Genomic DNA, 56635 nt, shown 5'->3' on the forward strand with positions numbered 1-56635 from the left:
CTTGGCGCTGCGGCGGACGCATAGGGGGAGAGAAGTGTCACCTATGTATCCGGTTCAAAGTGTTACCCATCTATCGGCTGGACACCGGCAGGGCCATGAGGGGACGGCGCTGACATCGATAATAGTTCAACACAAGTTGAACCTTTCTGAATTGCACCTATGTGTTCCAGTATCTACGTTCCGCCGACTTTTCCGCCATCAGTCTCGCGCCGTCGCGCAAGTCGTTTCGCCCGCCAAACCAAGGAATTTCCCGCATGACCGAATACACCCCGCCGAAAGTCTGGAGCTGGAAGAAAGCCAATGGCGGTACGTTCGCCAGCATCAACCGGCCTATTGCCGGTCCGACGCATGACAAGGTGCTGCCGGTCGGCAAGCATCCGCTGCAGCTCTATTCGTTGGCGACGCCGAATGGGGTCAAAGTGACTGTCATGCTGGAGGAGCTTCTGGCGCTCGGCCACAAGGGCGCCGAATACGACGCCTGGCTGATCCGCATCAACGATGGCGACCAGTTCGGCTCGGGCTTTGTCGAGGCCAACCCCAACTCTAAGATCCCGGCGCTGCTCGACCGCAGCGGCAAGACGCCTGTCCGCGTCTTCGAGTCCGGCTCGATCCTGCTTTATCTCGCGGAAAAGTTCGGCGAGTTCCTGCCGACCGAACAGCCGGCGCGCGCGGAAACCTTGTCGTGGCTGTTCTGGCAGATGGGTTCGGCGCCCTATCTCGGCGGCGGCTTCGGCCATTTCTACGCCTATGCGCCGGAAAAGTTCGAATACGCCATCGACCGCTTCGCCATGGAGACCAAGCGCCAGCTCGACGTGCTCGACCGGCGGCTGGCAGAGACCGAATATCTCGGCGGCGCCTTCTATTCGATCGCCGACATGGCGGTATGGCCCTGGTATGGCGGCCTGGCGCTCGGCCGCATGTACAATGATTCCGCCGAATTCCTGTCGGTGCAGGACTACGAGCACGTACAACGCTGGGCCAAGGCGATCGACGCCCGCCCGACCGTGCAACGCGGCCGCATGGTCAACCGCGCCTTCGGCGACCCGGCCATGCAACTGCACGAGCGCCACGACGCCAGCGATTTCGAGACGAAGACGCAGGATAAATTGGTGGTGGCGGAGTGAGCTAATCTCCCCCCTTGAGGGGGAGATGGCCGGCAGGCCAGAGGGGGTCGGCTCGACTGGGCGCGACCTCCTGCGACTGATGAAGGTTAGCGCTCCACGCGCGGCGACCCCCTCTGTCGCCTTCGGCGACATCTCCCCCTCGAGGGGGGAGATTAGCCCATCAATTTCGCCAGCCTCGGCACGCCCTCACCCACGGCGCGTTCATCAGCCAGCGTAAAGCTCATCCGCATCGTGTTGCGGCCCGAACCGTCGGCGTAGAATGCGTTGCCCGGCACGAACGCCACGCGGGCTTCCTTGACCGAGCGGGCGAGCAGTGCCGTGGCGTCCGCACCTTCGGGCAGCGTCAGCCAAACGAACATGCCGCCTTCCGGTCGGCTCCAGCTGACGCCATCCGGCATTTCCGCTTCGAGTGCTGCAAGCAAGCCGTCGCGGCGCTGGCGATAGGCGCCGATCAGCTTTTCCACCTGGCTGTCGTACACGGCCTCGGAGACGCGGTGCATGACCAGCTGGTTGATCGACGGGCTGTGCAGGTCCGACGCCTGCTTCATCAGCACCAGCCGCTCGACGACACGGCGCGGCGCGCAGACCCAGCCGACGCGCATGCCCGGCGACAGAATCTTTGAGAACGAGCCGCAATAGAGCGTGCGGGCGTTTTCGATGCCGCCGGAGCGTTCGCAGTCGAGCGCCAGGATCGGCGGCTGGCCCTCGCCGTCATAGCGCAGCGCGCGATAGGCGGCGTCCTCGATGACGGCAATGTCGAGCTCGCCGGCAAGGTCGAGCACCGCCTCGCGCTGCTGGCGGTTCAGCGTCTCGCCGGTCGGGTTGGCGAAATCGGGCACGAGATAGGCAAATTTCACCTTGCCGCCTGCAGCGGCAGCCGCCGCCTGGTAGGCGGCGGGCGTCATGTTGCCGCCATCCGGCGTCAGCCGGTGGTAGCGCGGCTCATAGGCGTTGAAGGCCTGCAACGCGCCGAGATAGGTCGGCCATGTCACGAGTGCTGTGTCGCCCGGCGACAGGAACAGCTTGCCGAGATAATCCAGCGCCTGCTGCGAGCCGGAGGTGATGAAGATGTTGTGCTCGTCGCAGGCGATGCCAAGCTTGCCCATCTGGCCCGCCAGCCATTTTCTGAGCGGCAGATAGCCTTCGGAGACCTGATACTGAAGTGCTGCGCTCGCCTCCGCGCCGCCCAGCACCGAGGCGTAAGCATCGGCGATGGCTTGCGCCGGAAACAAGGCCGGATCGGGGATGCCGCCGGCAAAGGAGATGATATCGGGCTGGTCGAGCAGTTTGAGCAGCTCGCGGATTTCCGACGCCTTCATGCGCGAGGCGCGCGACGCCAACAGGTCCATCAAACTCACGAGCCAACCTCCCGGGATACGGCATCTGGTCCAGCATGACCGTCCCGGCCATGCGAATTTAGGTCAATCTGGCTGACCTATTATCAGGCTCCCCCACCCGCGGGAATAGCCAGACCGTCATTCCGCGTGGCCCAGACGAAAAAGCAAACACATTTTGACCCCTGCACAGGGAAAATTGTTGCGCGCCGAGGGGCGCGGATGCAACCTCATTCCGAGCGGACCGGCATAAAAAGAAAAGCGGTCTCAACCAGGGGAGATAAAATGGCGCTTGAGCTCATCGGGGCCGGATTCGGCCGCACCGGCACATGGTCGACCTTTGCCGCGCTGAACAGGCTGGGCCTTCCCAGCTACCACATGCAGGAAGTCATCCTCAACAAGGCCAACAAGGGCCATCTCGACTTCTGGCGCAAGGTGGCCAACAGCCCGCCCGGCAGCCAGCACGACTGGACCAGAGTCTTTGCCAACTACAAGGCGACGGTCGACAATCCGGGATGCTGCGTGTGGCGCGAATTGATGGCCGCCTATCCCGACGCCAAGGTGCTGCTCACCCTGCATCCGCGCGGCGCCGAGGCCTGGTACGACAGCACCATCGACACCATCCACTTCACCGAGACATTGTGGCAGTTCAAGGTGCTGGAATGGCTGACGCCGTTCGGCCGCAAATTCGGCGACATGTCGCACAGGCTGATCTGGGGCCGCACGCTTGCCGGCGTGATGGACGACCGCGCCAAGGCGGTGGCGCGCTACAACGCCTATACCGAGGAGGTGATAGCGGCCGTGCCGCCGGAGAAGCTTCTGGTGTTCAAGGTCAGCGATGGCTGGGCGCCGCTCTGCGGCTTCCTCGGCGTGGCGCTGCCCAACGAGCCTTTCCCCAACCTCAACGACCGCGAAAGCGTGAAGAAGATCATCCTCGACATCATCAAGGGCAGCTACATCATGCTGGGGCTGTCGGTGGCGGCGGTGCTTGCGGCGGTCGCGGCGCTGTGGTGGTGGCTGGGGTAGCCGCCGGACCGTCAGAATATTGCTACTTGCGCGTGATCCAGCCGAGCAGATCCGGCTCGACGTCTACGGTCGGTCAGGTCGCGAACCAGGGAGGCGGCGAGCGCGCGCCACCGCTTTTCCGGGACATTGTCTTCCATCACCGATTTGATGAAGGCGGCGCGCAGGATGGCGCAATCGAAGGCGGATACATCGAAAAGCAGTTCTGCCATTTCGGTTTTCCCCGTTCACATCGGGCGCGCGAGCCTGTCGAAGTCTCAGGCGCCAGCGCCCCATACAATGGTCGACGACAGCGGATTCATACTCTTGCCGAACCAAGGTTCAACACAATTCGATTGTACGGTTTTTACCAAGCGATTGCGGTTCGTTGCCCGCTTTTGCGCCGATGCTAGATTTGCCGGGCGGCCTCTCCCCAGATGGCCGCAAATGGCCGGCGCGGCTCTGGCAACATGCTTTCACCGGCATTCGCGTCGGCCATTTCCAGCCCGTGCCAGGCTCAGCCCAGCAGCCGTTCGTATTCGGCCTCGGCCTGGCCGTAGAAACCATCGGCGACGGCGATCAGGCCATCCCGGTCGCGAATGACGATCTCGCCGCGCCGCGACCGGATCAGGCCGCGCCCTTCCAGGATCTGCAGGCCGATGGTGACGCCCGGACGCCTGACGCCGAGCATGACGGACAGGAACTCATGCGTGATCTGGATCTGATGGCCGACCACCCTGTCGTCACACATCAGGAGCCATCGGGCCAGCCGATCCTCGAGCTTGGCGCGGGCATTGCTCAGCGCCGTGGATTTGGTCTGGCCGTGCAGATAATGGGCATAGCGCAGCAGGAAGGCGCGAAGCGTCGGGCTTTTCTGCAACGCTGCCTTGAACGGCTCGGAATCGATGCACACCGCCTCGCCCGGCATCTGCATGTAGCAGTCATGGGGCGCCCAGTCGGCGCCCATCACCAAGGCGGAGCCCGACATGCCTTCGTGGCCGATGATGCCGACCTCGGTGTCCAGGCCCGGCCGGTTCCTCGCCACCACCGAGGCCAGGCCGCTTTCCAGGAAGCAGACCGAGGCGACCGGCTCGCCCGCCATTTCGAGCGGGGCTTTGAGATCGAGCACACGATGGTGCAAATGCGGCGCAAGCAGTGCGAAGTCGGCCAGGTTCATGCGGCGCAAAAGGCCGCTTTTCTCCTTGCTGACCGACTGGTCCATCGCTCTCTCCCGTCAAGGGCAAGAGCACATGTCATCTCCCAGCCGTCGGCGCCCTGCCCAAATGCAAACGGTCATTGGACGATAGCTGACTCGGATTCAGCCATTGTACTTCGTACAAAACCGACAAATCAGGGGCGACGCCCCATCAATCAATCCAGCAGCTTTTTCCTGGATCAGCGCTTCGGGCGGTCAGCCGCAACCATGCGCGCTTCGCGCACGATGGACGAGCGATCGTTGCCGATCAGCGATGCGATCTCTTGTATCTGCTGCTCGGAGGCCCCGGTTTCCCGCGCCAAGGCCGCGAGCGTCTCGGCGCTCAGACCGGACTGTCTCGGTTGCTCCGCCATGGCTCCAATGCCTCCTCTCGGGGCAGGAGTGCGATGGTCGCTCCCAAGCGTCAGCGCCCATTGATGTGGCTGACGATGCTATACTGTACGCTTCCGAACAATCGATGGCGAGCGATATATTAGCGACGCTGGATGCGGCCCTAGAACGGCAGCCTTATCTCATCGATCGACCTCGACTCCGTCCAGCCAATGTCCTTCTGGATCTCCGTCGGCAGCGCATTCAGTGCGCGCACGGTCTTCCTGTGCTTGCTGGCGCGCGCCAGGGCAGCGCGAATTCTGCTGAGACTTTCAAACATCGGTTACCTCCATGCAGCAGCAGAGCGCTGCCTCAGGCCCGCTCTTGCGCCACCTCTGTAACCGATCGATTGCGCGGCAACGGTGAAGCACTTCACAAACCGATGCCGCCCAGAAACATTTGTATACAAATTAGTTGCGCTCCCGCGGTGGCGTGATCCGACCTATGGCAGGACGACCGCATATGGCGCTCCCTCGGATTCGGCGACCCACCTTCCCTTCGTCGGCGCAAGGCGATCACATATGAGTTCTTACGAAGAGGACCCCCACCCTAACCCTCCCCACAAGGGGGAGGGAACGCTGCCGCAAGCCACCCTTTCTGGCGTGGAACCTAGGCGATTTGCGCCGATCAGCGCCTACCAAGTCTCCCTCCCCTTGTGGGGAGGGATTAAGGGTGGGGGTATTCGTAGAGCGCAAACCTGTCATATTCGATTGCCCCGCTCCGCGGAGGGAAGAGGAAATGCCAATCACCGAGGTCGCGGCCTTGATGGGCCTGGGTTTCCTCTCCCCATGGACATGGGGGGAGGTGGCCGCAGCGGACGGAGTGGGGCTGGCGCCGCCTTATGCGATTGCCCTGCCCTCCTCCGCGCCATCGCCGGCATCGGCGTCCGCCAGCCTCGCCTATGGACGAATCTTATCATGGGCAATAAGGATGGGGTCTGCCGTGGCGCTTTCGCGCCGAGGCAGGCGACGTTCGTTCAATGACGCTGCGCCGGGCGCCTTTGACGCCGCCCCGCAAACGTGTCGATACCGGGGGATCTGGTCATGACCGACAACAAGCCGACCGTAGACGTTACCAAGGACTGGCAGGCAACGCAGGGCCAGAAGTCCGGCGCCACGCGGCTGCGCCTGTTCGCCGTGCTTTCGTGGGTCATCGCCATTGGCGGCGAGATCGCCGGGATCGTACTGCTCTACAAGCACAAGTTCGACCAGGGCAACCTGCCGCTGCTGATCGGCATCCTGGTCGGCATCGCGATCTTCGCCATCGCCGGCAGCCTGCTCTGGAAGGCGGCCAACCGGAAGGACCCGGCCCGCGAATCCGACACGTTCCGGTTCTTCGTCCAGAACCAGCTCGGCGCGATCATCACCCTGATTGCCTTCCTGCCGCTGGTTATCTTGATCCTCAACGACAAGAACATGGACCCGAAGAGCAAGAAGGTGGCCGGCGGCATCGGCGCCGTGCTGGCCGTGCTGGCGACGCTGATCGGGGTCAGCTACCAGCCGCCATCGGTCGAGCAGTACACGCAGGACATGAACACCTGCGCGGAACAGATCAAGGCGGGGCAGCCGACCACGGCCTGTTCGCCCGAAGTCGCCGCCCAGGCGCAGGCGATCGCCACCGACTCCACCACGGTGGCCGCGGCGACGAAGGACGCGGCGCACCCCAATGGCCAGGATATCGTCTACTGGATCGCGCCGGAAAACGGCGCCGCCAAGTCCGACACCGAGCATGTCTTCCACCTCTGCGCAGCGGTCAGCCCGCTGAAGGACAAGACCGTCAACAGCGGCTCGGTAACGCAAGCCTACGCCCAGAACGCCATCCGCATCACGAAGCAGATCGAGATGGAACAGAAGCAGTGCGGGTTTACGGCTGCGCCGTGAATCGGCCAGGGTTTGGCGCGCGCAGTGGATCACTGCCAAACCGGTCCAGTTCGTGTTGTCCGCATTAGCATGCGCGCCCAGGACTTCGATCCTACATTTCGGAGCCAGCCGGCGGGCGGCTTGCCCAATTCTGACAGGACGAGACGAAAGTTGAATGTCGCATTTTGGCCGAGAGCGACCGGACCGCTTTCGGTGTGCGGGAGCGATAGCGGACATTCACCATGCGATCGCAATGTGTCCGGCCCTCGGTGATCTTTTCTCGTTTCTGATGGCAATACGGCACCCGTATCCACGCTGGATCAGTTGCCTGGGTGTCCCTCACATCGGAAGATCCGGGTTGTTCTCCGCAAAGTATTCATGACTATCGGCATTTTCTGTGGCTTGCGCGGGGTTTTCAACCGCGAGTAGCTTGGCGGTATTTTGACCACCAGAGGAATAGTCATCTGTGAAGACGACGACCTCAAAGTGACTAATTTCGTGTACAATCGTTCCAGATCTTGAATCCGTTCCTTTCAGAGCGGCTGACCAGAACTTTTGACAAACAAAGATATTATAAGGTTGACCACGGAACACATACGCATAAACTCCCGGTCCGCAGAGGCTGCCGTGACATCCAAACGATATTGCTTTGTTTGCAAGAGCATCCGCAATCTTCGAGAAATTTCCAGTGGCCTTCGCGTACAGTCCTACGGTATGCGCCCCAAACCATGTCAGATATCGTTGGGAATTCGGTTGCTGGGCAGAAGGCGTGCCCTGCAAAACCTGCAGCGCAGCCGAGGCTATGTTGTTTGCTTCCGCCAGCGCAGCGCCAATATCGTCCTGTTGAGAGCTGTCACACTGGTCGAATTTGGGTGCCGAGAGCGGTATCCGTTCCGGAGGAATTCGACCGGATAGAAGCCTGAACGTGACGGCGTTGCTCAGAACCTGGGCGCGTCTCAGGGCACCTTGAGGGCCAACCAGCAGACCCACTCTCTCTGTATCATAGGTAACCGCATAGATCCCTGCTTCATAGATGGCGTAGTACAATGACAGATCGACGGGCACCGAAATCGATTGTCCGGGTTCGATATTGATAAAGTCAGCCTCGGTCGGTTCTGCTCGCTTCACCAAAGGGCCAATATACTGAATTGGCTGCGACCCTCTCGCTACTGAAAAAATTTCGCCCGAGACGCCGTCGATCGGCGTGGTCCACCTGAGCAGTCTGATCGGGCTGCGCGACCGGTTCGTGAGAGTAAAGTCAATAATTAGTGGGGTATCGTTTCCAAAAGAAGTCAGGCGCGATTGCAGAACTATCTCAATTTCCTGATTCTGCTGCGCAAACGCCCAAGGGACTATATTAAAAAAGGCTGAAATTAGAAACACCATATTTCGAACAATGTTTGGCATCTTTTGCTCCTGTGTAACCACGATTAGAATCTATTGTTTCGCCTACGTGAGCTTTTATTTTGCTAACGCATACCAGGATCACCCACAGCTGATCTGGCAATCAGGAATAAAATTGCTGCAGACAGGGGAGTACAACTTACCACAAATTCACAAATTCAGGAATACGACATCCCCGGCCTCCAATGACATCGATTTTCACTGGCGCCTTTTTTGGCGTGGTATAAGATGAACCGCTACTTTCCCATCAAGCTCCATCCGAGGGGGCCATTATGAGCGAGCGTTGGAAAGGCTTAATAACAGCCTGCGCGATTTTGAGGTATTTTGCCCTGGCGTATGGGTTCTGTTTTGCTTTCAGCGGCACTGCTTTGGCTGATTCATGTGGAACAGAGGCTACTCATGGCTGGAACGTCAATAATAATCCTCCGGCCGAAGACCGTCAGGCAATCCAAGATCTTTTGTCCCGCTACGCCTGGACGATCGACGAAAAAAATGCAGCCGCGTTCGCCACCCTCTTTGCGGAACCTAAATCGTCTTACTATGAGATTTGCGATGCAGGCAGCAGTGTCCTCGAGCTGACACTCGACCTTGGCCCAGAGTCGGCACATGATCTTCTCGTGCAAATGAAAATAATAGTTAAGAAACTGGAAACCGATAAACTCCAGACCCGGCATCTCGTGACCAACACCTTGTTCGACGTGGTTGACGACAAGACGGTGAACACCAAATCGATAGTCCTTGTGACAATGCAGGACTCCCACTCTTCGGCACCGAGTCTTGACTATTCGGCGGATGCCCGCGCGTCTGTTGTAAAGGGCGATGACGGCATGTGGCGATTTCAATCGCTTACTGTCCACGCTGACTATGACGCTGGCTCTGTCGCAGCGAAGAAGCGATGACGCCCAGAGATCGGCCATGGGTTCACTGGCACGCTCCAGTGGGCTGAGATGCGTGCTGTTGCGCTGATCGCTGCTGTCCTCGGCGTTGCGTTTCTCCTGCTGTCCGGGACGATCGGACATGAAGCTTTTGTGTCGACGCCGCGAGCCGGCGAGAGGCAAGGCTCCAATCAGGCCGACATGATTTGCAGCAAGGCGGGCAACTGCGCGGCGTCACCATTGCCACGCAGTTCCGCTTTCGAGCCGCTGCGCCCTCGCAGCGTCGCTTTCGCTCCCGCTGAACTCGATGGGAAGGCGTTCGCCGAAGCCGTTACGCGATGGAACCCTGACATCTTTTGGGCGCCAGCCTCAAAGAGCACCGACGTCATAACGAGGTCTGGCGATGAAGCGCGGGCGGTGTTCGGTCCTATTCCAGAGGGCGATTGCGGCAGCCCACAGATGAAGGTCATCCCACTGGAAGTTGATGGCAATGTCGTCGACCTCAAGCCCAATCCGACAAAACCGGGCTCTCCGCTGGAGTTCGAGCACAGCAATGAGAACGGAGAGGTGGTGAAATGGACGGCGACATTGCCCAGATGCGACAAGCCTTCGCTAACTGGCAGCTCAACCTACTGTGGGCTGAACTCACGTGCAGTAAGGGTCGTGCGCGGCAACGTGGAATGGCTGTTCCTCTGCAGAAAGTCCAATATCAGCCACGAGGTCAGCACCGATCCCTACTGGACACGGTCGGATCCGAGATTTTCCGTCTTCGGCACCATCGGGTTCAATCGGAAATCCGGAGAAATCATCTTCTTCGACGGCCGCAAGGACCGGAGCGAGTTCGATTGGTCAAAGCCCTTCGTTCCGCCAGGCGGGCGCAACTATTCCGATGACATCGGAAGGGTTGCGGCGGAGAAAATCTATGACCCGACGTTCCAGATCTCGTGCCATGCATGCCATGACAACAAAAGCCCCTATGTGATAGATCCGCACATTGAACAGAGCAGGGTCGGTTTCCGTTCAGCCCGCGATTCCAAATCGACCGCCTTCAGCCTGGGAGATTTTCTACCGCGCCGACCGCGGTTGCCGGGCGCGCCGTTCCGCGTGGTCGGCTCCGGTTACACCGGCACCTATCCCAATGAACTTAGCCAAGCCAGGACGGTCGAAGATCCGACCGGAAACTGCACAAGCTGCCACACGCTTACCACACAAATCACCGGCCGCCGTTTTGCCGCGGACGCAGTCGGGTACGAACCGGCGGTCACATCGCCAACCTGGGTCCAATTGCTCGAGCTGCACGAGGAACAGACCGTCTACGCCGGCATAGAAGCACATCGCACGGACTGGGCGATCGGCAGCAGCGGCATCCATCCCTGGATGGTGCCGGGGTCCGGCAATGACCTGTCCTCAGGAACGCCTCGATTGAGCTTGGAAGACTGGCGCAAGCTGAGCGACTGTCTGTGGGGAGCCGGCGGTCCTGAGTGTGGCTACCGCCCACTCTACACGCGCTGCCCGGCGCCAGAAGCGCAGGATGAAGGCTCTTCGCTTGCCGATGCCGAGATTCGGGTTTTGCCTCCACCGCCCGGAGAGGACGTCAGGACGCGTGTCCTTCGCTTAAGCTGGACCTTTCGCAACAGCTACGGTGGTGTTCCCGAGCGCGACGATATCAGGATCAATGTGGCAGTCAGCGCGGGCACGATTCCGGCAAACGGGGATCCGCCGCAAAGTGGCGAATATCCAAGCATCGAGCAGGCAAAGGGCATCAGCGTCGAGGCTATCTCCGGTCCAGTCGGTTCAGCCGGCTCCAGCTTGTGGATCGAGAACGTTTCGTTTGCTGGTCACAAGAAATGGAGCGATCCAGCGCCGTCGATGTCGCCGCGCACCTTCCAGATCGATCTGCCCGGTGAATGCAACCGACGCACCTTAGTTCGTTTGGTGCCCAAACGGTTCTGCTTCGACCAGAGCCAAGCGGCATTTAGCGAGGCAGACCATTTGATCTACGCCGATGTTCAGTGTGGCGAGCCTCAATGAACCACCTGACGCGATCGAAAGCGACTGGTGAGCACCGGGATTTGCGATAACATGACTGGGTGCTACATGGTCGCCGCACTAAGGAGGGTCCCGGAGCGTGACCACGCCGGTTCCATTGGCTAGCCCCATTTTGCCCGGCAATCCGGCGAAACCTGTTGCGGAACGGCGTTATCTCACCATCCTGTTCTGCGACATGGTGGGGTCAACCGAATATGCCGACCGCCTGGATCCCGAGGATTTCCAACACCTGATTGAGAGCTTTCTACAGACCTGCAGCAGCGTCGTCCGGCGCCGCAAGGGCGTGACGGCTAGTTACATCGGCGATGCTATTCAGGCCTATTTCGGCTATCCAACAGCTGGTGAGGACGACAGCGAGTTCGCGGTGCTGGCCGCGCTCGAGATCGTTGATGCGGTGGCCACCATCTCCGCAAATCTGGGATATCCGTTGCAAGTGAGGATGGGTATCGCGAGCGGCCAAGTCGTGGTGGGTGAGTTCGTCGGCGCACCGAGCGGTGTATCCACCGTCGCCTTCGGTCACGTCGCCCATCTAGCGGCACGGCTGCAGGTACTGGCCAAGCCGAATACGATCCTTGTCGACGCGGCGACCTTCGAGGCCGCAAGCGGCGCGGTTGATTTCACCGGGTTCGGCAAACATGAGCTGAAGGGATTCGCCGCGCCAGTCCAGGTTTGGCAGGTGCAAAGGGCGCGCATGGTGCCGACCCGCTTTGCAAAGCGGGCGCGTATGACCAAGCTGTGCGGCCGCAACGCCGAATTGCGACTGCTGATGGAGCACTGGGAGACTGTCGTGCGCGACAGGCGTGGCAATGCCGTGTTGGTCTCGGGGGAGTCGGGAATCGGCAAGTCCCGGTTGCTCAACGAAATCCAGCAGCGTCTGCGCAGCTTTCCGCAACTGACCATGCAATGTTCTCCGACCTTTGAGAACAGCACCCTTTATCCATTCCTCGCAGAGTTGCAGAGGATTGCAACGATCGAGGACGGTGACTCAACGGAAGAAAAGCTTCGAAAGCTCCGCAACGGATTGTCGATAGGCTCGGTGTCCAGCGACATCGCGCTGGCGATCTTCTCAGGCCTGCTCGGGATGCCGACGACAATGCCGGACAGGCTTGAAGGGACAAGTGCCGAACGACAGCGCAACATTGCCGAGCAAGCATTCATCGATCTGGTCAGTTATTTGGCGCGAACTACCCCGATCCTGATCTTGTTCGAGGATGAGCAATGGGCCGATGCGACCTCGCGCGACCTTCTCGAAAAAATCGTCGCCAGCCTGGCTTCGACACCCGCCCTCTTGCTTGTGTCGAGCAGGAACAACGCAAGCGTTCCATGGGTCGACGGCCCTGACGGGCACCATATCAGGCTTGAAGCGCTCAGCCGAGCGGACGCTGAAGCGATTGTCCATGACATTAGTCCGAATGCGCTCGCTGCTGACGTAGCAGCGGTGCTCGATCGCGGTGAAGGCGTCCCGCTCTATATCGAAGAGCTTACTCGAAGCGTGGTCGAAACAGGGTTGCGCCTAGACGTATCGCAGCCCAAGCGTCTGTCACTCACGAACAACATTCCAAACTCTCTGCAGTTCTCGTTGCTTGCCCGTCTCGACAGGCTGGGGACCGCCAAGGAAGTCGCGCAGGTCGCGGCGGCGATCGGCCGCGAATTCGATTTCGACATGCTGCGCGAAATTTGTGATTGGCCTGAAGCGGAGTTGCGCGCTGCGGTTGGTGAGCTGATGCGCACAGGGCTGATCGTAGCCGAGCGAGGGACGGCCGGAGCAGGCTTTTCGTTCACCCACGTGCTGCTCCAGCAGGCCGCTAGAGGCACGATGCTGCACGAACGTGCGCAACAGATTCACAAATCGATTGCCGAATGCATCGAGCTGCGCGACCCCAACGCGGGCTTTGCCTATCCCGAAGTGCTCGCTGAGCATTTCGCCGACGCCGGTCTGTTCGATCGCGCCGCTGACTACTGGCTGCAGGCAGGGCTGAAGGCCGCCAAGACTTGGGCGAAAGTTGACGCAGTGCGTATCTTCAGGAAAGGGCTTGAAGCAGCGAAACTCTTGCCTGACTCCGACGATCGTAGCCGCAGGTTGCTTCGCTTCGAACTGGAACTGGGCGACGTTCTGTACGCTGCGCTCGGCTACGTGACGGGCGAAGGCAGTGCCGCGTATCAGCGGGCCATAGCGCTGAGCGGGAAGCTTGGCGAACTGGAGGCGACGATTAGGGCACTCGACGGGCTTTTCGGTACCCATTTCAACTCGGGCCAGTTTGGTAAGGCCCTCGCGGCCAGTGATGAATTAATTCGAGTCGGCGAGGAGGGCGGCTACCTAAACGCGCTCGTTATAGGTCTGCAGTTTAAGGGCATGAGTCTGTTCTGTCAGGGTGAGTTGGCGGAGGCTCGGCAATATCTTGAGCGCGCTCTCAGCCACAAGGGCAGTGCAGACGAGGTCGGCAGCGACTTTCCGAGTATGGCCATGATCTACCTTTCGTGGACCTTGCATATTCTGGGGTATCGCCGTCAAGCGCTGAAACTCTACCTCGAGGCGGAGGCGACCGTTCGGCAGCAATCCGCCTATCGCTTGGCCGCCTGCTTGGGAAACGGGTGTGTGTTGTTCGCCTTCCGCGAAGAGAGCAGGGATATCGCTCGGCTGGCGGATGAACTTCTGCCATTAGCGCAGGAAAACGGTTTCAACCTCTGGACACGGGTGGCGCGCTTTTTTGGTGGCTTGGCTGCATCAAGCCTCGATGACAGTCTGGTGGGAAGCCATATGATGGCATTGACCGAGAGTGACCTTGAAGATCAGGAAGTCGACAAATCGTGTTATTTAGGCTTACTGGCCAAAGCTTTCATTAACTCTGGACAATTCGATATAGCGGCAGAGACCGTCGAGAAAGGTCTGCGCGAGGCCGAAAAGATTGGCGAGCATTACTTTACAGCTGCCTTGCTTCGCATTCGCGGCGAGATCGAACTTGCAAATGGAGTCGGAGACAGAGCGGCAGAGGCTTCTTTCCGCGAGGCTATTGCCTTTGCGCGGCAGCAGCGCGCTAGGAGTTGGGAGTTGCAGGCGACCAATAGTCTGGCAAAGCTATTGCGGTCACAGGGTAGATTCGAAGAGGCGCGTGCGGAATTGCGGGAGATCAACGATTGGTTCATCGCAGCAGACATTGAGTGATTAACGACGCATCACGTTCTGCCGGCAATCTCGACGAGCGCGGATTCGGCAACATCACGATCCCCGGCGCAGCCGCAACTTACGGTTTAAAGCAGACCAACGTCCGCTTACGGGTAGCGATGGCATTGATCTGAAGGCCGGCAGCGGCCATTCACCCGTAGCTCGCCGCAACGCAACAAGGCCCCTCCTGGGGCCTTGCTTTCAACCTCAGTGCTGAGCGTAGCCCCCTCACTTCCCCATCAGCTGCTTGGCATTCTCGGCCGTGATCGCGGTGGTTTCCACCGTCACCGTCTTGTCCACCTCGGTGGCGCAATCGAGCAGGATCTTTTTCGACATTTCGATCGCTTCCTTGGCGCCCGTTGGGTAGGTGAAGGTTGCGACCCAGTCGCCCTTGGCGACGGCCTCAATGCCGCCGGCCGGGCCCGGCAGGCCATCGGTGCCGATGATCTTGACGTCCTTGCCCGCGCCCTTGGCGGCGAGCAGCGCGCCGGCGGCCATCATGTCGTTGGAGGCGTAGAGCACCTTGATGTCGGGGTGCGCCTGCAGCATGGCGGCGAAGGCGACCTGCGCTTTGTCCGGCACCCAGTCGGCGGCCTGCTCGGCGACGATCTGGACCTTCGGGTTGCCCTTCACGCCTTCCTTGAAGCCGTTGAGGCGCTCGACGGCCGGCGTCGAGCTCGGCAGGCCTTGCAGCACCGCCGCCTCGCCGCCATCGGGCAGCAGCGTCTTGGCGGTGTATTTGCCGGCTTCCTCGGCGATCTTGAAATTGTCGCCGCCGATGAAGGCGGTGTAGTCCTTGCCGGGGTCGCCGACCGTCTTGCGGTCAAGCTCGATGACCGGGATGCCGGCATCCATGGCGCGCTTCACCGCCGGCGTCAGCGGTGCGGCCTCGAAGGGCGAGATCAGGAGGATGTCGACCTTCTGGGTGATGAAATTGTCGACCTGCGAGGTCTGCGTGTTGACGTTGCCGGCGCCGTCGGCGATCTGCAGCGTGAAACCAGGCACTTCCTTGGCGGCCGCCTCCAGCTCGTCATTGACGTGCTGGCGGTAGGGCTCGGCATTGTTGGCCTGCGAAAAGCCGATGACGAACTGGCCGTCCTTGGCGCAGGCTTTCACCAGCGGCTCGGCGGCGTAAGCGGAGTCTGCAATGCACAGGCCGGCGCCGGCCAGCAGCACGGCCTTGAGGGTCGATCCTCTTAGTGTCGTTTTCATAACTCACTCTCCTCCTCGTCTGGCCGGGGGGCCAGACCTTGGTTTGACGTTCACGTGTTGCCGTCTCCTCCTTGTTTGTTTGTGCATGTCGTCATCGCAAAACCGATGTCACTTTTGCGCGACATGCACTAACGACCCAACCCCTCGCGGCGGCGAACGAGGGATTGAAGCACTGCCGCCAGGACGATGATCGCGGCGGTCGCGAGCAGCTGCATGGCGGGCGTGATGTTGTTGAGCTGCAGGATGTTGGCGAGCGCGCCCAGCATGATGGTGCCGGCGACGGTGCCGACCATCGAGCCGGCGCCGCCGAACAGGCTGGTGCCGCCGATGACCACGGCGGCGATGGCCGTCAGCTCATAGCCCATGCCGTCATTGGCGCTGCCGAAATTGAACTGGCCGGCATGGACGATGCCGGCAAGGGCAGCGGCAAAGCCGGTGATGGCGTAGACCGAGATTTTTACCATCGCCACCGGCACGCCGGATATGCGCGCGGCGCGCTCATTGCCGCCGACGGCAAAGACATAGCGGCCAAAGCGCGTGGTGTTGAGCACGATGGTGGCGATCGCGGCAAAGACGACGAACACAAGCGTCGCCACCGGCACGGTGTTGTTGAACAGCCGCTCGCCCAGCACGGCGAACACCGGCGGCGCCAGGCCCGGCCCTTCGCCGTAGGAAATGTTGATGTACTGGTTGCCGGAGACGACCAGCGCCAAGCCGCGCGCGGCCTGCAGGCCGGCCAGCGTGACGATGAACGGTTCCAGCCTGAAACGCGTCGAGATGGTGCCCTGTATGGCGCCGAAGACGATGCCCAAAGCGAGCACGGCGAGGATGGTGGGGATCAGGCCGAAGCCGCCGGAGATCATCATAGAGGCGGTGACGACGCTGGACAGGCCAAGCACCGCGCCGACCGACAGGTCGATGCCGGCGGTGATGATGACGAAGGTCATGCCGATGGCGATGATGCCCGTCTCCGACACGGCGCGTACGATGTTGGCGATGTTGTCGGGGTTGAGGAACAGGATCTCGCCATGGCGGCGCGGCGAGAAGATGATGCCGCCGATCGCCACCAGCACCAAGCCGATCAGGCTCTGGAAGCGCACGATGAGCGCCAGCGGGTCGCGATGCTTTTGAGGCGGCGCCATCACCGGGCTCGCTGCCACTGGATTGTTGTCCTGAGACATCAGGCCTCCCTGCCGTTAGCCGCGGCCAGCACCGTGTGCTCGTCGACGCCGCCCAAGAATTCCGCCACATTGCGCCCCTGGCGCAGCACCACGATGCGGTCACACAGACCGATCAGCTCCGGCATCTCGCTGGACGCCACCAGAATGCCCAGCCCCTGCGCGGCGAGTGCCCTGAGCCGCTGGTAGATCTCGCCCTTGGCGCCGACATCGACGCCGCGTGTCGGCTCGTCGAGAAGCAACAGGCGCGGATTGCCGAGGATCTCCTTGGCCAGCACCACCTTCTGCTGGTTGCCGCCAGACAGCGCGCCGACGGCGATATCGGGGTTCTTCGGCCGGATATCGAACTGGCCGAAGGATTCCTTCACCGCCTCGGCCTGGCGGCGCGGCGAGACCAGCCAGTTCGGCGAGATTCGGGATATGACCGACATCACCAGGTTGAGGCCGACCGCCATGCGCAGCATCAGGCCCGAGCCCCTGCGATCGTCGGTGACGAAGGCGATGCCGGCGTGGCGGGCAGCGCTGATCGAATCTAGTTTCACCGGCTTGCCCGATATGGCGACCTCGCCCTCCCAGCGGCCGGACAGGCCGGTGCCGTAGAGGGCGGACAGCAGCTCGGTGCGCCCTGCCCCCATGATGCCGGCAAGACCGACGATCTCGCCTTCATGGACATCGAGCGAAACGCCTTGCGGCGCCTGCCAGCCGGCGCTGTCGCGGGCGAGCTTGAAGCTGGCGTTCCTCAGGCTGAGCAGCGGCTTGCCCGCCGCTTTGGCGCGCTGAGGATAGATCTCGTCCAGGGGACGTCCGACCAGCAGCCTGACTAGCTCGGCCTGCGGCGCGTGCGGCTCGGTGATGCCGGCAACGCGGCCGTCGCGCATCACCGTCACCCGGTCGGCAATCCCTGGCACCTCCTCCAGCCGGTGCGAGATGTAGACGATGCCGACGCCGGTGGCGGCGAGCTTGCGCATGATGTCGAACAGCCGCTCGACTTCGCCGACGGTAAGTGCGGCCGTCGGCTCGTCCATGATCAGCACGCGCGAGGCGTAAGACAGCGCCTTGACGATCGCCACCACCTGGCGCTGGCCGATCGACAGATCGGCGACCATGGCAGCCGGATCGATGGCGATCTCGATCGCCTCCAGCCGCTTCTTGGCCTCGCGGCGCATTGCCGGCACTTCGAGGAAGCCGCCCGGACGCATCAGTTCGCGGCCGAGGAAAAGATTGGCCGCGACATCCAGCGACGGCACCAGGTCGAGCTCCTGGAAGATGGTGGCGATGCCTGCCGCTTGCGCCTCGCGCGGGTTGTTGAAGCGCACGGGTTTGCCGTCGATCTCGATCATGCCTTCGTCCGGCGTGTAGACGCCCGACAAAAGGTTCATCAGCGTCGACTTGCCGGCGCCGTTCTCGCCGAGCAGCGCATGGATTTCGCCGGCCTTGAGGTCGAAGTCGACGCCGCGCAGCGCCTGCACGCCGCCGAAGCGTTTGACGGCGCCGGTCATTACCAGCATCGGCGCGGTCATGTGAGCCTCGTGTGGGTCGGCCTTCCGCAGGAGGCTCGCGCCCGCAGAGTCGCCTGCAGCCGCACCGAACGTGGCTCTGAACCGGTCGCCGCGATGCGGGCGCTGAGTAGCGCCGCCGCCTGCCTGCCGATCTCGGTGCAGGGCTGCGCCACCAGCGTCAGCCGCGGCTCGAAACAATCGGCCCATTCGAAATCGTCGAAGCCGGCCAGCGACAGATCGCCCGGAATGCTGAGGCCTTTTTCGCGGATGGCGCGGACGGCTCCGATCGTCGTCATGTTGTTGCCGGTGACCAGTGCGGTTGGTGGCGACGGCAGCGACAGGATGGCGTGGGTGGATGCGGTCGCCGCCGCCGTGTCGACATTCTCGGCCGAGAGATAGTGCGGCACGCACTCAAGTCCATTGGCGGCGAGCGAAGCCTGGAACGCCTCGATGCGCTCGCGCGTCGTCGTCAGGCCCGGCTGTCCGGCGATATAGCCGATGCGCTTGTGGCCGAAAGAGGCGACATGGTCGATCAGCGCGCGCATCGACGTTTCGTTCTCGACGCCGATCTGGTCGAAGCGCTGGTCGGCGAAACGGTCGATCAGAACGCATGGCATCTTCTTGTCGGCGAGATAGTCGATGGCCCGCTGCGGCGAGCCCGACGGCGCCAGGATGACGCCGTCGACGCGGCGCTGATGAAAAGCGCGCACCACCTGCAGTTCGCGGTCGGGATCTTCCTGGGTGTCCGACAGGAAGACCATCAGCCCGAGCCGCGCGCATTCGGCCTCGACCGCGCAGATGATGTCGGTGAAATAAGGGTTGGAGATCGCCGAGATCGCCAAGCCGACGCTGTTGGTGGTCGAGGCCTTCAGCGAGCGCGCCAGCTCGTTGGGCTGGTAGCCCATGGCGGCAATGGCGTCGTTGATCAGCCTCGCCTTTTCCAGCGAAACGAAGCGCGTGTTGTTGACGACATGCGAGACGGTCGACACCGACACACCGGCGCGCCGCGCCACTTCAGCCATTGTCGGCAAGACATATCAGCGCCTGCAAGCGCTCCTCCCTAGTATGCGTTTCCCATCCGCTCTGATGGCGGATTTCAAGGGAGCTTAGGGCCATCGAAACGTTTGCGCAATCGATTCGATGCAAATTTTTAGCGGGGCTTATCTCCCCCCTCGAGGGGGAGATGTCGCCGAAGGCGACAGAGGGGGTCGGTTCGACTAGGCTCGGCCTCCTGCGGCAGATGGAGGTTGGCGCTTCACGCGATGCGACCCCCTCTGGCCTGCCGGCCATCTCCCCCTCAAGTGGGGAGACTCGCGGTTTCAGCAAACTCCGCCACCAGCCGCTCATATTCCTCAAAGGCCGGCAGCGCCTCGTAACTGTGCACCGCAGGCGTCGTCGCCCAGGGCAGCTTCTCGCTGGTCCATGTCTCGATGAACGGCGTGAACCAGCCGGGCTCGTCGAGCATGGTCGGACGCAGATTGACGAACCAGTCGAGCCCTTCGGGGCGCGTGAACATCCAGCTCATGCAATGTGGGCAGAAGAAATGTTTCGAGGCGCCGTGCAGCCCGCCGATCACCGGCTCGCCTAGCGTGATCTCGAAGCCGTCGGAGCGAATGGCGGCGCTTAGCGAATAGGCGCTGGCCGACATGGTCTGGCAGCCGGTGCAATGACAAGCCATGGTCAAAAGCGGCTTTGCGGAAATCTTGAGCCGCACGCGTCCGCAGCGGCATCCGCCTTCGGCCGGCAATTTCAGGGTTGGCACGGCAGTCTCCCACTCTTCGAAGCGCGGTGCTTCAGTCGCCGGTCAGCGCCTTCGTCGTCACCAGCGTGACGCCGGCATCGGTGAAATCAGCATTGTACCGGGCGATGATCTCGGTCGCGGTTTCGCCTTCAGTGTCCAGCGTCGAGTGCGCATCGGAAACGACAGTGACGCCGAGGCCCTCGGCCAGGGCGCCCTTGACGGTGCCGGCGATGCAGAAATCGGTTTGCGCTCCGGCGAGCACGACTTCGCCGGCCCACTGCCCGGCCACCCAGGCGCCAAGCTCGGCATTCGAGAATGCGTTGCGGACGGTCTTGGAGAATGTCGGCTCGTCCTTGGCCTGGCCGAGTTCCGGCCATACCGGCCAACCCGGCTCGCCCGGCGCCAGCGGATCGCCGGCCGGCCCGTCATGCCGCACGAACGCGATTTTTCGCCCGCTGCGCCGTGCCCAGTCGATCAATGAGCGGGTACGCTCGGCTATGCCCGGCGCATCATGGATCGGCGGCTCGACGCGCCCGTCGAACATGTTGGTCTGGAGATCGATGACGATGAGGGGAGCGAGGTTTGGCATGGCGAGAAGATAACGCGGGCGATGGGAGGGTCAAGACGGCGAAGCTGCTGATCTCCCCCTTGGGGAGATTACATGTACCTCACCCGATTCCACCCGCGACCACGTAAGCACCAGCCGTGCGTCCATCCTCCAGCCGGATGACGGCCGTAACGATCGAGCCGTAAGCGCCTCGCCACACACTGTGCATTCTTTCGTGCTCGCCGGCGGGCACCAGGATGCGACCGTGAAAGCTTGTGCCGCTGCGCCGCAGAGCGACCGGTTCGCCATTGACGTGAACCTTGACGCCAGCGGTCTCCGCATCGAGTTCAACCGTCACGGCGATCTCGGCCTGGTCTCCTCGCCGCGTCGTCTCGGCAACAAGCGTAAGCCTCGGCGCCGGCGCATCGCTGGCCCGCAATCCACCAGGCCGCCCGCAAACACATCGTCCGGCAATTCCGGCGTGCGCGGCGGGCTGGTGCGGCGTTGGGTGGCGCGCTCGTAATCGCCGGCGAGCCGCAGCAACTCCGCATCATCATAGGCCTTGCCCGCAAAGGTCAGCCCGACCGGCATGCCGATATCGGCCATCGTTCCCATCGGCACGGTGACGGTCGGAATGCCGAGATGACGCCACACCAGATTGCCGTTGGCAACCCAGGTGCCGTTGCGCCAGGCGATTGCTGCAGAGGTCTCGTTGACGTCGGCATCGGCCGGGCCGACATCGGCGACCGCCGGCAGCACGACGGCGTCGAGCCGGTTCGCGTCCAGCCAGTCCTCGAAGTCGATGCGCCGCGTCGCCTCCAATCCCTTCAGACCTTCCGCCAGCGTTGGAATATCCAGCAATGGCGTCACGCCCTGTTTGGCGCGTGTGACATAGTCCGCCAGATCGAAACCGTCATCGCCATAGCGGTCCGGCAGCGCGCCCGGCGGCTGCGGGAAAATCTTTGGGCCGTCGACCGCAGCCAGATCGGGGATCGCCGGATCGGCATTTGCGCGCAGGAAATCGTCCCAGCCCCAGATGCAGAGATCCCAGATTTCGCGCTCTGCAAAGGCTTCCGGCACCAGCCCGCGTTCGACCATGGTTTTTGTGCCCGGACGGTCGCGCTCATAGTTCGAGACGACGGGGAAATCGACCTCGACCACCTCCGCGCCGAGCATTTCCAGGTCACGCGCCGCCTGCCGCCAGAGGTCGAGCACCGAGGCGCGGGTCTCGATGGGTTTGGGCGCGCCGCCGTCGCGGCCAATATACATTTTCGGCACGCCGAGGCGTTTGCCTTGTAATGAGCCTTGCAGTTGGAGCGCAGTGTAGCTTGGCGGCCTGAGAGCAGCGCTTTTCGCGATCGACACCCAAGGCTGCACACGCCAGAAATCGCCGCGCGTCTCCGCATCGTCGGCGACGATCACATCCAGCAACTCCAGCATGTCGGCAATGCCGCGCGTGTGCGGCACCACCACATCCATGGTCGGCACCAGCGGCCAGTTGCCCCTGACCGAAATGACGCCGCGCGACGGCGTGTAGGCGACAAGTGCATTGTTGGACGCCGGCGCGCGGCCGGAAGACCATGTCTCCTCGCTCAGCCCGAAGGCGGCGAAGCTGGCGGCGGTGGCCGTGCCCGAGCCGTTGGACGAGCCGGAAGCGAAGGCGGCGGTCAAATAGTCGGCATTGTAGGGGCTCTCGGCGCGGCCATAGACACCACGCTGCATGCCGCCATTGGCCATAGGCGGCATGTTGGTCAGCCCGATCAGCACAGCACCACCGGCCCTCAGCCTGGCAATGGTGAAAGCGTCCTCGTTGGCGACGAGATGCTCGAAGGCGGGCGAGCCGGCGGCCACCGTCAGGCCCTTCACCTTATAGCTGTCCTTGGCGGTGTAGGGGATGCCGTCGAGCGGCCCGAGGGTGGCACCATTGCGCCGCCGCAGGTCGGACGCCGCCGCCTCCTCGAACATTGCCGGGTTAAGCACCGGCACGGCATTGAGCGCGATGCCATGGCGGTCGTAATGCGCGATGCGCCTGAGATAAGCGCCCACCAGCTCGACGCTGGTGACGGTGCCGGCCTCCAGCGCCCGGCGCAGGTCGGCGATCGTGGCTTCGACGAGCTGGAGGTTGGGCATGGGATTCTCGAGATGCAGCGGCAAATGAGTCTTCGCATCGTGCGATGCGAGTGTCACGCCGCAAACGAAAGGCGTGACGGCGACGCTTATGCACTCGGCTCACAGCATCTTGCTGTCGAGCTGGCCGTTTTCCTTCATCAGGTCGAGATAGGTCTTGGCTCCGGAACTGCCGTGGCCTGCCGCCTTGAAGAACCATTTGGCGGCTTCCTTGTAGTTTGGTTTCCCATCGACGCCGCGGTAGTAGAGCGAGCCCAGACTGAACTCGGCATCGACGCTGCCGGCCTTTGCGGCTTCCAGCCACCAGGACTCGGCAGCCTTGTCGTCTCTGGCAATGCCCACGCCGTTGGCCGAGGCATACGCTAAGGCGAGCTGGGCATCGACATTTCCCTGCCGCGCCGCCTTGAGCCACCAGCCCGCCGCATCCGCACTGCTTTGCGCAACGCCAGCACCCTCGGAATAGGCTGTGCCGAGCGCTTTCTGCGCGAATGCATTGCGCTGGTCGGCGGCTTTGCGCCAGAGCCTTGCCGCCTGAACGGGGTCCTTCGTTACTCCTAGACCATCCCAATACAGTCCACCGAGAGCGAACTGCGCAAGGTCATTGTCCTTGTCGGCAGCCTTGCTCAGCCACTCGAATGCCTGCCTTTCATCCTTCCCGACGCCCTGCCCGTCCCGATACACGAACCCCGACATTATACTGCGCTACCACATGGCCTTGGACAGCAGCCTTCATCCACCATCGGAAGGCCAGATCATTGTCTTGCGCAACGCCGCGGCCCTGGCTGTAGAGGATACCAAGCATATATTGAGCGTCGGCGTTTCGCCCGTCGGACGCCTTTTGCGCCCAAGTCGCGGCCAACGCATCGTCCCGTCCCACGCCTTCGCCGAGCGAATACGCCCGGGCCAGATTGGCACCGGCTTCGGCATTCCCCGCTTCCGCGGCCTTGCGCCACCAATAGACCGCCTGCTCGGCGCTCTTCTCGACGCCTTGGCCCATCGAATAATATCCGCCCAGATTCGACTGGGCGAACACAAAGCCCTGATTGGCGGCTTTGCTCATCCACGCAAACGCCTGGCCGTCGTCCCTAGGGGTACCTTTTCCCTGGCCATAAGCGGCCGGCACCGCGTATTGCGCTTCTGTCAGACCGGTGGTTGCGGCCTTCATCCACCACCCGAACGCAAGGCGGTCATCCTGCTCAACGCCGTGGCCCCGCGAGTACAAAGTGCCCAGCAAAGCCTGGGCATTCGGCTCACCCAGATCGGCTGCCTTTTTCACCCACACTATGGCGGCCTGATCATCCTTCTTGACGCCTTGGTTAAGATAGTAGGCGCGTCCGAGACAGAAAGCGGCCTCCAGGCTTCCTTGGTCAGCCGCCTTGCGCCACCATGAGGCAGCCTGCTCGAAGCTTTGCGCAACACCCCGACCCTGCGCATACAGGACGCCGAGGGCGTACTGAGCGTTCGCATTGCCCTTGTCGGCTGACTGCCTGGAAAACTTCAACGCCAGTTGATCGTTTCTTTCGACCCCTTGGCCATTTAAATAGACTTGGCCGAGAGAATATTCAGCCTCCCCGCTCCCCTGATCGCCCGCCTTGCGCCACCAATAGAGCGCCTGCTCATAACTTTGCGCGACCCCTTGGCCCTGCCAGTACAACACGCCGAGCTGGTACTGCCCATTCATGTTGTGTTTATCGGCGGCCTTTCGTGAGAAACTCTCGGCAAGCCGACTGTCCTTTTCAACGCCCCTGCCCATAAGGTAGGCCTGACCCAGTGCTGCTATGGCTTCCGCATTGCCGCCATCGGCGGATTTCTTCCACCAATACACCGCCTGGCTGTCGTTCTGAGCCACGCCCTCACCGCGCCAGTACAGCGCACCAAGCTGGCCTTTTGCGTCAACATTGCCAGCGTCCGCCATGATCTTCATTTGACGGAATACCTCGGCATAATCCTTTGCCTGGAGAGCCGCTGCACCCTTTTGTGCCGCTGACCACTGCACATAGTAATTTCGGCCAGGACCGAGCAGCACAAAAGCCGCCAGCAACACCACAACGACGGTAAGGACCCCTCGGCGACGCGACGAGGGCGGGCTGTAGACAGGTGTATCCACTTTGGGCGCCCAGTCGTTGTTGCTCACCGTCCCCAATCCATTTGCAGCCACCAGTAATCCATAGCGCAAGCCAGGCTGTTCTGGAATATCCAAAGCATTTGATGTCGCTACTGCGGTGCGCCGGCGAACAGGATTTCGCCATCGCCGCCAGCCGCCGGCCAATCCCTGATGGTGCGATCGTCGCCGCCGGTGAGCAGCGTGCCGTCGGTGGCGAAGGCAACGGCGTAGATCGGGCCGGTGCGGCTGTCGAACATGGCGGTCTGGCCGCCGGTGCCGACATCCCACAGCCGCGCCGTGCCGTCGAGCGAGCCGGAGGCCAAGCGCTTGCCGTCGGCCGACAGCGCCAGCGTATAGACGGTGCCTTCGTGACCCTCGAAGCGGCGCAATTCCCTAAACGTGTCGAGGTCCCAGAGCTTGATCGTGTAGTCGCCGCTGCCGGTGACGACATGATGGCCGTCGGCGGTGAAGACAGCGCCGTAAGTGCCCTGCTCGTGGCCGTGCCAGCTTCGCAATTGCTTGCCGCTTTCGACGTCCCAGAATTTCAGCGTGCCGTCGATGGAGCCGCTCAGCGCGCGCGTGCCGTCGGGCGAGATTGCGACCGTGCTGATCGGCCAGTCATGTCCGGTCATCACATGCAGCACCGATTTGTTGACGAGATCCCAGACGATGACGTTGCCGGTGTCGTGGCCACTGACGGCGCGCTTGCCGTCCGGGCTGATCGCCAGCTTGCGCACGCCGCCATTCGCGCCCGACGAGAAGACATGCAGCACCGCGCCGTCGGCAAGCTTTCGCAGCACGATCTCGCCATCGTCGCCGGCGGTCAGCGCGGTTGCGCCGTCGGGCATGAACAGCGCCGTGCGCGCCATGTCCTTGTGTTCACCAAGGTTGCGGATCAGCCGCTTGCCGGCGATGTCCCAGAGCTTGATCATGTGGTCGGTGCTGGCGCTCATGACGTCGCGGCCATCGGCCGAGACGGCGAGCCAGACGACGGCGTCGCGGTGGCCGTCGGGCTCGGTCGGCAGCGCCGGCGGAGGCGGCGGCAACGGCGCGACGGTTTGCGGTGGCGTGGCCGGAGCCGGCGGTGGAGCAGTCTCCGGTGGCGGTGTCGCCGGAGCGAGTGCGACTTGTGGCGGCTGAGGGGGAGCAGCCGGTGGCGTAGGCTGCGCCGGCTCGGGCGGTTTGGCTGCCTGCACCGGCGGAGTTGGCTCGGGCGGCATGGTGACCTGCGGCGAACTCCGCGGGGCCGGTGGCGTCGCCAGGTCCGGCGGGACACCGTCGATGCCCTGGTCCTTCGGCTCGGCTTTGGGTTCGTTCGGGGCGGCCACCTCAGCGCCCGGGCCGGCGTCACGCGCCCAAGGGAAGTGGTCGGCCAGCAGCGCCAACACGGCGAGCACCGGCAACATGAGGAAGGCGCGCCGCAGACCGGGGCGGCCCTTTGGGTCGATCTCGGCGTCGCGGCCAAAAAGCGGCGTTCCAGCAGGCTGGCTTCGCCGACCCGGCAGCAGTCCGGCCCAGAACAACAGGGCGCCAAGCAGGCAAAGCCCGCCGACGGTCAGGAACACCACCGGTCGCAGCGTGGCTGGGCCGTGCAGCATGTGATCGATCCCGCTCCAGCTGAAATCTCTGTCGCCGAGCAGCAGATACGCCCGCACCAGACAAGCCAAAGCGGCCGCCAGCAGCGGAAGCGCAAACAGCCTTTCGGCCAACCTGTCCATCGGACTCCCCCTCCGGTGCCGCACCTTGCTCATCATGCGGCCGCCGCAGCGAAACAAATAGTGCAAAACTGCGCCCACGAAAGTGGGCGCGATCACGCAGCCAAATTCACTTCAATTCGACCCATACCGGCGCGTGGTCGCTGGCGCCGTCCTCACCTCTGACATCGCGGTCGATGCCGGCAGCGGTGAGGCGGCGCGCCAGTTTCTTCGACAGCAAGATGTGGTCGAGCCGCAGCCCGGCATCGCGCGGCCAGCGGTTGCGGCGATAATCCCAGAATGTGTAGAGCGTTTCCTTCGGATGCTTCTTGCGGAGCGCATCGGTCCAGCCCTGCTCGAGCAGACGCTGGAACGACGCCCGGCTTTCCGGCTGCACCAGCGCGTTGTCGTCATAGGAGCGGGTGGCGTAGATGTCGCGCGGCTCGGGCACGATGTTGTAGTCGCCGACCAGCGCCACCGGCAGGCCGGTGTCGAAGAGTTCTGCGGCATGCGCCTCCAGCCTTTCATGCCAGGCCAGCTTGTACTGGAATTTCGGCCCCGGCTGCGGGTTACCGTTGGGCGCGTAGAGACAGGCGATGACGACGCCCGACACCGCCGCCTCGATGTAGCGGCTCTGCTTGTCGGCGGTATCGCCGGGCAGTTCGTCACGGGTCAGCACCGGCTCGGCTCCTCGCGCCAGTATGGCAACGCCGTTCCAGGTCGGCTCGCCCTTCCACACCGCGCCATAGCCGGCGTAGGCCAGTGCCGTGCGCGGAAACTGCATGTCGCGCGCCTTCAGCTCCTGCAGGCAGACGACATCGGGCTTGGCTGCCGCCAGCCACGCCAGCAGGTTTTGCAGCCGGCTGTTGACGTTGTTGATATTGAAGGTGGCGATTTTCATTTTCTGATGCCGAGGGCGCCCCTCGCTAGGGTCTGCGCGCGTCGCTTCGCTCCTTGCTCCGCCCTAGGATGACGAAGCCGATAGGCCTGCCGCCCATGCCTTCGCCGTCTCTGCCAGCGTCTTCAGATGATCCGCCGTCGAAAACCCCGACACGCTCTTGCGCGGCTTCAGGTCGTGGTCGCCATCCTCCAGCCAGATCACCTCGATGGCTTTGGAAAGGCCGTAGGTCCCGACCTCTTCTTTCGTGCCGAACTCGTCGCGGGTGCCCTGGAAGATCAGCGTCGGCGTCTTGAGGTCGGCGAGATGTTTTGTCCTGAGTTGCTCGGGCTTGGCCGGCGGATGAAAGGGATAGCCGAGGCAGACGAGGCCCGAAATCTCGCCCTTGGCGAACATCTCGTCGGCAACCATCGAGGCGACGCGCCCGCCCATCGACTTGCCGCCGATGATCAGCTTCCCGGTGACGCCCCTCGCCCTGAGGTCGGCGATTGCCTTGATGTATTCCGGGTTGACCGTCTCGGCACGCGGCGGCGGCTTGCGCTGGCCATAGCGTCGCGCCGCCATATAGTGGAATTCGAAGCGCGCAACCTGGAAGCCGGCTGTGGCGAGCGCCTTGGCGGTGTCGGTCATCGAGGGGGAATCCATCGACGCGCCGGCGCCGTGGGCCAACACGATGGTGACTGGGGCGGTTTCGTTACCGTCGAAGAGGAAGGCGGTCATGGGGTGCGCTGCCAGTAAAGGCCGAGTTCCTTCGCGCCCCCCTCTGTCCTGCCGGACATCTCCCCCTCAAGGGTGGAGATTGGCAGTTTCAGCGCCTCACGGACCTCGCGACGATAGTGATTGGCGAAAGCGATGGCGACATCCAATCTCCCCCCTTGAGGGGGAGATGGCCGGCAGGCCAGAGGGGGGCGCTCAAGCGCTGCCATTGCGCCCTACCCCGCCGTCCGCGCCAGCTGCAGATCGACGAACTGTATCCCCTTTTGCGCAGTGCGCGCCCATTCGCTGTCAGCATCGAGTTCGAGATAGCGCACCCAGTGGCGGCGGGCTTCGGTCAGATTGCCGGCGTCGAACTCCAGCCGGGCAAGGTTGAACACCGGATCGGCGTAGCTCTTGTCGAGCGCGATGGCCTTGACCAGATGCCGGCGCGCCGAGGCGATCTTGCCTTCGTCGCTCATCAGCCCGGCGAGGTTGAACCAGGCCTCGACGAACGCCGGATCGAGCTTGATCGCTCTTGCATAGTCATGCGCCGCGTCGGCCACGCGACCGGCGCCACGCAAGCAATTGGCGCGGTTGAACGCGGCGATGGCGTCGCTCGGATCGATGCTGAGGCAGCGTTGGTAGAGCGCCGCGGCATCGTCGTGCCGGCCCTCCTCTTCCGCGCTTTCAGCCTCGGCGAACAATTCTTCCAGCGTGTCGTCGCCGGCTGCGCTTGCGCTGCCGAGATCGAACAGCAGCTGGCCGTCGAGTTCGCTCTGGCCATCCTCGAGATAGATCTGATCGGGCCGGCCATGCTGCGAGCCGACATTGAGCGATTTGGCGGTGAGCGAAGCGACCGGACCGGAGCGATGCACGGAGCGCGCGATCGCGCCCCAGGATGCACCGCCGGCGACCAGCCCGGCATATTTGCGGGCAAGGATCAGATCGCGGAACGAGTAGGGTTCACAATCGTGCTCGAAGGCGTCAAACAGGCTGAGCAGGTCGAGGTCGGCACCGGACAGTCTGGACTGGTCGACGAGAGACTGCCTGGACAGCGAAGACGCCTCCGGCGCCTTCATCAGACCAAGCAGGCGCAGGAAGCCATTTTCGCTAAGGAGTGTTCGGCCAGCGGAGCCCTCGGCTGCAACCCGGCGCTCGATCTCGGCATCGCCGCCCTTCGCCGTGCCGGCCTTGGCGATCAGCGTTCGGCCGAACACAACATGGCTGGTGCGCCTGGTGACGCCGCGCCGCAACTGGCCGTGCTGACGCTCCACCTCACGGGCCGCGAGCCGCAGCGGAAATGCCGCCAGCGCGCCGATGGCGCCGAAGACGGCGCCCGGGATTATACCGGTCGGCGCCGTCACCCCTTGCTCTTGCCGACGGCCTTGAGCAGATTGGCCTTCAACGGGTTTTCCTTGGCCGCACCCGCCTTACCCTTGGCGGCAGGTTTTTCAGCGTCGTCGGCCTTGCTCTTCGACTTGGCCGGCGGCTTGGCTGATTGCGACAGGCTCGCCTTCAACGCGTCCATGAGGTTGATGACATTGCCACGCTCGGGCGCCGCCGCAATGATCGGCTTATGGCCCTTCAGTTTCTCGCGGATCATCGTCATCAGCGCGATCTCGTAGCGGTCCTCATAATTCTTCGGATCGAAGGTGGTTTCCTTCTGCTTGATCAGCGCTTCGGCCAATTGCAGCATTTCGGGATCCGGCTTGCCAGCCGGGATGTTGCCGAAATATTCAGCCGTGCCGCGCACTTCGTTCGGGTTCCTCAACGTACACACGAACATGCCGTTCTCGCGCGCGCCGATCGTCACCACGCGCTCGCGGCTGGACAGGACAAGGCGGGCAATGGCCAGCTTGCCGGATTTGCGCATGGCCTCGCGCAGCACGGCGAAGGTTTCCTCCGCCATGGCGCCATCCGGCGCCATGTAGTACGGCGCATCCTGATAAATGACGTCGACCTCGTCTTCGTCGACGAAGGCCTCGATGTTCATCGTGTGATTGGATTCGATGCGCACTGCTTCGAGGTCGGCCTCATCGATGATGATGTACTGCTTGTCCTCGTATTCGTAACCCTTGACCAAGTCCGCGCGCTCGACGAGGCCGAGTTCAGGGTCGACCGGCTTCATGTTGATGCGGTTGTGGGTCTTCTTGTGCAATTGGTTGAACGATATGCGCTCGCTGGTCGTCGTTGCCGGATAGAGCCGGACCGGACAGCTGACGAGGCTGAGCTTGAGGTAACCTTTCCAACTTGCCCTGGGCGCCATGATACTCTCCTACGCGGCCACGCACTGACATTTCAGACTGAGCATGATCTTCTCCGAAAACCGGTTCCCACGTTTCGGGATCATGCTTACTGCAGCGCTTCGTCCAAAGGACGAATGGTGCTGCGGAAATCCTACACCGATCTGGCACGATACAGGCAAATCCCTAGCGAAATCTTCCAGTCGCCATGAAGGTCCAAGGCCGAGAATAATTCAAATTGTCCGAAGCGTCGATGGACTTGGAGGAAACAGGCTATGCCCGTGGGACAGCACCCCCCTCTGGCCTGCCGGCCATCTCCCCCGCAAGGGGGGAGATTGGATGTCGGCATCGCCTTCGCCAATCGCCGACGTTGCAGGAAAACTGCCGTCGGCAAAGTTGCCGATCTCCCCCCTTGCGGGGGAGATGTCCGGCAGGACAGAGGGGGGTGTGCCGGATCGCCAACACCTCCCGATCTACTTCCCCGAAAACACCGGCAAATCCCTCGCGAAATCCTCCATGTCCGCCCAGGGGTCGCCCGAGGTCGCCAACAACCCCGGCAGCGAGGAATAGTTCAGATCCTGCGGCGCATCGATCGTCTCAAGGTCGCTCCAGCTCACCGGCGTCGACGCCGGCAGGTTGGTGCGGGCGCGCAGCGAATAAGGCGCCGCGGAGGTGTGGCCGCGCGCGTTGCGGTGGTAGTCGATGAAGATGCGGCGCTTCCGGTTTTCCTTGCCCATTGTGGTGGTGAAAGTGTCGGGCGCCGTGGCCGCCAGATGCGTGGAGATGGCGCTGGTAGCCTGGTGCAGCTTCTTCCAGTTCTGCTTTTGCGTCACCGGCACGGTTATGTGGATGCCGCTGCCGCCGGATGTCTTGGCGAACGGCACCAGGCCGAACCGCTCCAATTCGCCCTTGATGTGGACGGCGGCCTCGACCACCTCGCGCCAGGCGATGCCCTCACCCGGATCGAGATCGAAAACGATCTGGTCGGGCTTGTCGAGGCTCAAGCGATGCGTGCCCCAGGTGTGGAACTCAACGACGCCGAACTGCGCCAGTGCCAGATAGCCTTTTGCTCCCTCGACCGACAGATAGGATTTGGTTTCACCTTCGGAGTTGGTGGCGTCAAAAGTGACCACAGAGGGCGGCATGCCGGTGAAGGCGTGGCGCTGGAAGAAACAGTCCTTCGGCAGGCCCGTCGGGCAGCGCACCAGCGACACCGGGCGGCCCATAATGTGCGGCAGCATGAAATCGCCGACCAGCGCGTAATAGACGGCGATGTCGAGTTTGGTCGGCCCGGTCTTGCCGAACAGCCGCCGCTCCGGATTGGTCACCCATATGGTGGCGAGATCGGCTTCGGCGATCAGCCGCTTGCGCTTCGGCGACACCGGCGTCGACAGGCCGACATCCCTGAGGCCGCGAAACACACCGTGGCGCAGCGAATTGTCGGCCGTGCGGTTGGCGTAGTGGATGCGGGCCGACAGCATCGGCCGCACCCATTTCATCTCGCGCATGATCTCGCGCGGCACACCCTCGGGTGCTGTCGCACCGTCGCGCAGCGGCTGCAGCCGGGTCAGCAAGTCGCCCGCCGTAGCGGCATCGAAGCCGGTGCCAACCTTGCCGCGATAGTGCAGTTCGCCATCCGCGAATTCAGCCATGCCGAGTGCCGCCAGTCCTTCGGCCGCGCCGGAAACGGTGTAGCCGGCGATGATGAAATCGCCGGTCTCCAGCGCCTTGACCTTGGTCCAGGTCTTGGTGCGGCCGCTCTGGTAGATGGCGTTGGCGCGCTTGGAGACGACGCCTTCCAGCCCAAGGATCGAGGCCTGATCGTAAAGCCCCTGCCCGTCGCCTTCGACATGGTCGCTCAGCTGGATGGCGGAGTTAGCGCCCTGCCCGGCTAGCAGTTCGGCGAGCAGGGCCTTGCGGTTTGCGAGCGGCGCCTTGCGGAGGTCCCAGCCGTCGAGATGCAGCAGGTCGAAGGCATAGAAATGGAGCTTGCTGCCCGCACCCGCCGACAGCGCATCCTGCAGCAGCGCGAAACGCGAGATGCCCTTCTCGTCCAGCACCATGATCTCGCCGTCGATGATCGCCTGGCTGAGGGGCAGCCGGGAAAAGGCTTGCGGCAGGTCGCCGTAACGCTTCGTCCAGTCGATGCCGCCGCGGGTGATCAGCCTGACCTCGCCATCGGCGATATGCGCCATGGTACGGTAGCCGTCGAATTTTATTTCGTGCAACCAGAGTTCACCTGTGTCTTCCACCGGCCCACCCGGTGGCTTCGGCACCTGCGTGGCGAGCTGCGGCTCGATGCGCGACGGCGGATCGCCCCTGATCGCGCCGGGCAGTGCACCGGGTTTCAGCGCGCCGGGTTTTGGCGGCAGCCGCGCCGGCTTTTTCGGCGGCGCCACCAGCTCCTCGATGCGCTTGCCGGTCTTCACGCTTTCCGGCCGCGCTTCCAGAATGTCGAGGCTGGTGTCGGAGGCGAGGTCGCGCTCCTTGAACAGCAGCCAGTTTTTCTTCTCGCTGTCTTCGCCGGGCTTGGGCTTCAGACGGGTCAGCATCCAGCCGCCATTCAACTTGTCGCCGGCCAGCCGGAACTTGAAGGCGCCGGTGCGCAGGCTCTTGTCGACATCGTCCATCGGCGCCCAGGTGCCGGTGTCCCAGACGATCATCGGCCCGCCGCCATATTCGCCTTCGGGAATGACGCCCTCGAAGTCAATATATTCGAGCGGATGGTCCTCGGTTTCGACCGCCAGCCTTTTGTCGGCAGGGTTGAGCGAGGGGCCGCGCGGCACCGCCCAGCTTTTCAGCACGCCGCCGACCTGCAGGCGCAAATCGTAATGGTCGGCGGTGGCGTGATGCTTGTGGACGACGAAGCGGTTGCCGTCGCCTGAAATAAGCCCGCCCGCCGGTTCCGGCGTCTTCGTAAATTCGCGCTTGGCGCGATAGGCCTTGAGTGTTGGCGGGGTTGGCATGGGTCAGGCGGGAGCGGCGGCGGCGGACGAACCTTCCCGGCGCCGCGTTCCTGCACAGTGCTGTCCCGCCAACATTTCAAATTTCCCAGCGCGGTGCGAAGAATGTGGAGATCACGCTCAATCGTCTGAGGCGGGCGTCAGGTCTAGCTCGGCCGGGGACAGCCCTTGCTGGAGCTGGCTCAGCCGGAACTCGTCGACCCAGTAGGCCTCGCCGTCGACCAGCACGCGGGCCGAGTAGACGCCGCCGGAAAAGCTTTGCGCGGTGACGTAGACCTTGTGGCGGTCGAGCGCCTTGCGCACCGCGGCGCGCTTGGAATTCTGGCTGGTGACGGAACTGGCCATGGCTCACTCATACACAAGACCGCAAGACATGGCGGCGGCATAAGGATGCTGGAGATCGGCCGCTCTGTCAATTTTGACCGCCTGCTTCTGGCAGCGCTACGATCCGACGGCAGCAAAAAACCGCTGCGCCTCGGCAGCGGACTTTGCAATGGCGACGACAATATTCGGTTAGGGGTCCGAAGGAATTATGAGCGCCGTGACGCGCGAGAGCTGCTGACGCCGGTTCAGCGTCGGCTTCTCGTAGATCTTCTTCATTGGTATCCCATGGCCCCCAATGACCGCCGGCAAAGGCGCTTGCGGCTGGGTTTTGTCAAGGGAAGCGCTGTTCTTCCGCCGAACAGCTATGGAAACTGGAGGAGCGGCCGCTATAGTTTTCCTCAGCCCCAAGGAGAACGGCAATGACCCTCAGCACCCGCAAACTCGGCAGCCAGGGGCTGCAGGTCTCGGTGATCGGCCTCGGCTGCATGGGCATGAGCCAGTCCTACGGCCCTGCCGACGAGGCGGAATCGATCGCCACCCTGCACCGAGCCATCGAACTCGGCTGTACCTTCCTCGACACGGCGGAAGTCTACGGCGCCTATGCCAATGAAGAACTGCTCGGGCGGGCGCTGAAGGGCCGGCGCGATGAGGTGACCCTTGCCACCAAATTCGGCTTCCGCATCGAAAACGGCAGACAGGTCGGCACGGAGCGTGACAGCCGGCCCGACCATATCCGCGAGGCGCTGGAGGGCTCGCTGAAGCGGCTCGGCACCGACCATATCGACCTTTACTACCAGCATCGCGTCGATCCGGCGGTGCCGATGGAAGACGTCGCCGGCACGGTCGGCCGGCTGGTTGCCGAGGGCAAGGTGCGCTTCTTCGGCCTGTCGGAAGCGGGCGCGGCGAATATCGGCCGTGCGCATGCCGTGCACCCTGTCTCGGCGCTGCAGAGCGAGTATTCGCTTTGGGAGCGCAATCTGGAGCCGGAGATCATCCCGCTGCTCAAAAGGCTCGGCATCGGCCTGGTGCCGTTCGCGCCGCTCGGCCGCGGTTTCCTCGCCGGCGACGTCAAGCGCGCCGAGGATTATCCGGAAGGCGATTTCCGCCGCGGCGACCCCCGCTACCAGGGCGCCAACTACGACGCTAATGTCGCGGCTGCGGCTGCGGTGCAGGAGGTGGCCGCGGCCAAAGGGGCAAAGCCCGCACAGATCGCGCTGGCCTGGGTGCTCGGCAAGGGCGACGGTTTCGGCATTGACATCGTGCCGATCCCGGGGACAAAGCGGCGCAAGTATCTCGAAGAAAATGTTGCTGCGGCCGCGATCACGCTCGACGCGGCCGAGATAGCTGCGCTCGATGCAGCCCTTGCGCCGGGCAAGGTCTCAGGGCCGCGCTACAATGAGCGGGTGATGACGACGATCGACAGGTAGAGGCGTCTAAGCTGCCAATCTCCCCCCTCGTGGGGGAGATGCCTGGCAAGGCAGAGGGGGGCGCGAAGGATCGCCCGCATCAAGTATTCTGCGTAGAGGTTAGCTCAAAGATGTAAGTGAAATTGGCCAATGTCGGCGGGACAGCGCCCCCCTCTGTCCTGCCGGACATCTCCCCCACAAGGGGGGAGATTAGCAGTTTCAGCCCCTCGCCTCACCTTGCGTAATCGATTTTCCTTGGCTAGCATCCTCGGGTCGGCGCCGTGCGGAGGAGAACGTTGCGGCGGACCGGCTGGAGCGCCTCGCGTCCCCTCGGGGCGTTCACAGGACACTCCATTTTTGAATTGACGCAAGGACCGTCCCGAGCCGCTCCCGGTTTCGGGCTCCTGCGTTCATGTGGAGGATATCTGATGAACAGACGCGAATTCCTGTTGTCGACCGTGGCGACCGGCGCCATGGGGCTGGCCGCGCCCATGGCCTTTGCCGCCGACAAATTGACCATATTGGGCTCGGTGCCCAATCTCGGCTTTCCGTTCTTTGTGCACATGCTGAACGAGATCAAGGCGGAGGCGCAGGCGCAAGGCGTCAATCTGACCGAGAGCGACGGCCAGAACTCGGCGCCGAAGCAGACCGCCGACATCGAGGCCGCACTTGTGCAGAAGGTCAACGCCATCGTGATTTCGCCGCTTGACGTCAACGCGCTGGCGCCGGCGATCGAGGAAGCGGTCAAGGCCGGGGTTCCCGTGGTCACTATCGACCGCCGCGTTGACGGCGTCGAGGGCATTCTGGCCCATGTCGGCGCCGACAATGTCAAGGGCGGCGAGGCCGAGGCGCAGGCCATGGTGGCGGCGTTCCCCAACGGCGCCAAGCTGTTCCATTTGCAGGGCCAGCCGGGTGCCGGGCCCGCGATCGACCGCAACAAAGGCGTCCACAATGTGCTCGATCCGCTCAAGGACAAGTACCAGATCATCTTCGAGCAGACCGCTAATTTCGCCCGCGCCGAAGCGCTGTCGGTGACCGAGGCCGGGCTTGCCGCCAACGGCAAGCCGGACGCCATCATCTGCGCCAATGACGACATGGCGCTCGGCGCGCTCGAAGCCTGTGCCGCGCGCAACTTCACCGACGTCAAGATCTACGGCTTCGACGCGCTGCCGGAAGCGCTGGTCGCCGTGCGCGACGGCAAGCTCGCCGGCACGGTCGAGCAGTTCCCCGGCGAACAGTCGCGCAGGGCGGTGCAGATCGCGGTCGCCTTTGCCAGGGACAAGACCGAGCCGAAGGAGAAGCTGGTGCTGTTGACGCCGATCGTCATCGGCAAGGATAATCTCGACAAGGCGGAGAGGTTGAACGAGACGAAGTGAGAGTAAGGCCCATGACGGGTGGAGGTCGCGCTCTGTCGCGCCCCCCTCTGTCCTGCCGGACATCTCCCCCACTTGGGGGGAGATTGGCCGTCACGTCTGTTTTCGCCAATCGCCAACGTTGTAGAAAAAGTGCTGCCGGCTGCTGATCTCCCCCCGTGTGGGGGAGATGTCCGGCAGGACAGAGGGGGGCGCTGTCCCCCTGCCTATCGCAATCCGGGAGCAATGCTTGTCCGCCGTTGAACCCGCCGCATCATCGCCCCCGCTCCTTTCCGTCGAAGGCGTGACCAAGCATTTTTCCGGCGTCACCGCGCTCAGCGACGTTTCGCTCGAGGTGCGGCCCAGTGAGATCCTTGGCCTGCTCGGCGAGAACGGCGCCGGCAAGTCGACGCTGTTGAAAATCCTGTCCGGCGTGATGCCGCCGTCGAGCGGCCGCATCGTCTTCGACGGCGCCGACTACGCGCCGTCCAGTCCGCAGGATGCGAAGCGGCATGGGATCGTCACCATCTATCAGGAACTGAGCCTGATCCCGACGCTGACGGTTGCGGAAAACATTTTCATCGGCCGCGCGCCGCTCGGGCCGCTCGGGCTGGTCAGCTGGCGCAGGATGGAGGACGCGTCGCGCGCGATCATCGCCCGCGTCGGTCTCGACATCGATCCGGCGACGCCGGTGTCCTCGCTGTCGGTAGCCGAACAGCAGCTGGTCGAAATCGCCCGCGCTCTGTCGCTGGAAAGCCGCCTGATCATCATGGACGAGCCGACCTCGGCGCTGACCGAGACCGAGGTGCAGAAACTGATGTCGATCATGGACAGGCTGCGCAAGGACGGTGTCGCCATCATGTTCGTCACCCACCGGCTGGAGGAAGCGTCCGCCATTTGCGACCGCATGACCGTGCTGCGGGACGGCAGGCTGGCCGGTCATCTCGACCGTGACGGCCAGCCGATCCAGATCCCGAAGATCATCGAGAAGATGGTCGGCCGCGCCGCCTCCGAGCTCTACGCGCGGCCGACGCAGCGCGATGTCGCCGGCGAGGTCCGGCTCTCGGTGCGAGGCTTGCGAACGGTGCGCGATCCGCTGGCGCCGCACGCCATCGTGCTCGAAGGCGTCGACCTCGATGTGAAGGCCGGCGAAATCCTCGGCGTTGCCGGTCTCGTCGGTTCCGGCCGCACCGAGCTTGCCCGCGCCATTTTCGGCGCCGACCGCATCGCGGCGGGTAACATCACGCTGGACGGCAAGCCGATCGCCCCGGCCTCCCCCGCCGACGCCATCAAACTCGGCATCGGGCTGGTGCCGGAAGACCGCAAGCACCAGGCGATTTTTGCAGCACTTGGCATTCTCAACAATTTCTCCATCGCCTCGCTCGGCCGCTACAGCAATGGCGCCGGCTTCATGGCCGAACGGCGCGAGCGCGAGGCGCTGGCCGGCTATCGCAAGGCACTGTCGATCCGCATGGCTTCGCCCGAGCAGGCGATCGAGGGGCTGTCCGGCGGCAACCAGCAAAAGGTGATCCTGGCCCGCTGGCTGGCGCGCGACCCGAAAGTACTGATCGTCGACGAGCCGACGCGCGGCGTCGATGTCGGCGCCAAGGCCGAAGTGCACCAGATCCTGGTGCAGCTTGCCGCACGCGGCATCGCCATCATGATGATCTCGTCGGAGCTGCCGGAGGTGCTGGCAGTGTCGGATCGCATCGTTACGATGCGGCGCGGCCGTATCACCGGCGAAATGCCGGGCATCGAAGCGACCGAGGAAAAACTGATGGAACTGATGGCGCTCGACCGCAAGCAGGACACAACGCAATGACCAGCACCACCGAACAGACCCAGCGCAGCGGCATCAACATCGCGCGGCTTCTGATGAGTTTTGGGCCGCTGATGTTCCTGGCGGTGTTGATCGTCATCTTCACCGTGCTGAAGCCGAGCTTCATCGATCCAATCAACCTGTTCAACATTTTGAGGCAGATCTCGATCACCGGACTGATCGCGCTTGGCATGACTTTCGTCATCCTCACTGCCGGCATCGACCTGTCGGTCGGCTCGCTGCTCGCCTTCTGCGGCATGGTGGCCGCGGTGGTGGCCAAGGGCGGCACCGCCAACACGCTGTCGCTGTCGACCACGGGCACGCAAGGCTATGGCTGGTTCGCCGCCTTGCTTGCCGCCGTCATCGTCGGGGCGCTGGCCGGCGGCGTCCAGGGCTTTGCCATCACCCGGCTGAAAGTACCGCCCTTCGTCGTCACGCTGGGTGGGCTCACCGTGTTTCGCGGCCTGACGCTGACCATCTCCAATGGCGGACCGATCTCCGGTTTCGACGCCTCGATGCGCTGGTTCGGCACCGGGCTCATCGGACCGGTGCCGGTGCCGGCGATCATCTTCGCGGCGGCGGCCATCCTGTGCCACATCGTGCTGCGCTATACGCGCTATGGCCGCGCCGTCTATGCCGTCGGCGGCAATGCCGAGGCCGCACGCCTGTCGGGCCTGCGCGTCGACCGCATTCTGATCTCGGTCTATGTCATCGTCGGCTTCTTCGCCGGGCTGGCCGCCTTCGTTTTGTCAGCACGGCTCAACTCCTCCGAAGCCGTGGCCGGCATCGGCTACGAGCTTACGGTGATTTCGGCCGTGGTCATCGGCGGCACCTCGCTATTCGGCGGCATCGGCTCGGTCGGCGGCACGGTGGTGGGCGCAGCACTCATCGGCGTGCTGCAGAACGGGCTACAGTTCAACAATGTCTCTTCCTACACACAAAGCATCGTCATCGGCCTGATCCTGATTCTGGCCGTGGCCTTCGATCGTTGGCTGAAGTCGCGGGTGAGGCGGTGAGGGATCGGCCATGGTTCAGATCAGGGCGATGACAGAGAACGATGTAGCGTCGGTATCGCGGCTGCTGGGAGAGTCTTGGCGGCGCACCTATTCGTCGATCCTGGGACCTGAAAATACCGCGCGGCTCTCGGACGACAAGCATGCGCCCGAGCGGCTGGCAGCCGAACTTCTGGACGACAACAAGATGTCGTTCGTGGCCGAACGGCCGGACGGTTCGATCGCCGGCTACGCGATGGCGGCGATGGACGATCGTGGCGATGTCCTGCTCGACCGGCTGCACATCGACAAGTCAGAGTTCGGCAGCGGGCTCGCCACCGACCTGCTGCACGCGGTGCTTGTCGCGCATGCCGGCATCCCCAGCATTGCGCTGGAAGTGATCGAGGGCAACGACCAGGCGATCGCCTTCTATCGCAAGCACGGTTTCGAGGTGGTCGAACACCGCCCGGCCGCGCACGGCGTCGCCGGCCATGCCTCGCTGATCATGCGCCGGCTGCTGTCGAGGGCGTGAAGTGAATGGGAAAACCGCAGTAGTCAGGGCCCTACTGCCCTAACCCCTGCGCCGCCACCGCCTGTGGACCGTCCTCGTCGTCCGGCATATCGAGAATTTCGATCAGCCGCGCCACCTTCGTTCCCGGCAAGGGGCGGCCCTCGTTGACCAGCGCCTCGTCGGCACCGAGCCAGGCGAACGCCTCGCGCAGTTCTTGAAGGGTGGCGCCGGTCAGCGCGATGTCGGCTATGACCGCCTCGTCTACCGGCCCCAACACCGAAATGATATCGTCGCGTGTCATGGTCACCTCCATGCTAAGTGCCGGCAGGTCGTCGAGTTGACGCGGGGATCCGGCCATCCAGTCAACGGATTGCGAGCGAAAGCCGCCGACAAAGCAGAATCTGGGTCTTCTTTTCGACTAAGCAAGGTGAACGCGCCTTTTGCCTTCAAGCAGCCGAATGCCGATCGATGCTGTAGAGATGCACGGGATAGCCGGGACCGATGGCGTCGCGTACCCGGCCCGTCCAGGCACGAACCGCCGGATAAGCCGCCAGCGCAAAGCCGCAATCTTCGGCACGGTGGCCGTAGGCATAGACAGCAATGTCGGCGATGGTGAGCATGTCGCCGACAAGGAACGGGGTGTCGTTCAGGCTGCGCTCCAGCGCTGCCAGCGTGCGGGCGCCGGCTTCGCGCTTGGCCGGAAGCGTCGCCTGGTTGCGCTCCAGCCTTCCGGCCAGCGTCCAGAAGCGCAGGGAGCCGATGACCGGCTCGACATGGTACTGTTCGAAGAACAGCCATTGCATAACTTTCGCGCTGACATAGCGATCCGCCGGCAGCAAGGGCGTGCCTTCGGCGAGATAAATGAGGATCGCATTCGATTCGGCGATCGCACGGCCATCCTCGAGTTCGAGCACAGGAACGGCGCCGGCCGGGTTGAGCTTCAGGAAGGCGTCGGTGTGGCTCTCGCCCTCGAAAATCGACACCAGGCGGCTTTCATAGGGAATGTTAAGCAGGCCGAGCACGACCCTCGCCTTCCAACCGTTTTGCGACGGCAAATAATCATGAAGCGTGAGCATGGCTGTCCTTTCGCTGCGGTCGACGCCTGATTTGCACGGTGCCACGATACCGGCCACCCGAATCCTGCAATATGTACGCGCGGAAACAGATAAACTATACGCATGTAGGGTTTTATTGACTTCGCTGTATGTGCGATTTACCCGATAAACATTTGTGCCGAACAACTGCGCGGGCAAGCAATCAGTTTGCGTGTGAGAGGAATCGCAAGCATGAGCCTTTCGCGCCGAAGCGAGATCGCCGCCGAGGCCGTGGGGCCAACGATTGTCGCCGGCGAAATCCTGGTCGAGATCATGGCGACGGAACGGGGTTTCGGCTTCCTCGAGCCGCAATCGCTTGTCGGGCCATTCCCCAGCGGTGCGCCGGCGATCTTCATCGATCAGGTCGCCCGGCTGGGAGGCGGCGCCGGCATCATCGGCTGCGTCGGTCGCGACGATTTCGGCACGCTCAACCTGAACCGGCTGGAGCGCGACGGCGTCGACGTCTCCGCCGTCGATATCAGCGACCGCTTCCCGACGGGATGCGCCTTCGTGCGCTACCGGCCCGATGGCATCAGGGACTTCGTCTACAACATCGCCGAATCCGCCGCCGGGCAGATTCACCTGACCACTGCTGCGCGCCTGCTGGCGGACAGGGCCGGCCATCTGCATATCATGGGATCGACGCTGTCGGTGACAGGGCTGAAGGAGATTGTGACCTACGCAGTGAGGGCGGTGCGTGCCCGCGGCGGCTCGACCTCGTTCGACCCGAATGTGCGCAAGGAGCTGATCGGCGCCGACGGTGCGCTGTTTTCCGCACTCATCGACGATGCCGACCTGCTGCTGCCGTCCGGCGACGAATTGCTGGCTGCGGCCGGCGTCGATGACGAGCACCGGGCGGTGGCGGCGCTGTTTGCCAGGGGCGTCGGCGAGATCGTGCTGAAGCGCGGTGCTGACGGCTCTTCCTGGTTCGGCGCCGACGGCGCCAGGATCGACTGCGCCGGTTTTCAGGTCGAGGAAGTCGACCCGACGGGCGCCGGCGATTGTTTCGGCGCCACTTACCTGACCTGCCGGCGCCAGGGGATGGAGCCCGGCAAGGCGCTGCTTTATGCCAATGCCGCCGGCGCCCGCAACGTCACCCGGCGCGGCCCGATGGAGGGCACCGCCGGCTTCGATGCGCTTGACCAATTCATCAAGGGAACAGCGAGACGGACATGAGTGCCAACCCGCTTGCAGGCCTCGCCAGCGCGCGCAAAAACGGCTCGCCCTACGGCATCACCTCGATCTGCTCGGCTCATCCGCTGGTGATCCAGACAGCAATACGGCGCGCCGTTGCCGACAGGGAGAAAAGCCTGCTGATCGAGGCAACCTGCAATCAGGTCAACCAGTTCGGCGGCTATACCGGAATGACCCCGGCGCTGTTCGTCGCCTTCGTGCTGGAGATCGCCTGTCGCGAGGGGCTGGAAGCCTCGCGCATCATCTTCGGCGGCGACCATCTGGGACCGAACCCGTGGCGCGCAGAGCCGGCGGCGCAGGCGATGGACAAGGCCGAGGCCATGGTCGGCGCCTATATCGCGGCCGGCTTCACCAAGATTCATCTCGACGCATCGATGGGCTGCGGCGGCGAGCCGGCGGCGCTTGACGACGAGACCATCGCCACCCGGGCGGCGCGGCTGGCAAAGGCGGCCGAAACGGCCGCGCACGCCGCAGGCAGCACCTTGCCGGTCTACATCATCGGCACCGAAGTCCCCGCCCCCGGCGGCGTCGACCATGCGATCAGCGAGTTGAAGCCGACCGAGGCGGCGGCGGCGCGGCGCACGATCGAGGTTCACCGGGAGATCTTTGCCCGTGAGGGGCTGACGGAGGCCTTCGGCCGCGTCATGGCCGTGGTGGTGCAGCCGGGCGTGGAATTCGGCAGCCAGAACGTCGTCGCCTACGCGCCCGAGAAATCCAAGGGCCTGACCGTCTTGCTCGATGAGCAGCCGTCGCTCGTCTACGAGGCGCATTCGACCGACTACCAGAGCCGTGCGGCTTTGACCGAGCTGGTCGCAAACGGCTTTCCCATCCTCAAGGTCGGCCCCGGCCTGACCTTCGCCTTGCGCGAGGCGCTTTACGGGCTCGACCTGATAGCATCCGAAATGATCACGGATTATGGCGACCGGTCGCTCGCCCGGACCATGGAAAGCGCGATGCTGGCAGCACCCGGCCATTGGCACAGCCACTATCATGGCAACGAAGCAGAGCTCTATGTGCAGCGGCATTACAGCTACAGCGACCGCATCCGCTATTATTGGAGCAACCCCACCGCTGTCGCGGCGGTCGACCGCCTGCGCAAGGCGCTGGACGACGTTGCCATTCCCGAAACGCTGATGCGGCAATTCCTGCCGGCGCTGCCGGCCGAACTCGGGCCGGCGGGCAATCCCGAGGCTATCCTTCTCGAAGCTGTCGATCAGGTGCTGGCCGACTATGACGCCGCCTGCCGTGGGACCTGAGTGCAACGCGCCGGGTTGATCTTTGCCTCAGCCCAGTGTCTCTGACGTTTCCATGAAACCAGCCATGTTCTTTCTCCTGTTCGCGGCCTCCCTGCTGGCGTCGCCGGCACGCGCCGACTGGAAGCCGGTCGAAAAGGTCGAGACCTACGCCATCGTAGGGCGGACCGGCCCGGAACTCTATGCGGCGATCGGTGAAGCCGGTCCCCTGCTCGGCAAGGGCCGGGTCATCGCACACACCAATTTCAAGCTGACCTGGACCAGGGACTACAGGCCGAAAGGCGACGCCTGCGAGCTGGTGTCGGCGCGCCCGAAACTGATCATCACCTACACCTTGCCGAAGCCGGCCGAACCGTTGCCGGCTTCCGTCCAGAAGAACTGGACGGTGTTCATCGCCGGGCTCGCCGCCCACGAGAGAGTGCATGGCGCAGCCATCGCCGAGATGGTGCGCAAGATCGAGGCGGTGAGCGTCGGCCTGACCGTTACTGATGACCCCGGCTGCAGCAAGATCAGAACCGAGCTGACGAGGCAACTCGCCCAGATCTCGCTGGCACAGCGGCAGGCGAGCCGCGACTTCGACCGAGTCGAATTCGGCCCCGGCGGAAACCTGCAGAAGCTGGTGCTGGCTTTTGTGAATGGGGGGTAGTTTGCCGGTGTGCCGGTCATAGCGCCGAGTGTTCCGAACGACAAGAGCACCGGCCGCATGGCCGCTTTACAGGCAGGCTTGGTAGCGCTACCGTCTGCTTGTCGCGCGACCTGTTGGGGGAATGGGAGACGGTCGCGAGGCGGGAGAGGAGCGGTTTCCTTCGGGGCGTCGCAAGAAGCATTCGGGAGGAGATCGATGGCGTCTGTCGCGATCGGCGACGTTTACAAATCGTTCGGGACCGTCGAGGTCCTGCACGGCGTCAGTGTGGATATCGATGACGGCGAGTTCGTCACGCTGGTCGGCCCGTCGGGTTGCGGAAAATCGACCCTTCTCAGGATGATCGCCGGCCTGGAAAAAATTTCTCGGGGCGAGATCGCGATCGGGGATCGGGTCGTCAACAACGTTGCGCCGAAAGAGCGCGACGTTGCCATGGTGTTCCAGAACTACGCGCTCTACCCGCACATGACGGTCGCCGAGAACATGGCGTTCTCGCTCATGCTCAAAGGTGTTTCGAAGGCCGATTGCGCTACCAGCATTCAGCGCGCCGCCGAAATCCTCGGGCTGGTGCCATTGCTGACGCGATATCCGCGCCAGCTTTCCGGCGGCCAGCGCCAGCGCGTCGCCATGGGCCGGGCGATAGTGCGCGATCCACAGGTTTTCCTGTTCGACGAACCGCTCTCCAATCTCGACGCCAAGCTCAGGGTGCAGATGCGCGCCGAGATCAAGGAACTGCACCAGCGGCTCAAGACGACCACAGTCTATGTCACCCACGACCAGATCGAGGCCATGACCATGGCCGACAAGATCGTGGTCATGCATGACGGCATCGTCGAACAGATCGGACCGCCGCTGGAGCTCTACGACAGGCCAAACAATCTCTTCGTCGCCAGTTTCATCGGCTCGCCCGCCATGAACCTGATCAAGGGCGAGATCGTCACCGACGGATCTCCGTCCTTTCGCGGCGCCGGGGGAATTTCCGTGCCGCTGGCCGGCGCGCCGGCCGTTGGCAACGGTCATCCGGTGGTGCTGGGAATACGGCCCGAGCATTTGCGGCTATCGTCAGACCAAGGCTTTCCAGTCACCGTCGCGGTGGTCGAGCCGACCGGGTCGGAAGTGCAGATCATCGGCCGCACCGCCGGCGGCGACGAGATCGTCGCCAATTTCCGCGAACGCCATGCCTTCACACCGGGCGAATCCATACGGCTCTCTGCCGCGCCTGGCCTGATTCATCTCTTTGACGGCAAGACCGGAACACGATTTGAAACGCGTAACGGATGGTAAGGACCGCATAGCAAGGAAGATAAACCGGAGGAGACGACCATGAAATTCACGAGACGCGATGTAATCCGCACGACCGCAGGTGCCGCGGCGGGAGCTCTGGGAAGCCGGTTCGTCGGCTCGCCGGCTTTTGCCCAGGAGGGCTTGAAATACAAGCCCGAGGAAGGCGCAAAGCTGCGGCTGCTGCGCTGGTCGCCCTTCGTCAAGGGCGATGAGGATCAATGGCTGGCCAACACCAAGCGCTTCACCGAGGCGACAGGTGTCGAGGTTCGTGTCGACAAGGAAAGCTGGGAGGACATTCGCCCCAAGGCAGCGGTCGCCGCCAATGTCGGTTCCGGCCCGGACCTCATGTTCGTCTGGTTCGACGACCCGCATCAATATCCCGACAAGCTGCACGACGTGACCGAGCTCGGCGAGTATCTGGGCTCGAAATATGGCGGCTGGCACGACGGACCAAAGCAATATGCGACGCGGGACGGCAAGTTCGTCGGCCTGCCGCTGGCCACGATCGGCAATGCCATCGTCTATCGCGAAAGCTGGGTGAAGGAGGCCGGCTTCTCCGAATTTCCGAAGGACACGGCAGGCTTCCTCGAGCTTTGCAAGGCGTTGCAGGCGAAGGGACATCCGGCCGGCTTCACGCACGGCCACGGCGTCGGCGACGGCAACAATTACGCGCACTGGCTGCTGTGGAGCCATGGCGGCCAGATGGTCGACGAGAGCGGCAAGGTGGCGATCAACAGCCCCGAGACGCTAAAGGCGATCGGATACGCGCAGGAACTCTACAAGACCTTCATTCCCGGGACCGAAAGCTGGCTCGACGTCAATAACAACCGCGCCTTCCTGGCCGGCGAACTCGGCGTCATCGCCAACGGCATTTCCGCCTACAATACGGCCAAGATCAACAAGGACAACGATCCGAAGCTGGCTGAGATCGCCAAGGACATCCGCACCACCAACCTGCCGATCGGTCCCGTCGGGAAATCGGTCGAACTGTTCCAGGTGACCACCGCCGTCATCTTCAACTACACGCCCTACCCCAATGCGGCCAAGGCCTATCTGCAGTTCATGTTCGAGGATCCGCAGATGACCGACTGGATCACCTCCTCGGCGGGCTATTGCTGCCAGACGCTGAAGGCCTTCGACAACAATCCAGTGTGGACGGCCGACCCGAACAATGCCGCCTATGCCAAGGCCTCGGCGACGCTGCGCCCCAACGGCTATGCCGGGCCGCTCGGCTATGCCTCGGCGGCGACCATGGCCGACTATGTCCTGGTCGACATGTTCGCCAAGGCGGTGACCGGCCAGGCGACGCCGCAGGAGGCGATGGAGGAGGCGGAGAAGCGCGCCAACCGCTACTACCGCGTTTGATCACGGCACCGCCGGGCAGCGTCTAGTGCGCTGCCCGGCCCGTCGCACAATCCCATGGCGGCCGTTGACGCCGTGACCTGATTCCCCGATGAGGAGCCCTCCATGGCCGTGCCGTCCGTTGCCGCCCAGCCGCGTCCGTCGATGCTTTCGCGGATCTCCGAAAGCCGCAACGCGCTGGGCTTCGGCTTCATGCTGCCGGCGGCGGCGCTGCTGCTGGTCTTCCTGACCTATCCGCTCGGGCTGGGCGTCTGGCTCGGTTTCACCGATGCCCGGATCGGCCGCCCCGGCATCTTCATCGGCGTCGAGAATTATCAGTACCTTTGGAATGACAACGTCTTCTGGCTCTCCGTCTTCAACACGCTGCTCTACACGGTCAGCGCCTCGATCCTGAAGTTCGTGCTCGGCCTGTGGCTGGCGCTCATCCTCAATGAAAACCTGCCGTTCAAATCGTTCTTCCGCGCGATAGTCCTGCTGCCCTGGGTGGTGCCCACTGTACTGTCAGCCATCGCCTTCTGGTGGATCTACGATTCGCAGTTCTCCATCCTGTCCTGGGCGCTGCAGCAAATGGGCCTGATCGACCACCGCATCAATTTCCTCGGCGATCCGGAGAATGCGCGCGCTTCGGTTATCGCCGCCAACGTCTGGCGCGGCATTCCTTTCGTCGCCATCACGCTGCTCGCCGGCCTGCAGACCATTCCGCAGTCGCTCTACGAGGCGGCCACGCTCGACGGCGCCAGTCGCTGGCAGTTGTTTCGTTATGTGACTCTGCCGCTGCTGACGCCGATCATCGCCATCACCATGACCTTCTCGGTGCTGTTCACTTTCACCGATTTCCAGCTGATTTACGTGCTGACCCGGGGCGGACCGGTGAATGCCACGCATCTGATGGCGACATTGTCTTTCCAGCGCGGCATTTCCGGCGGCCAGCTTGGCGAGGGCGCGGCCATCGCGGTGGCCATGATCCCGTTCCTGCTGGCGGCGATCCTGTTCAGCTATTTCGGCCTGCAACGCCGCAAATGGCAACAAGGCGGCGGAGACTGACATGGTCAAGACGGCCGCGACAAGGAAGGCGAAACGTGGGGATATCGACGAAGGCGGCATGGGCTACCTGCAGAGCCTGCCGCGCCGCGTGGTGACGGTCTATCTGCCGCTGCTGGTGTTCGTCTTCGTGCTGTTGTTTCCGTTTTATTGGATGACGATCACGGCGGTTAAGCCCAATCTCGAGATGACCGACTATGCGCAGTTCAATCCGTTCTGGGTGGTGCATCCGACATTGGAGCATATCCGCTATCTCCTGTTCGAGACCTCCTATCCGGGCTGGCTGCTCAACACGATCATCATCTCGACCGCCGCTACTTTCCTGTCGCTGCTGGCGTCGGTGTTCGCCGCCTATGCGATCGAGCGGCTGCGGTTTTCCGGGGCGCGGCAGGTCGGCCTCGGCATCTTCCTCGCCTATCTGGTGCCGCCCTCGATCCTGTTCATTCCGCTGTCGGTAATGGTGTTCAACCTCGGGCTCTACGACACGCCCTTCGCGCTCATCCTTACCTATCCAACCTTCCTGGTGCCGTTCTGCACGTGGCTGTTGATGGGTTACTTCCGCTCCATCCCGTTCGAACTGGAAGAATGCGCGCTGATAGACGGGGCGAGCCGGTGGCAGATTCTCACCAAGATCGTGCTGCCGCTGTCGGTGCCCGGCCTGATCTCGGCGGGCATATTCGCCTTCACCCTGTCATGGAACGAGTTCATCTATGCGCTGACGTTCATCCAGTCCTCGGAAAACAAGACCGTGCCGGTGGGTGTGTTGACCGAGCTGGTGCGCTCCGACGTCTACGAATGGGGGGCGCTGATGGCGGGAGCGCTGATCGGCTCGCTGCCGGTGGTCGTGCTCTATTCGTTCTTCGTCGAGCACTATGTCTCGTCGATGACCGGCGCGGTGAAGGAGTGACGCGCCGGCTCACGCGAGGCGACCGGCGCGGTCAGATCGCGCCGATGATGCCGCCGTCGACGCGGATGTTCTGGCCGGTGATGTAGCCCGCACCTTCGGAAGCGAGGAAGGCGATGGTCGCGGCAATTTCCTCCGAGGTGCCGTAGCGCTGCATGGGCACGCTGTCGCGGCGCTCCTCGGTGGCCGGCAGGCTGTCGATCCAGCCGGGCAGCACATTGTTCATGCGCACATTGTCGGCGGCGTAGGTGTTGGCGAAGATCTTGGTGTAGGCGGCAAGGCCGGCGCGGAATACGGCCGAGGTCGGGAACATCGGGCTCGGCTCGACCACCCAGGCGGTCGAGATGTTGATGATGGCGCCGGCCCTCTGCTTGACCATCTGCGGCGCCACGATGCGCACCGGCCGGATGACGTTCATCAGATAGACGTCGAGACCGGTGTGCCACTGCTCGTCGGTGATTTCGAGGATCGGCGCGCGTGGCCCGTGGCCGCCGCTGTTGACCAGCACGTCGATGCGGCCGAAGCGCTCGAGCGTCAGATCCGCGAGCCGCTGCAGATCGTCATTCGACTGGTTGGAGCCGGTGACGCCGAGGCCGCCAAGCTCCTTGGCCAGAGCCTCGCCCTTGCCGGAGGACGACAGGATCGCGACCTTGAACCCGTCCGCCGCCAGCCGCTTGGCCGCCGCCGCGCCCATACCGCTGCCGCCCGCGACGACGACTGCTACTTTTTCTACACTCATCTCGATTTTCCTTCGCACGGGTTGGCGGGACTCTGAAGCCCATGTTTCCGACCTTCGAGCAATGCTATAAACGGTTTTGCCATCTGGTTCGAACCAGAAAGCCTGAAATCAAGCTGTAGAAAAACTCCTGCATGCCTGAAGCCTTCCTGAGCCTGCCACCATTGAATGCGCTGCGTGCCTTCGAAGCCGCCGCGCGTCATCTCAACTTCCGCATCGCCGCCGAAGAGCTGAACGTGACGCAAGGGGCGGTGGCGCAGCATATACGCGGGCTGGAGGCCGATCTCGGCACAAAGCTGTTCGACCGGCTGCCGCGCGGCCTGGCGCTGACCGATGAGGGCCGCGCCTATGTGCCGAACATTCGCCGCGCCTTCGAGCTGATCTCCGAGGCAACGCTGCTGTTGCGGCCCGAGCCGGCGCGACTGACAATCAGTGTCACGCCGAGCTTTGCCACCAAATGGCTGATCCCCAAACTGCCGGAGTTCGTCGCGCACAACCCGCTGGTCGATTTGCGAATCCTGGCCAGCGAAAGCCTGTCGAGTTTTCAGGCCGATGGCGTCGACATTGCGGTCAGGCAAGGCCGCCTGCCCTCCGGCGCCGGCCTGATGGTGGATCTTTTGTTTCCACAGCAGATCATCGCCATCTGCAGCCCTGCCCTGCTGCCGACCGGCGCGAACGAGATCGCGGCGGCCGATATCCAGCATCATGTCCTGTTGCACGACGCGCACAATCTGTGGCCGGAATTCATGGAGAGAGCGCTCGGGCTGAAGATGGCCACCGAGGCCAAACGCATGCGCTTCAACCAGACAGGCCTCGCGATCGACGCCGCCATTGCCGGCCAGGGCATCGCGCTGGCCAGCCGGTTTCTCGTCGCTGCCGACATTGCCGCCGGCCGGCTGGTGCAGCCGATCAACGCAGAGATGCGTGGGACGCACGATTTCTATGTCGTGATGCCGCGCAAGCAACGGCACCCAGAACCGACGCAAGCCGTGCGGCAATGGCTGCTGGATGAGGGCGATGCGGCGCGGCTGTGATGGATAGCCGATCTCCCCGCAAGGCGTGAGATCCGCAGCTTGGCCGACGCCGCCCCTTTCAGCCTCGCCGAGCAATGTCGGCCGCCACTGCCTTCGCCTCGCGTCCAATTTCCCTGAGCAGACCGGTGACCGGATTGTAGAAGCCGACGAGGTAGAGGCCGAGTTGCGAGGCGCGGGCGTTGACGCCACTGCGCTCCGGCTGCAATTCCACGGGCAGAAACTTTTCGTAGCCCGGGCGATAGCCGGTGGCGAGGATGACGGCGTCGAAATTTTCCTGCCTGCCGTCGGTGAACGCAGCGCCGCGCTCGGTGAAGCCCGCTATGTCGGGCGCGATCTTGATGGCGCCTTTGGTGATGGCGTCGACCGTGCCGACGTCGATGACCGGGATGCGGCCGACTTCGTCGATCTGCTGCAGGATGCCCTGCTTCGGCCTGACGATGCCGTATTTCTCGAGCTTGCCCAGCGCGAAATCGAGGATGATCGGGAACATCCAGTCGTTCAGCGCCTGCGGCATCGGCCGGCTGGCGATGCCGACCATCTGGATCGGCACGCCGAACAGCTGGCGCGGCACGATGTGGACGCCCTTGCGCACCGAAATGGTCGGACGCGCGCCACTTTCCGCCAAGTCGAGCGCGATCTCGGCGCCGGTGTTGCCCATGCCGACGATCAGCACCGAGCGGCCGGCAAAGGGCGCCGCTTGCGTATAGTCGGCGCTGTGCAGCACCTCGCCCTTGAAAGCCTCGATAGCAGGGAGCCGGGGGATGATCGGCTCGGCATTGTTACCGCTGGCGATGACGACATGGCGCGCCTTGAGGTTGTCCGATCCTGTCTCGACCAGAAAACCGCCGTCCCCGAGGCGAATGGCTTTCACCGTCACGCCGAAGCGCGGGCGCAGGTCGAATTTTTCCGCATAGTCGTCGAGGTAACGGACCACCAGTTCGCGCGGCACGTAGCGCGGATAGTCCCTGGGAAATGGCAGGAACGGCAGCGACGAGAACGACTTCACCGTATGCAGATGCAGCCGCCGATAGTGCCGCCGCCAGGCGGGCGCGATCTCCTGCGATTTTTCGAGCAGGATGAAATCCACTCCTGCCCGCTTCAGGCAGGCACCGACCGCAAGGCCGGCAGGCCCGGCGCCGACAATAACGACAGTGGTGTCCAAGCGATTCTCCTCCCGCTAGCTCCTTAGGCTACGCGTAGAAGCGCAGGCGGGACAAGGCGCGCCTCACCTTCTCCCCTTGTTGGAGAAGGTGGATCGGCGCGCTAGCGCCGAGACGCCTTCGCATCGCGGCGCGCACGCTACGCATCCTGTCCGGTCTCGGCTCACCCAGGGTGACGAATGTCTATCCCGGCAATCGCCCATGCTGTCGGACGGGCTGCCTGTCGCCGGCCGCACCGCGGTCGAAGAGCTCTACGTGAATGGCGGCATGGGCCAATCGGCATGCATGCCGCCCCCGCCATCGCGCGCTGGCTGGAAGAGGCCGTGGTTCGGGCGATGGCAATCCGAAGCAGACATGGCTCCGGCCACAGCGATTTGCGGGATGGGAAGGGTGAGGCTGCGCGACGTCGTGTCGATGTAGCCCGCCATCGGCCCGAAGGGAGGGCTGGCGTTGCTCCCTAGCCGATATGCTCGGCGCGCAGCTTCTTCTTTATCTGCTCCAGGCCTGCCTCGCCGCCCGTCGCCAGTTCATCGGCGATCCTTGCCAGCTTGTCATCGGCGTTGCGGTATTTGCTGCCCCAGGCGCCGAGCGTCGCCAGCACCGGCAACAGGTCGATGCCCGCCTCGGTCAGCTTATAGATCGCCTTGAGCTTGTGCGTGGGGTCGTCGCTTCTGGTGACAATGCCCTCATCCTGCAAGGTCTGCAGCCGCTCGGCCAGCGTGCGCGACGAGATGCCTTCGCCTGATAGCAGAAACTCCCGGAAGTGCCTTTTTCCCGCGAAAATCATGTCGCGGATGATCAGCAGCGTCCAGCGGTCACCGAGCAATTCGAGCGACAGGCTGATGGGGCAGCCGGATCTTTCCCTGGTCGACATTCTCAATGCTTCCATTTCTAAATCACTTTACTATTGACATCATTTTTCTCTCGTGTCAATGGTTCCGAAAGTAAAGCAATCACCAACGCCGCCTGACCTGGCGCTGGTGACACCAGAGCTCAATCAGGAGAACGACGATGAGAAAACTGATCCTGCAGATGCAGATGTCGGTCGACGGTTTTGTCGGCGCGGCCGGCGATGAGCACTGGCAGCTCTGGGAATGGGGCGCCAACTGCCCGTGGGACGACGACTTGAAGCAGGATTTCAACGCGGTGTTCGCCGGCATCGATACCATTCTGCTCAGCCGCAAGATGGCCGAAGAAGGCTATCTAACCCATTGGGGCAATGCGGCAAAAAACTATCCGCGCGATCCCTTCTACGCCTTTGCGCAGCGCATCGTCGAGGCGCGCAAGGTGGTGCTGAGCGACAAGCTCGCGGCATCGCGGTGGGAGCGCACGACGCTTGCCAGCGGCGACCTGCCGCGCGAGGTCAAGGCGCTGAAAGCTGAAGGTGAAGGCGACATGGCGGTATTCGGCGGCGCCGGCTTTGCCTCGGCGCTGATTGCAGCGGGACTGGTCGATGAGTTCCAGCTGTTCATCAATCCGGCCGCGCTGGGCGACGGCGAGCGGATTTTCGACTGTGGCGGCTTCCTGAAATTGCGCCTGCTCGGCTCTAAAGCCTATGCCTGCGGAATGGTGGTGAACCGCTACGCGCCGGCAATGTGAAGTAGTTCAGCGATTGAATCCGTGGACCGCTTCAACTCTTTGTTTTTACGAGAACTCCGGACGGATCACCGCAACCCGCTCCTTGTGAACCTGCGCTAGAAATTGATCTCGACCGAAGCGGCACTTCGCTTTGCCGGCCCGTGAAACACCGCCTCGATGTTGTTGCCGTCGGGGTCGAGCAGGAAGGCGGCGTAGTAGCCGGGGTGGTAGGGCCGCTCACCCGGCGCGCCATTGTCGGCGCCGCCGGCATCGAGGCCGGCCTTGTAGAACGCATCGACCATGGCCTTGTCCCTGGCCTGGAGGGCCAGATGATGGCGCCCGGTCAGCTGTCCCCTCGCCGCCCGGCTGTCGAGGCTTGAGATGAACAGCTCGTCGGCCCAGAAATAGTCCTCGGCCTCGCCGCCGATCGGAATGCCGAGCACCTTGAAGACGGCTTCATAGAAGCGCCGGCTCGCCTTGAGGTCCCTGACCACCAGCTGGACGTGGTCGATGAGGCGGCCGCGATGCAGTTCCATGAGCGATATCTCCCGTCGCGAGACCACAAAGCTAGTGCCGCGGAGCGGCTCGTCAATTCGGCAGTCTATCTTGTCGGCGCGCTTGGCAGCCTTACACCCCTGCTTTTGTCATATCCGGATGGACTTCCACGCAGACCGGATAAAAAATGCAACCGGATTGTCGGATTCGAAATCCCGCCAACGTCCTTCGGACGCAAGCGGCGCAACGGAGCTGGAGCGAGTGGCGCCGCATCGAAACCGATCTCGGGAGAAGAGCATGAACAATTCCTACCGTTGGGTGATCGTCGCGTGCGGCGCGCTGATGACCTGTGTGGCGCTCGGCGCGATGTTTTCGCTGGCGATCTTTCTCGAGCCGATGGCGCTCGACACCAACTGGTCGCGAACCGGCATTTCAAGCGCCATGACGCTGAATTTCTTGGTGATGGGTGCAGGCGGTTTCGCCTGGGGCGCCATCTATGACCGTGTCGGCGCCCGCCCGGTGGTTTTTGCCGGCGCGGTGCTGCTCGGCCTGTCGCTGGTGGTGGCGAGCCGAGCCCAATCGCTGCTGGTCTTCCAGCTGAGCTATGGCGTCATCGTCGGGCTGGCGGCCAGCGCCTTCTTCGCGCCGATGATCGCGCTGACCACCGCCTGGTTCGAGACCCATCGCAGCCTGGCCGTGTCGCTGGTCTCGGCCGGCATGGGCGTGGCGCCGATGACCATTTCGCCCTTCGCGCGCTGGCTGATCACGGCCTATGACTGGCGTACCGCCATGTTCGACATCGGGATCATGGCCTGGGTGCTGTTGCTGCCGGCCGTCTTCCTGGTGCGCCAGCCGTCGGCGGCGGTCGCGGCAGCGGATGGCAGCGCGCCCGCGCCTGCCGCAGCCCCCGGCATGTCAGTCGGCCAGGCGCTGCGCTCGCCGCAATTCCTGGTGCTGGGCATGACCTTCTTCGCCTGTTGCGCGGCGCATTCGGGGCCGATCTTCCACATGGTGAGCTATGCCATGTCGTGCGGCGTGGCGCCGATGGCAGCCGTGTCGATCTACAGCGTCGAGGGCCTTGCCGGCCTTGGCGGGCGCGTGCTCTACGGCGTGCTCGGCGACAGGTTGGGCGCCAAGCCGGTGCTGATCGTGGGCCTCGCCATCCAGGCGGTTGTGATCGCCGCCTATCTCGCCGTCGGCAATCTCGAGCAGTTCTATCTCCTGGCGATCATCTTCGGCGCCACATATGGCGGCGTCATGCCGCTCTATGCGGTTCTGGCGCGCGACTATTTTGGGCCACGCATCATCGGCACGATACTTGGCGCCGCGACCCTGTTGTCCAGCCTCGGCATGTCGTTCGGCCCGCTCGCCGGCGGCATGATCTTCGACGCCTATGCCAGCTATTCCTGGCTGTTCATCGGCTCGGCGCTGATCGGCCTCGGTGCTGCCGGCATCGCCATCGCCTTCCCGCCGCAGCCCGGCCGAGAGAGGCTGCAGGCGGCATGAGCGAAATTTCCCCTCGAGGGGAAATACTCATCACCCTGTCCCCGTTCCTGAGCGCAGCTCTTCTCTGCCCTCGTCGTCGCGGCTGAGCCTGGCGTCCGAGATCAGCACCACCAGGCATTGGCAGCGCTGCAGCACGCCGGTGGTCGTCTCGCCGAAGAAGAGTTCCTCGCCAGGGCGCCGCGCCACGCCCATGACGATCAGCGCCGCCCCCCTGCCGGCCTGGCGGGCAATGGCATCGGCGGCGGCGGCCCGGCTGCGGATGGCAGTCTCGATCTCGACGCCATAGCGGTCGGCTAGTGCGACGGTATCCTTCAGCACCGCCTCCCTGCGGCGATGCGAGACAGTGTCGCGCGGTTCGTCGCGGCCGACGCGCGCGACATAAAGTATCTTGACCCGCGCACCCGTGACCGCTGCAATCGCCAGCGCCATTTCGGCACCCCGGCGGGCGATCGCGGTGCCGTTGACCGGAACCAGAATCTTCCCGCCTTCAGGTCCTAGCCTTGGCATCTGGCGGCCGGCGCCGGTCGCCTTCAGCACCAGGCATAGCGGGCCCTCGAAGGCGCCGGCGATCTCGTTGATGCGGCGGGCAAACCCACCTTTCGACGTGACCGCGCGGCCGAGCCCGATCAGCAGCAGCCCATAGCCTTTGCGCGCCTCCTTGGCAACCGTTTCGGCCGAAAGCTCGGCCTCGTGGCGCCGCGTGACAGGCGCCGCGCGGGTCAGCTCCTCGTCCGAACTCCTGGCGGCCTCGCGGCTGTCCTCGGCACCCTTTTCGATCGGCTCGAGCTTCGCACCCGTGCCGGGCTCGGCCTCCTCCCCCTCGCCTCGGGCATGCAGCACCGTCGTCGGCCTGCCGGCGCCCACGACTCCTGCGAGGTAAGCGGCAAAGCGGCCGACAACGCCCTCATCGGTCACCACCAGCAGTCGTTCCAGATTGGCGATGAAGCCGCGTTGGTCGATCTCCTCGCGCTCCAGACGCTTCTTCTCGTTCTCGCCCATCGGCAAGCGGCCGAGTGCCCAACGCAAGGTCGGCGGCATGGCGAGCGTGGTGATGACGGCCATGGTCACGATCATGGTGAAAAGATTGTGCGACAGAACGCCGATCGACAGGCCAATAGAGGCGACGATGACTTCGGTCGAGCCGCGCGCGTTCATGCCGCAACCGACGGCGATGCCTTCCTTGCGGCTCATGCCGGCAAGCTCGGCGCCGATGAAGGCGCCGGCGAATTTGCCGAAGCTGGCGATCAGCACCAAAGCGGCCGTGAGTAGCGCAAGCTCGTGGTCGACAAGCACGGTGAGATCCGCCGAAAGGCCGGCGACGCCGAAGAAAACCGGCATGAACAGCGCCATGATGACGCCGCGCAATTGCCCTTCGATATGACGCGACAGGATCGGCGATTCCCCAACCAGTATGCCGGCGACGAAGGCGCCGAGCACGGTGTGGACGCCGATCAGATCGGTGATCAGCGCCATTGCGCCCATGATGGCGAGAATGACGGTGACGACGGCGTATTCGCTGCGGAACGTATCGTTGGTCCAGCGGATGGCGTCGAAGACGATGCGGCGGCCAATCGTGAAGGAAAACCCCATGAAGGCGGCGACGCCGACAATGGTGAAGGCAAGGCTGCCGAGCTCGATGCGCCCCTTGGT

Annotated in this window: 54 protein-coding genes (1 of these 54 cut by a window edge); 23 read left to right on the plus strand and 31 right to left on the minus strand. The window is 63.3% G+C overall.

The genetic code is table 11. The annotated features are described in order from the left end of the window. Positions 1-254 precede the first annotated feature (254 nt). A complete protein-coding gene (yghU, locus tag NKI10_RS27315) occupies positions 255-1124 on the plus strand; it encodes a glutathione-dependent disulfide-bond oxidoreductase (protein ID WP_352862360.1) in 870 nt (289 codons plus the stop codon). Between the two features lie 152 nt (positions 1125-1276). Here the strand turns inward: yghU and NKI10_RS27320 are convergent, their stop codons facing one another. Next, entirely contained in the window at positions 1277-2473 is a 1197-nt protein-coding gene (locus NKI10_RS27320) for an aminotransferase-like domain-containing protein (protein WP_023689842.1), read from the minus strand. A 270-nt stretch (positions 2474-2743) separates the two neighbouring features. Here NKI10_RS27320 and NKI10_RS27325 point away from each other — a divergent pair, with 270 nt between their 5' ends. Next, entirely contained in the window at positions 2744-3484 is a 741-nt protein-coding gene (locus tag NKI10_RS27325) for a sulfotransferase family protein (RefSeq protein WP_352862361.1), read from the plus strand. Between the two features lie 11 nt (positions 3485-3495). Here the strand turns inward: NKI10_RS27325 and NKI10_RS27330 are convergent, their stop codons facing one another. From NKI10_RS27330 to NKI10_RS27345, 4 genes are all read right to left on the minus strand, one after another. After that, entirely contained in the window at positions 3496-3693 is a 198-nt protein-coding gene (locus tag NKI10_RS27330) for a hypothetical protein (RefSeq protein WP_352862362.1), read from the minus strand. 284 nt (positions 3694-3977) lie between these two features. Further along, entirely contained in the window at positions 3978-4682 is a 705-nt protein-coding gene (locus tag NKI10_RS27335) for a Crp/Fnr family transcriptional regulator (RefSeq protein WP_352862363.1), read from the minus strand. Between the two features lie 173 nt (positions 4683-4855). Beyond that, positions 4856-5029, minus strand: a complete 174-nt coding sequence (locus tag NKI10_RS27340) for a hypothetical protein (RefSeq protein ID WP_023671410.1) — start codon at positions 5027-5029, stop codon at positions 4856-4858. A 140-nt stretch (positions 5030-5169) separates the two neighbouring features. Beyond that, positions 5170-5325 (minus strand): DUF1127 domain-containing protein, encoded by a 156-nt coding sequence (locus NKI10_RS27345; protein WP_023671409.1) that lies wholly within the window; start codon positions 5323-5325, stop codon positions 5170-5172. Positions 5326-6088: 763 nt separating this feature from the next. Here NKI10_RS27345 and NKI10_RS27350 point away from each other — a divergent pair. Next, positions 6089-6925, plus strand: a complete 837-nt coding sequence (locus NKI10_RS27350; protein ID WP_352519797.1) for an SLC5/6 family protein — start codon at positions 6089-6091, stop codon at positions 6923-6925. A gap of 318 nt (positions 6926-7243) precedes the next feature. Here the strand turns inward: NKI10_RS27350 and NKI10_RS27355 are convergent, their stop codons facing one another. Beyond that, positions 7244-8311: a M35 family metallo-endopeptidase gene (locus tag NKI10_RS27355; RefSeq protein ID WP_352862364.1), complete on the minus strand. Its 1068-nt coding sequence runs from the start codon at positions 8309-8311 to the stop codon at positions 7244-7246. A gap of 269 nt (positions 8312-8580) precedes the next feature. Between NKI10_RS27355 and NKI10_RS27360 the strand changes: the two genes are divergently transcribed. From NKI10_RS27360 to NKI10_RS27375, 4 genes are all read left to right on the plus strand, one after another. After that, the gene (locus tag NKI10_RS27360; RefSeq protein WP_352862365.1) at positions 8581-9207 is read left to right on the plus strand and encodes a nuclear transport factor 2 family protein; all 627 of its coding nucleotides are present in this window, start codon (positions 8581-8583) and stop codon (positions 9205-9207) included. 48 nt (positions 9208-9255) lie between these two features. Further along, positions 9256-11214 carry a hypothetical protein gene (locus NKI10_RS27365; protein ID WP_023693771.1) on the plus strand — a complete coding sequence of 653 codons (1959 nt, stop codon included), beginning with the start codon at positions 9256-9258 and terminating at the stop codon, positions 11212-11214. Between the two features lie 97 nt (positions 11215-11311). Further along, complete coding sequence (locus NKI10_RS27370) at positions 11312-14395, plus strand: ATP-binding protein (RefSeq protein WP_352862366.1); 3084 nt, start codon at positions 11312-11314, stop codon at positions 14393-14395. Continuing rightward, the gene (locus NKI10_RS27375) at positions 14392-14529 is read left to right on the plus strand and encodes a hypothetical protein (RefSeq protein WP_155921578.1); all 138 of its coding nucleotides are present in this window, start codon (positions 14392-14394) and stop codon (positions 14527-14529) included. Before NKI10_RS27370 ends, NKI10_RS27375 begins: the two co-directional genes overlap by 4 nt. Before the next feature lie 94 nt (positions 14530-14623). Here NKI10_RS27375 and NKI10_RS27380 read toward each other — a convergent pair whose 3' ends face one another. The 18 genes from NKI10_RS27380 to NKI10_RS27465 form a co-directional block, all read right to left on the minus strand. Next, the gene (locus NKI10_RS27380) at positions 14624-15607 is read right to left on the minus strand and encodes a substrate-binding domain-containing protein (protein ID WP_352862367.1); all 984 of its coding nucleotides are present in this window, start codon (positions 15605-15607) and stop codon (positions 14624-14626) included. Positions 15608-15735: 128 nt separating this feature from the next. Further along, positions 15736-16788 (minus strand): ABC transporter permease, encoded by a 1053-nt coding sequence (locus tag NKI10_RS27385; protein ID WP_502897582.1) that lies wholly within the window; start codon positions 16786-16788, stop codon positions 15736-15738. After that, positions 16788-18305, minus strand: a complete 1518-nt coding sequence (locus NKI10_RS27390) for a sugar ABC transporter ATP-binding protein (RefSeq protein WP_352862368.1) — start codon at positions 18303-18305, stop codon at positions 16788-16790. Before NKI10_RS27390 ends, NKI10_RS27385 begins: the two co-directional genes overlap by 1 nt. Next, positions 18302-19315, minus strand: coding sequence for a LacI family DNA-binding transcriptional regulator (locus tag NKI10_RS27395; RefSeq protein ID WP_031196975.1), 1014 nt, complete (start codon positions 19313-19315; stop codon positions 18302-18304). Before NKI10_RS27395 ends, NKI10_RS27390 begins: the two co-directional genes overlap by 4 nt. 266 nt (positions 19316-19581) lie before the next feature. Further along, positions 19582-20046 carry a GFA family protein gene (locus NKI10_RS27400; protein ID WP_352862369.1) on the minus strand — a complete coding sequence of 155 codons (465 nt, stop codon included), beginning with the start codon at positions 20044-20046 and terminating at the stop codon, positions 19582-19584. Positions 20047-20077: 31 nt separating this feature from the next. Continuing rightward, on the minus strand, positions 20078-20614 hold the full coding sequence (locus tag NKI10_RS27405) for an isochorismatase family protein (protein ID WP_352862370.1): 537 nt from the start codon (positions 20612-20614) through the stop codon (positions 20078-20080). 79 nt (positions 20615-20693) lie between these two features. Continuing rightward, on the minus strand, positions 20694-20930 hold the full coding sequence (locus NKI10_RS27410) for a hypothetical protein (protein ID WP_352862371.1): 237 nt from the start codon (positions 20928-20930) through the stop codon (positions 20694-20696). Next, positions 20927-22702, minus strand: a complete 1776-nt coding sequence (locus NKI10_RS27415) for an amidase (RefSeq protein WP_352862372.1) — start codon at positions 22700-22702, stop codon at positions 20927-20929. The genes NKI10_RS27410 and NKI10_RS27415 overlap by 4 nt, the downstream gene beginning before the upstream one ends. A gap of 99 nt (positions 22703-22801) precedes the next feature. Then, entirely contained in the window at positions 22802-23392 is a 591-nt protein-coding gene (locus NKI10_RS27420; protein WP_352862373.1) for a tetratricopeptide repeat protein, read from the minus strand. Continuing rightward, complete coding sequence (locus NKI10_RS27425) at positions 23346-24833, minus strand: tetratricopeptide repeat protein (RefSeq protein WP_352862374.1); 1488 nt, start codon at positions 24831-24833, stop codon at positions 23346-23348. Before NKI10_RS27425 ends, NKI10_RS27420 begins: the two co-directional genes overlap by 47 nt. An 80-nt stretch (positions 24834-24913) precedes the next feature. Continuing rightward, positions 24914-26521, minus strand: coding sequence for a WD40 repeat domain-containing protein (locus tag NKI10_RS27430; protein WP_352862375.1), 1608 nt, complete (start codon positions 26519-26521; stop codon positions 24914-24916). A 106-nt stretch (positions 26522-26627) separates the two neighbouring features. Beyond that, on the minus strand, positions 26628-27398 hold the full coding sequence (locus tag NKI10_RS27435; RefSeq protein ID WP_352862376.1) for an exodeoxyribonuclease III: 771 nt from the start codon (positions 27396-27398) through the stop codon (positions 26628-26630). A gap of 63 nt (positions 27399-27461) precedes the next feature. Next, positions 27462-28115 carry an alpha/beta hydrolase family protein gene (locus NKI10_RS27440; protein ID WP_352862377.1) on the minus strand — a complete coding sequence of 218 codons (654 nt, stop codon included), beginning with the start codon at positions 28113-28115 and terminating at the stop codon, positions 27462-27464. Continuing rightward, the gene (locus NKI10_RS27445; protein ID WP_352862378.1) at positions 28112-28261 is read right to left on the minus strand and encodes a hypothetical protein; all 150 of its coding nucleotides are present in this window, start codon (positions 28259-28261) and stop codon (positions 28112-28114) included. Before NKI10_RS27445 ends, NKI10_RS27440 begins: the two co-directional genes overlap by 4 nt. A 66-nt stretch (positions 28262-28327) precedes the next feature. Beyond that, complete coding sequence (locus NKI10_RS27450) at positions 28328-29455, minus strand: tetratricopeptide repeat protein (protein WP_023699156.1); 1128 nt, start codon at positions 29453-29455, stop codon at positions 28328-28330. After that, positions 29452-30357, minus strand: a complete 906-nt coding sequence (gene ku, locus NKI10_RS27455) for a non-homologous end joining protein Ku (protein ID WP_023685883.1) — start codon at positions 30355-30357, stop codon at positions 29452-29454. Before ku ends, NKI10_RS27450 begins: the two co-directional genes overlap by 4 nt. A gap of 450 nt (positions 30358-30807) precedes the next feature. Further along, the gene (gene ligD / locus NKI10_RS27460; protein WP_352862379.1) at positions 30808-33300 is read right to left on the minus strand and encodes a DNA ligase D; all 2493 of its coding nucleotides are present in this window, start codon (positions 33298-33300) and stop codon (positions 30808-30810) included. Between the two features lie 117 nt (positions 33301-33417). Beyond that, complete coding sequence (locus NKI10_RS27465) at positions 33418-33642, minus strand: hypothetical protein (RefSeq protein ID WP_023673483.1); 225 nt, start codon at positions 33640-33642, stop codon at positions 33418-33420. 45 nt (positions 33643-33687) lie between these two features. Here NKI10_RS27465 and NKI10_RS27470 point away from each other — a divergent pair, with 45 nt between their 5' ends. From NKI10_RS27470 to NKI10_RS27495, 6 genes are all read left to right on the plus strand, one after another. After that, on the plus strand, positions 33688-34044 hold the full coding sequence (locus NKI10_RS27470; protein WP_352862380.1) for a hypothetical protein: 357 nt from the start codon (positions 33688-33690) through the stop codon (positions 34042-34044). Further along, positions 34041-35048, plus strand: a complete 1008-nt coding sequence (locus NKI10_RS27475; protein ID WP_352862381.1) for an aldo/keto reductase — start codon at positions 34041-34043, stop codon at positions 35046-35048. The genes NKI10_RS27470 and NKI10_RS27475 overlap by 4 nt, the downstream gene beginning before the upstream one ends. Before the next feature lie 407 nt (positions 35049-35455). Continuing rightward, a complete protein-coding gene (locus NKI10_RS27480; protein ID WP_352862382.1) occupies positions 35456-36403 on the plus strand; it encodes a substrate-binding domain-containing protein in 948 nt (315 codons plus the stop codon). Between the two features lie 166 nt (positions 36404-36569). Continuing rightward, on the plus strand, positions 36570-38201 hold the full coding sequence (locus NKI10_RS27485; RefSeq protein ID WP_502897583.1) for a sugar ABC transporter ATP-binding protein: 1632 nt from the start codon (positions 36570-36572) through the stop codon (positions 38199-38201). After that, positions 38198-39214 carry an ABC transporter permease gene (locus NKI10_RS27490; protein ID WP_023685887.1) on the plus strand — a complete coding sequence of 339 codons (1017 nt, stop codon included), beginning with the start codon at positions 38198-38200 and terminating at the stop codon, positions 39212-39214. The genes NKI10_RS27485 and NKI10_RS27490 overlap by 4 nt, the downstream gene beginning before the upstream one ends. Before the next feature lie 10 nt (positions 39215-39224). Next, the gene (locus NKI10_RS27495) at positions 39225-39722 is read left to right on the plus strand and encodes a GNAT family N-acetyltransferase (RefSeq protein WP_352759564.1); all 498 of its coding nucleotides are present in this window, start codon (positions 39225-39227) and stop codon (positions 39720-39722) included. Positions 39723-39753: 31 nt separating this feature from the next. On the opposite strand, the gene NKI10_RS27500 is transcribed toward NKI10_RS27495, so the two are convergent. Continuing rightward, positions 39754-40002, minus strand: a complete 249-nt coding sequence (locus tag NKI10_RS27500; RefSeq protein ID WP_352862384.1) for a hypothetical protein — start codon at positions 40000-40002, stop codon at positions 39754-39756. A gap of 145 nt (positions 40003-40147) precedes the next feature. Next, the gene (locus NKI10_RS27505) at positions 40148-40777 is read right to left on the minus strand and encodes a glutathione S-transferase family protein (protein WP_023703088.1); all 630 of its coding nucleotides are present in this window, start codon (positions 40775-40777) and stop codon (positions 40148-40150) included. A gap of 210 nt (positions 40778-40987) precedes the next feature. On the opposite strand from NKI10_RS27505, the gene NKI10_RS27510 reads away from it, so the two are divergent. The 7 genes from NKI10_RS27510 to NKI10_RS27540 all read left to right on the plus strand — a co-directional run bounded on the left by NKI10_RS27510 (position 40988) and on the right by NKI10_RS27540 (position 48479). Then, positions 40988-41971, plus strand: a complete 984-nt coding sequence (locus tag NKI10_RS27510; protein ID WP_352862385.1) for a tagatose kinase — start codon at positions 40988-40990, stop codon at positions 41969-41971. Further along, complete coding sequence (locus tag NKI10_RS27515; protein ID WP_352862386.1) at positions 41968-43245, plus strand: D-tagatose-bisphosphate aldolase, class II, non-catalytic subunit; 1278 nt, start codon at positions 41968-41970, stop codon at positions 43243-43245. Before NKI10_RS27510 ends, NKI10_RS27515 begins: the two co-directional genes overlap by 4 nt. Positions 43246-43297: 52 nt before the next feature. Beyond that, complete coding sequence (locus tag NKI10_RS27520; RefSeq protein WP_352862387.1) at positions 43298-43888, plus strand: DUF922 domain-containing Zn-dependent protease; 591 nt, start codon at positions 43298-43300, stop codon at positions 43886-43888. A 195-nt stretch (positions 43889-44083) separates the two neighbouring features. Then, a complete protein-coding gene (locus tag NKI10_RS27525) occupies positions 44084-45169 on the plus strand; it encodes an ABC transporter ATP-binding protein (RefSeq protein ID WP_352862388.1) in 1086 nt (361 codons plus the stop codon). A 39-nt stretch (positions 45170-45208) separates the two neighbouring features. Beyond that, the gene (locus tag NKI10_RS27530) at positions 45209-46534 is read left to right on the plus strand and encodes an ABC transporter substrate-binding protein (RefSeq protein ID WP_023693796.1); all 1326 of its coding nucleotides are present in this window, start codon (positions 45209-45211) and stop codon (positions 46532-46534) included. A gap of 141 nt (positions 46535-46675) precedes the next feature. Further along, positions 46676-47575, plus strand: coding sequence for a carbohydrate ABC transporter permease (locus NKI10_RS27535; protein ID WP_373432851.1), 900 nt, complete (start codon positions 46676-46678; stop codon positions 47573-47575). 1 nt (position 47576) lies between these two features. Beyond that, positions 47577-48479, plus strand: coding sequence for a carbohydrate ABC transporter permease (locus NKI10_RS27540; RefSeq protein WP_023673469.1), 903 nt, complete (start codon positions 47577-47579; stop codon positions 48477-48479). Between the two features lie 31 nt (positions 48480-48510). On the opposite strand, the gene NKI10_RS27545 is transcribed toward NKI10_RS27540, so the two are convergent. Next, positions 48511-49215 (minus strand): SDR family oxidoreductase, encoded by a 705-nt coding sequence (locus NKI10_RS27545; RefSeq protein WP_023673468.1) that lies wholly within the window; start codon positions 49213-49215, stop codon positions 48511-48513. A gap of 131 nt (positions 49216-49346) precedes the next feature. Here NKI10_RS27545 and gcvA point away from each other — a divergent pair, with 131 nt between their 5' ends. Next, positions 49347-50246, plus strand: a complete 900-nt coding sequence (gene gcvA / locus NKI10_RS27550; protein WP_352862389.1) for a transcriptional regulator GcvA — start codon at positions 49347-49349, stop codon at positions 50244-50246. A 58-nt stretch (positions 50247-50304) separates the two neighbouring features. Here gcvA and NKI10_RS27555 read toward each other — a convergent pair whose 3' ends face one another. Both NKI10_RS27555 and NKI10_RS27560 read right to left on the minus strand, forming a co-directional pair. Further along, positions 50305-51408 carry a flavin-containing monooxygenase gene (locus tag NKI10_RS27555; protein WP_352862390.1) on the minus strand — a complete coding sequence of 368 codons (1104 nt, stop codon included), beginning with the start codon at positions 51406-51408 and terminating at the stop codon, positions 50305-50307. A 455-nt stretch (positions 51409-51863) separates the two neighbouring features. Beyond that, positions 51864-52280 (minus strand): winged helix-turn-helix transcriptional regulator, encoded by a 417-nt coding sequence (locus tag NKI10_RS27560; protein ID WP_023673465.1) that lies wholly within the window; start codon positions 52278-52280, stop codon positions 51864-51866. Positions 52281-52417: 137 nt separating this feature from the next. Here NKI10_RS27560 and NKI10_RS27565 point away from each other — a divergent pair, with 137 nt between their 5' ends. After that, the gene (locus NKI10_RS27565) at positions 52418-53005 is read left to right on the plus strand and encodes a dihydrofolate reductase family protein (RefSeq protein ID WP_023673464.1); all 588 of its coding nucleotides are present in this window, start codon (positions 52418-52420) and stop codon (positions 53003-53005) included. A 95-nt stretch (positions 53006-53100) separates the two neighbouring features. Here the strand turns inward: NKI10_RS27565 and NKI10_RS27570 are convergent, their stop codons facing one another. Then, on the minus strand, positions 53101-53529 hold the full coding sequence (locus tag NKI10_RS27570; RefSeq protein WP_155927330.1) for a VOC family protein: 429 nt from the start codon (positions 53527-53529) through the stop codon (positions 53101-53103). A 247-nt stretch (positions 53530-53776) separates the two neighbouring features. On the opposite strand from NKI10_RS27570, the gene NKI10_RS27575 reads away from it, so the two are divergent. Continuing rightward, complete coding sequence (locus NKI10_RS27575; protein ID WP_023693802.1) at positions 53777-54985, plus strand: MFS transporter; 1209 nt, start codon at positions 53777-53779, stop codon at positions 54983-54985. A gap of 30 nt (positions 54986-55015) precedes the next feature. Here NKI10_RS27575 and NKI10_RS27580 read toward each other — a convergent pair whose 3' ends face one another. Continuing rightward, positions 55016-56635 carry the 3' portion of a cation:proton antiporter domain-containing protein gene (locus tag NKI10_RS27580; protein WP_352862391.1) on the minus strand. It continues 675 nt past the right edge of the window, so 1620 of the gene's 2295 nt are visible here — the last part of the coding sequence; its start codon lies off the right edge, out of view; it ends in the stop codon at positions 55016-55018.

The organism is Mesorhizobium sp. M0802 (genome assembly GCF_040320115.1).
GTDB lineage: Bacteria > Pseudomonadota > Alphaproteobacteria > Rhizobiales > Rhizobiaceae > Mesorhizobium.

Excerpts from the sequence above, each read along its gene's own strand:
- NKI10_RS27360 (WP_352862365.1), top strand. The coding sequence starts at position 8,581 with ATGAGCGAGCGTTGGAAAGGCTTAATAACAGCCTGCGCGATTTTGAGG.
- NKI10_RS27485 (WP_502897583.1), top strand. The coding sequence starts at position 36,570 with ATGTCCGGCAGGACAGAGGGGGGCGCTGTCCCCCTGCCTATCGCAATC.
- NKI10_RS27495 (WP_352759564.1), top strand. The coding sequence starts at position 39,225 with ATGGTTCAGATCAGGGCGATGACAGAGAACGATGTAGCGTCGGTATCG.
- NKI10_RS27510 (WP_352862385.1), top strand. The coding sequence starts at position 40,988 with ATGAGCCTTTCGCGCCGAAGCGAGATCGCCGCCGAGGCCGTGGGGCCA.
- NKI10_RS27345 (WP_023671409.1), bottom strand. The coding sequence starts at position 5,325 with ATGTTTGAAAGTCTCAGCAGAATTCGCGCTGCCCTGGCGCGCGCCAGC.
- NKI10_RS27480 (WP_352862382.1), top strand. The coding sequence starts at position 35,456 with ATGAACAGACGCGAATTCCTGTTGTCGACCGTGGCGACCGGCGCCATG.
- NKI10_RS27515 (WP_352862386.1), top strand. The coding sequence starts at position 41,968 with ATGAGTGCCAACCCGCTTGCAGGCCTCGCCAGCGCGCGCAAAAACGGC.
- NKI10_RS27505 (WP_023703088.1), bottom strand. The coding sequence starts at position 40,777 with ATGCTCACGCTTCATGATTATTTGCCGTCGCAAAACGGTTGGAAGGCG.
- yghU (WP_352862360.1), top strand. The coding sequence starts at position 255 with ATGACCGAATACACCCCGCCGAAAGTCTGGAGCTGGAAGAAAGCCAAT.
- NKI10_RS27385 (WP_502897582.1), bottom strand. The coding sequence starts at position 16,788 with ATGTCTCAGGACAACAATCCAGTGGCAGCGAGCCCGGTGATGGCGCCG.
- NKI10_RS27365 (WP_023693771.1), top strand. The coding sequence starts at position 9,256 with ATGCGTGCTGTTGCGCTGATCGCTGCTGTCCTCGGCGTTGCGTTTCTC.
- NKI10_RS27535 (WP_373432851.1), top strand. The coding sequence starts at position 46,676 with ATGCTTTCGCGGATCTCCGAAAGCCGCAACGCGCTGGGCTTCGGCTTC.
- NKI10_RS27490 (WP_023685887.1), top strand. The coding sequence starts at position 38,198 with ATGACCAGCACCACCGAACAGACCCAGCGCAGCGGCATCAACATCGCG.
- NKI10_RS27475 (WP_352862381.1), top strand. The coding sequence starts at position 34,041 with ATGACCCTCAGCACCCGCAAACTCGGCAGCCAGGGGCTGCAGGTCTCG.
- NKI10_RS27545 (WP_023673468.1), bottom strand. The coding sequence starts at position 49,215 with ATGAGTGTAGAAAAAGTAGCAGTCGTCGTCGCGGGCGGCAGCGGTATG.
- NKI10_RS27390 (WP_352862368.1), bottom strand. The coding sequence starts at position 18,305 with ATGACCGCGCCGATGCTGGTAATGACCGGCGCCGTCAAACGCTTCGGC.
- NKI10_RS27405 (WP_352862370.1), bottom strand. The coding sequence starts at position 20,614 with ATGCCAAACCTCGCTCCCCTCATCGTCATCGATCTCCAGACCAACATG.
- NKI10_RS27415 (WP_352862372.1), bottom strand. The coding sequence starts at position 22,702 with ATGCCCAACCTCCAGCTCGTCGAAGCCACGATCGCCGACCTGCGCCGG.
- NKI10_RS27335 (WP_352862363.1), bottom strand. The coding sequence starts at position 4,682 with ATGGACCAGTCGGTCAGCAAGGAGAAAAGCGGCCTTTTGCGCCGCATG.
- gcvA (WP_352862389.1), top strand. The coding sequence starts at position 49,347 with ATGCCTGAAGCCTTCCTGAGCCTGCCACCATTGAATGCGCTGCGTGCC.
- NKI10_RS27565 (WP_023673464.1), top strand. The coding sequence starts at position 52,418 with ATGAGAAAACTGATCCTGCAGATGCAGATGTCGGTCGACGGTTTTGTC.
- NKI10_RS27540 (WP_023673469.1), top strand. The coding sequence starts at position 47,577 with ATGGTCAAGACGGCCGCGACAAGGAAGGCGAAACGTGGGGATATCGAC.
- NKI10_RS27435 (WP_352862376.1), bottom strand. The coding sequence starts at position 27,398 with ATGAAAATCGCCACCTTCAATATCAACAACGTCAACAGCCGGCTGCAA.
- NKI10_RS27500 (WP_352862384.1), bottom strand. The coding sequence starts at position 40,002 with ATGACACGCGACGATATCATTTCGGTGTTGGGGCCGGTAGACGAGGCG.
- NKI10_RS27465 (WP_023673483.1), bottom strand. The coding sequence starts at position 33,642 with ATGGCCAGTTCCGTCACCAGCCAGAATTCCAAGCGCGCCGCGGTGCGC.
- NKI10_RS27340 (WP_023671410.1), bottom strand. The coding sequence starts at position 5,029 with ATGGCGGAGCAACCGAGACAGTCCGGTCTGAGCGCCGAGACGCTCGCG.
- NKI10_RS27440 (WP_352862377.1), bottom strand. The coding sequence starts at position 28,115 with ATGACCGCCTTCCTCTTCGACGGTAACGAAACCGCCCCAGTCACCATC.
- NKI10_RS27355 (WP_352862364.1), bottom strand. The coding sequence starts at position 8,311 with ATGCCAAACATTGTTCGAAATATGGTGTTTCTAATTTCAGCCTTTTTT.
- NKI10_RS27520 (WP_352862387.1), top strand. The coding sequence starts at position 43,298 with ATGAAACCAGCCATGTTCTTTCTCCTGTTCGCGGCCTCCCTGCTGGCG.
- ligD (WP_352862379.1), bottom strand. The coding sequence starts at position 33,300 with ATGCCAACCCCGCCAACACTCAAGGCCTATCGCGCCAAGCGCGAATTT.
- NKI10_RS27430 (WP_352862375.1), bottom strand. The coding sequence starts at position 26,521 with ATGGACAGGTTGGCCGAAAGGCTGTTTGCGCTTCCGCTGCTGGCGGCC.
- NKI10_RS27575 (WP_023693802.1), top strand. The coding sequence starts at position 53,777 with ATGAACAATTCCTACCGTTGGGTGATCGTCGCGTGCGGCGCGCTGATG.
- NKI10_RS27470 (WP_352862380.1), top strand. The coding sequence starts at position 33,688 with ATGCTGGAGATCGGCCGCTCTGTCAATTTTGACCGCCTGCTTCTGGCA.
- NKI10_RS27350 (WP_352519797.1), top strand. The coding sequence starts at position 6,089 with ATGACCGACAACAAGCCGACCGTAGACGTTACCAAGGACTGGCAGGCA.
- ku (WP_023685883.1), bottom strand. The coding sequence starts at position 30,357 with ATGGCGCCCAGGGCAAGTTGGAAAGGTTACCTCAAGCTCAGCCTCGTC.
- NKI10_RS27420 (WP_352862373.1), bottom strand. The coding sequence starts at position 23,392 with ATGTCGGGGTTCGTGTATCGGGACGGGCAGGGCGTCGGGAAGGATGAA.
- NKI10_RS27330 (WP_352862362.1), bottom strand. The coding sequence starts at position 3,693 with ATGGCAGAACTGCTTTTCGATGTATCCGCCTTCGATTGCGCCATCCTG.
- NKI10_RS27325 (WP_352862361.1), top strand. The coding sequence starts at position 2,744 with ATGGCGCTTGAGCTCATCGGGGCCGGATTCGGCCGCACCGGCACATGG.
- NKI10_RS27525 (WP_352862388.1), top strand. The coding sequence starts at position 44,084 with ATGGCGTCTGTCGCGATCGGCGACGTTTACAAATCGTTCGGGACCGTC.
- NKI10_RS27560 (WP_023673465.1), bottom strand. The coding sequence starts at position 52,280 with ATGTCGACCAGGGAAAGATCCGGCTGCCCCATCAGCCTGTCGCTCGAA.
- NKI10_RS27380 (WP_352862367.1), bottom strand. The coding sequence starts at position 15,607 with ATGAAAACGACACTAAGAGGATCGACCCTCAAGGCCGTGCTGCTGGCC.
- NKI10_RS27320 (WP_023689842.1), bottom strand. The coding sequence starts at position 2,473 with ATGGACCTGTTGGCGTCGCGCGCCTCGCGCATGAAGGCGTCGGAAATC.
- NKI10_RS27530 (WP_023693796.1), top strand. The coding sequence starts at position 45,209 with ATGAAATTCACGAGACGCGATGTAATCCGCACGACCGCAGGTGCCGCG.